The sequence below is a fragment of the Streptomyces agglomeratus genome (genome assembly GCF_001746415.1).
In the GTDB taxonomy this organism is placed as follows: Bacteria; Actinomycetota; Actinomycetes; order Streptomycetales; family Streptomycetaceae; genus Streptomyces; species Streptomyces agglomeratus.
In genome coordinates this window covers 8086853-8143635 of record NZ_MEHJ01000001.1, presented here as the reverse complement: position 1 = coordinate 8143635, position 56783 = coordinate 8086853, and the positions used below count along the sequence as shown (strand labels likewise).

The window sequence follows — 56783 nt, the reverse complement described above, 5'->3', positions numbered from 1 at the left end:
CACCTTCACGGCAGGCAAGCTGACCTGAACCGTGAGCAGCCAGTGCGGAGTTCCGGACTACACAGCCTCAGCTCGCCGACGTGTGAGCCGGTAGTCACCCGTCGCCAGCGCATCGTACGAGGAGATCTCAAGTGGCGTAGGCGGTCGCGGCCGCATGGAGGGTCAGCTCACCCAGGCGTAAGCCCCCGACGCGGTCAGAACCGCGACGCTCGCACGCTCGGCCCCTCACCAACCGACTGATGAGAGGCAAGGCCCCGCCCCCGCGTCACGGTTCGTAGAGCAACGGAGCTCGTTGGTACAGGCGGTCGTCCAAGACAGCTCGTTCGCGAGGAGCTCCGTTGCCGTTTCATCGCGCCCTGCCTGCCTCGGTGATGGCCATCACCCGCAGGTCGCCTTCCCCATAGCCGTCGAGAATGGGCGAACCGTTCACTCGCCGCCCTCCGGCCGCTGCGTCGCCCGCTCGGCATCAGCGGTGGCGCGGCCGGTCGCGGCGAGGAGGGCGAGCAGCGCGAGTACGGCGAGCAGGATGATGACCAGGAGCAGGATGGTCAGGGCCGTCGGGTGGTTCCAGAGCGCGAAGGCCAGGGCCACGATCAGCAGGGCGGCCAGGGCGATCCACTGGCGGTGGGCCTCGGTCCAGGTCCCCACCCGGCCGGTGCGGACCTGGCGGGCGTAGGCCCACTGCGCCGCGGAGCCTGCGGCGTGCTCGGAGGTGCCTCGGATCGCGCGCGGGAGTCGTCCGGGGCCGATCAGGTAGGCGCCGAGCGCGATGACGAGACCGAGCACCATCGCCGTGCGCAGGCTGACCCTCAGGAAGTGCAGGAGGGTGTCGAAGACGGCTGCCGCGGCGGCTTCCGACTGGACCTGGGGCGGGAGGTGGTCCAGGTAGTAGCGGCGGGCGATGACCAGGACGACGGCGACGGCCAGGCAGGCGAAGGCCGCGCCGAGAGCCGTACGCGCCAGGGCGCGGCGGCGCCGGTGCGCCAGCAGCACGCCGGCCGCGCCGATCACCACCACGAGCACGGGAAGCCAGTTCCCGATCACATCCAGCGCATGGGCGCCCTTGCGGATCTTGTCCAACTCGTCGGACTGGAAGAGCACCATCTGCTTGTCGACTTCGGGGATCTTGGCAGCCGGGGACAGCCCGGCGTCCACGAGCGACTGTTTGACCTGGTCGACGGCTTCCCCGACGTCGAGAGTGACCGTCCCGCCCTCCACCCCCACGGCGCCACGGCCCTCGCCGGTGAGCGCGTGCACGACGGCGTTGTGGGCGGCCCGGTTGGCGTTCGTCCAGATCCGCTCGAAGCGGTCGCTCTGTACGAAGCGGGTGGCCACCTTCTCGACCGTGCTGTTGACCGCGGTATCGAGCTGGGGGCCCAGTCCTTTCACCGCCTGCGCGGCGCGGGGCGGCAGCCCCTCTGCCTGCAGCCACGCGGCGATGTCCGAGGCTGCTTGGCTGCCGTCCACCCTCACGTCCGCGGCATGGGTGATGCGCTTGACCGCCGCGTCCTCGATCGCCGGATCCGAGGCCAGCGGCGAGACCGTTGCCACGTACCGGTCGGTGTCCAGCGCGATGTCGTGCACCCAGACTGTGAGCAGTGCGACCGGCACGAGGATGCAGGTGAGCACGATGAGCACCGCCGAGGCGGTCTTCCGCGTGATCCGCGTGGCCGCCGAGCCGTGCCCCGGCCCGCTCCCCTTCGCGTCACCCCCGCCCGCCTCCGGGACGGCAGCAGGCTCGGGCGGCTCGTGTGAGCTGGTCATGGGTGCTCCGGGGCTCCTGAGGGATTGGACTGCCTCCATTTCCGCCGCTTCACGGCGAGACGGCCCGCCCAGGTGGGCTGTACGGGCGAGCCGCGGTCGCCCCGGAGTGGTAGCTCCGGCCCGCCGCAGGTGCCATGAAGGTGGTGCCTCGGATCGGAAGAAACCCGTGACGGGCCCGTCTGCGAACGCCACCCGCCCTGGCCTTCAACGGGGCCGGCTGCGCGCCGATCAGGGCATGGTGGTCAGCACGAGGTTTCCGGCACCACTCAGGGCGTTTTCGTGGCGGACCGCTTCGTGCCTTTGTTCCTGCCGGTTCCTGTGCCGCTCCGGGCAGGCTTGGCGGCCGCGTTCTTCCGCCCTGCGGCCTTCTCCGTTCCCGCGACCGTCCGCGATGGTGCCGTCCGGATCGGTGCGGTCGGCCACTTGAACTCGATCTCCAGCTCGATCTCGCCGTCACCGATCTCGACCTCCACCTCACTGCGAAGGTCGTCGGGGATCCGCAGGCTCAGCGTTGTGGGGCCGAGTTCCAGTTCGGCTTCTCCGCCCTCCCGCAACGCGGCTGCGAGTGCCGTGAGCTGGTCAGCCGCCTCAAGGCGTGAGAGCGAGCGCTTCTGCTCGAACTTGAGGTCCTTCATGGGTGTCTCCGATCCGACACAAAGGGTAGATAGCAGCCATTCTGGTGTCATTGCACTGGATTGAACATCTCCATGGGCAGGCGAAGGGGTGCCTGACCGGGCGGTTGGGGTCTCTGCGAACCCTGCGCCTCCATGCGCGAGAGCCGAATGGGTTCTACGGTTGAGGAGAACTCCCGAGCTCGCGGAACTCGGTTTCTTCCGCCTCGTACATCTCTCGGGCTGGAAAACTCACCAGGAGGGCATGCGACATGTCCACTGCATCGGAAACCCCTGTCCTGGACACCCTCGCCCGGTCGACTCGATCGAGCGGTGCGGGCTGCCCCCGGACATGCTCATCCTCACGCGCATCGCGGCACTCGCCGCCTCGGACGCCCCGCCCATCTCCTACGTGGCCCATATCGACCCCGCCCTCAAGACCGGTTTGACCACCGAACAGCTGCAGGACGTCCTGGTCGCCATCGCACCCATCGTGGGCACCGCCCGCGTCATGACGGCAGCGGGCAACATCGCCACGGCACTCGGCATCGCCATCGCCGTCGCCGATACCGAGATCGGGTCTTAGGGCTGAGAGCAGACGCCCACCGTCGTCGATGATCCGCGCGGCCACGTTTGGGCAGAAGACCACGAAGTCCTGCTGCCCGATGCGCCCCGTGCGGGGCGGGTGCCGGGCGTCCCAACCGCCGTAGGGCCAGGCAGGAGGGCCTTCGATGTCCCAGAACGCGACCACGGCGATGCGCGCCGCGCCTCACACCACACCTGAGGAACGCGCCGCTCTCGGCAAGGAGGCGCGCCGCCGCTCACCGCGGGCTGCCCACGCCGTGTACAAGCCGTCTCCTGACCGGCCGGACTCACTGGCGATCTTGGAGGCGCAGTCCGCGGCACGCGTGCCCGAACTCGTCCCGATCCGCTACGGCCGGATGATGGAGTCCCCGTTCCGCTTCTACCGGGGCGCCGCCGCGATCATGGCGTCCGACCTGGCCGCCAGTCCTCGCTCGGGACTCACGGCACAGCTGTGCGGGGACGCGCACCTGCTAAATTTCCGTCTGCTCGCTTCGCCGGAGAGGCAGTTGGTGTTCGACATCAACGACTTCGACGAGACGCTGCCGGGCCCCTGGGAGTGGGACGTCAAACGGCTGTCGGCGAGTCTCGTCATCGCGGGCCGGGCCAACGGCTTCGACGACGCCCAGCGCGCCCGCATCGTGAGCGCCACGGTCCGTTCGTACCGCGAGGCGATGATCCGCTTCGCGGGCACGGGCAACCTCGACATCTGGTACGCGAAGATCGACGCGGACCTCCTCGAGTCCCTGGCCTCAGGTCGGCTCCACGGAACGAAGCGCGGTCGGAAGAACCTGGCCCGCGCGATGGCGAAGGCCCGCACCCGCGACAGCCTCGAGGCTTTCGACAAGCTCACCGAGACGGTCGACGGCACGCCCAGAATCGCGGCGGACCCCCCGCTGCTCATCCCGGCCGGCGACCTGCTGCCGGACATCGAACGCAGCGCGCTGGAGCGCCAGTTCCGCGGCCTGATCGAGCGGTACGGCAGCACTCTGGCTTCCGACCGGCGCACGCTCCTGGCGGACTACCGCCTGGCCGACGTCGCCCGCAAGGTGGTCGGCGTCGGCAGCGTCGGCACCCGATGCTGGATCTTCCTCCTGCTCGGCCGGGACGGCCAGGACCCGCTCTTCCTCCAGGCCAAGGAAGCCGACACCTCCGTACTCGCCGCACACGTCGGCACCAGCCGCTACCTCAACCAGGGCGAGCGGGTGGTCTCGGGCCAGCGGCTGATGCAGGCCACGAGCGACATCTTCCTCGGCTGGGAACGGGTGGACGGGATCGACGGCAAGCAGCGCGACTTCTACGTCCGCCAGCTGCGCGACTGGAAGGGCATCGCCATGCCGGAGAGGATGCGGCCGAAGGACATGAGGGCGTTCGGCGAACTGTGCGGGGTCACGCTGGCTCGTGCGCACGCGCGGTCCGGCGACCGCATCGCGATCGCCTCGTACCTGGGGAGCGGCGACTCGTTCGACCGGGCACTCGCCACGTTCGCGGAGGCATACGCCGACCAGAACGAGCGTGACCACCAGGCCCTGGTCGACGCGGTACGCGCGGGTCGGCTACCGGCGGAGGAACTACCGGCGGCCTGACGGGGTCAGGAAGAGCTAAGGACGGGTTGGTGGGGGCTTGGTCCGAGAGACACGTGTGTTCGGGGCCCCTGTTTCTCGGGGCAGGAGTGCTGCCGCGGCGAGGCCGGCGAGGCCGATGGCGGCCAGGGTGATCATGGCGGCGGCGTAGGCGCCCTTGGTGAGGCCGGCGACGAGGATGGTGCCGGCGATGGCCGTGCCGAAGGACGAGCCGAGGTTCGACACGCTGCGGGACAGGCCCGAGATCTCTCCCTGTTGTTCCTCGGGGAAGCTCGACTGGACGACGTTGACGGACGGGGTCAGCATCACGCCCAGGCCGAGCCCGATGAGCAGGAGACCGTCCCACTCGCATGGGTGGAAGCGTCTGCGGTACGCCATTATTTCGATGCGTTCCACCGATACAGGTGTTCCTCCGTTGTTGAGAAATCGCAGGATGAACTGGTACTCGCTCCCGTCGGTATCGCCTGCGGTGGTCGTAGCCACACCTGTTCGCCAGAGCCGCACTTTGACGTTCGGCCGTACCCGCCTGTAGGTCATGACTGAGACGAGCATGTTGCCAAGCGTGAACAGGGAACTACCAATAGCGACGGCGATCGCGATCTCAGGCAGCTTCATGAACCAAGTCTGTCGGCACTCGACAGCCCCAGGCCCGAGGCGCACCGCAACTCGGTGCACCGTGTGCACCCGCCTCGAATGCACAGGATGGGTCGCATCAGGTCCCAGGGCGGCCGGGCGGGGAGGATGGGAGTCGTCAGACATACAAGATCTCCTGGCTGGTGGCAAGCCGCTCGGCCTCGACTGTCGCAGGACGTTCCTACTCCGAATATCGAGACGATGTCGCGGGCGGCGCTCGAAAGCGCAAAGAGGAAGCTCAAATGCACCTCAAAAAGCTCGCCCCCTCAGCATTGTTCATGCCATGATTCTTACGCTGGCCAGAATGAAATATTGGTCGACGTTGCCGCACAGCCCCATTAATCACCCTTCGGAGGATGAAATTTTTGAGCTTCTGTCGGCGGGCGAAATCGTGGGCATTTTGGCAGGTTTGATATTCATCGCGTTCGCCTGCTGGTGGTTTCTGCGTAAGAATTGAAGCTTTATCTTCCGTGGGTCGAGCCCAGTCGAGCGGTGACCATTCGCCAAGAGCGAGCAGGCGCTGCCACCGCCAGGTCCGACCACCGGCGACGTAAACGGTTGGTCCTCCAGCGCTCTCGGCGCCGTCACGGCCGCCGGCGAACCCCGCGACCTCGCCGCCCTGGAGGACTGGAAGCGCCGGCGCGACGCTGCGGTACGTGACGGTGAGCCGTTCGACGAGAAGCCCCCGCCGCTCGGATGGATCCAGTTCATCGGTGACCTCGTGTGTGAGGCCGTCCCCATGCACGTGGACGCCTGGCTGAACCAGTGGAAGGACGGGGCGCCCCGCTCGCGGGCCCGGCGCCGCTATGCACTGTTCTCCTTCTACGAGCACGCCGTGCGCGAGGGCGTGGTGCCCGGCAACCCGGTGCGGGCGATCCGGCCGGGCGTCTCCTCGGAGATGCCGGGACGACCGAAGCTGACACGGCGCCAGTCCGGCATGATGCGCTCGGCCGCCGACCGGTACGCCGACCCCAGGGACCGGCTGCTGATCTACCTGCTGCTCGCCGGCCTGCGGCCGTTCCAGGCGACGGGCCTCTACCTGGACCGTACGTACCGCGAGCAGCACCGGGTGACGAGCCGCCTGCCGGTCAAGGGCGGCGAGTTCGACAAGGACCCCTGGCCGTGGTCGGCGGAGTGCGTCGAGGCGCTGGACGGGTACGTGTCGGACTTCCGGGCGCACCGCCAGCCGCACAGCACCCGTACGGAGGGGCCGCTGGTCACGTCGTGGAACGGGCGGGCGCTGACCGCCGACACAGAACCGCGACGGATCGTGCGCAGGATCGCGGAGCTGCATCCGGGCCTGGTGGAGATCGCACCGCGGCTGACTGCAGACGGCGTCGCACTGAACCTGAGCCCCCTCGAAGACGAAGAGGAAGAGCCCAAGGCGGGCGCCCAGCCTGAAGGGTGAGCGCCTCGTGGCCGAGGCAGACGCGTCTCGCATGGTGCGCCGGTCGAAGCCGGAAGAGTCAGCGCGCGTAACGTTCAGCGCGGCCTGCCGTTGGTCCGCGCAGCCGGTGATCGGCCGTCAGGAAACCCCGCGTCAGCAAGGTTCCACCCCTTGAACCGTCACGGGATCAACGAACGAGAACCCGTCCCTGCGCGGCGCCGGGTGACGGCGGGCCACCAACAAGGTCGAGTCCTTCAACAACTTCACCGACTGCCCTACCGGGTCGGTGAGACGGTGATGGTTGGTGCCATCGACCGTGAACTGGACCGCAACCACTCCCACGCCTCCCAGGTCGGTGCGGAACGTTTCGTGTTGCACGGCGGGCTTGTCCCGAAGGTGAACCACTCGTGTGAACCGAATTGCGGGATCCGCCTCAATTCCAGCGGTGCTCACGACTACGTCGCCCGCGCACCCATCGCCGCTGGTCACGAGATCACTTTCGACTATGCGATGCGGAACTACTCGGTCGAGTATTTCGCCGCCCGTTGCCGGTGCGGCTCGCACCACTGCCGTGGCCGCATCACCGGTTGGCGGGATCTACCGGCCAGGCGCAAAGCGGACTACGACGGCTTCGTCGCCCCTTACCTCATCGAGATCGACGACCAGGCTCACACGGCCCCGGCCGCCCGCCGAGACCACCGCAGGTAACCCGCCCGGCAGCTCGCTGATCAAGCACTCCTGTGCGCCGTTCCATCCTGCGGAAATCTGTGCTTTGCCCCGAGCCGGGCGGTGCGGCCCCTTGTGACGCCGTACCGCCCATATCCTTGCTGTGTCTACGGCGTCAAATAGCGGGCGCCGAAAAATGGAGGCAGCACCCCATGCTGATTGCTCAGCGTCCCGCGTTGACTGAAGAGGTTGTCGACGCTTTCCGCTCGCGGTTCGTGATCGAGCCGCTGGAACCGGGCTTCGGCTACACCCTCGGCAACTCCCTGCGTCGTACGCTCCTCTCCTCGATCCCCGGTGCCGCTGTCACCAGCATTCGCATCGACGGTGTCCTGCACGAGTTCACCACTGTGCCGGGCGTCAAGGAGGACGTCACCGACCTCATCCTCAACATCAAGCAGCTGGTCGTCTCCTCGGAGCACGACGAGCCGGTCGTGATGTACCTGCGCGAGCAGGGTCCCGGCCTGGTCACCGCCGCTGACATCGCCCCGCCGGCCGGTGTCGAGGTCCACGACCCGGACCTGGTCCTGGCCACGCTGAACGGCAAGGGCAAGCTGGAGATGGAGCTGACCGTCGAGCGCGGTCGCGGCTACGTCTCCGCCGTGCAGAACAAGCAGGTGGGCCAGGAGATCGGCCGTATCCCGGTCGACTCCATCTACAGCCCGGTGCTCAAGGCCACCTACAAGGTCGAGGCGACCCGTGTCGAGCAGCGCACCGACTTCGACAAGCTGATCGTCGACGTCGAGACCAAGCCGGCCATGCGCCCGCGTGACGCGATGGCGTCGGCCGGTAAGACCCTGGTCGAGCTCTTCGGGCTCGCCCGCGAGCTCAACATCGGCGCCGAGGGCATCGACATGGGCCCGTCCCCGACAGACGCCGCCCTTGCCTCTGACCTCGCGCTCCCGATCGAGGAGCTGGAGCTTACGGTCCGTTCGTACAACTGCCTCAAGCGTGAGGGCATCCACTCCGTGGGTGAGCTCGTGGGCCGCTCGGAGGCGGATCTGCTCGACATCCGTAACTTCGGTGCGAAGTCGATCGACGAGCTCAAGGCGAAGCTGGCCGGCATGGGCCTGACCTTCAAGGACAGCCCGCCCGGATTCGACCCGATCGCCGCCGCGTTCGGCGCCGGCGACAACGCGGACGCCGGGACAAACCCGCTGGTCACTGGCCCTGAGACGACGGCATGATGGGGCACTTCAGCCTGTACGACGAAGGGACTGACCATGGCACCCCTGCCGCCTCTCACGCCGGAGCAGCGCCGAACCGCGCTGGACAAGGCCGCCGCCGCGCGACGGGAACGGGTCGAGGTGAAGGAGGCGTTGAAGCACGGCAAGCTCTCGCTGCGCGAGGTGCTCGCCAGCGACTCCGAGGCCATCCGCAAGATGCCCGTACGCGCTCTGCTGGAGTCGCTCCCCGGCATCGGTTCGGTACGCGCCGGGCAATTGATCTCTGACCTCGGCATCTCCGAGAGCCGCCGCGTTCGGGGACTCGGCACCGCCCAGCGGGCCCGGCTCCTAGCCCTCTTCCCACCCCAGCGCTGACCGGCGGGATAGAGGCCGAAGGCTAGTGGTCTCCGGTGTGCGCTACTGGCCGCTGGGTTTCGCGGCCCGGTACGGCACCACCACGCCCCGGTTTTTAACCGGGCATTCTCCGTGCCTGGCCAGTACAGCGTGGTGCGGGAACCGAGGGTGGCTGGATGGCCCCGCACCACGTCTGTCGGCGCCACCGCGGGCACCTGCTCGTCAGCATGCCCCACCCATGGCGCCGCCCACCACGCTTCACCCGGCCGGGCCCGTGACCCGGGATCCACCCAGGCTGTTGAACTGGTCGAAGCGTGCACATTCCTTGCTTTCGGATTGCTCGCTCCGGGGGCCCCAATGGACCGCGCCTGGCCCGGGGCCCCCAACCCAAGCCCTCCCGCTCGGAGGCAGGGCACCCGGGGAAGACAGTGACCACGACGCCCTGGCGGTCGTTGTTCCGCCGACGCGGGTGTGCATATCCGTCCCCCACGGACCCGCGTCGTGGGGGCCCTGCGAACCCTTCAGGGCCCTCTCCCCTCCTTACCGGCCGACGGCGCGTGTGCCTCTTCGTGCCCCCTGTCCGGCCGCGCTCACGGGGAGCACCATGGAACTGTGGCTTCCTCGAACGAACCAGGTCAGGGCCCGGTGCTGGAACCGGTGGGCCGGGTGGATGCGGAACGGCTGACCGAGCAGCTGCGTGCGGCGATCGGTGAGGCGCGGCGGGCGGCTGTGGTGCTGGCGCAGCGGGTGCGCGACGCGCACCGGGCGCGGGTGTGGGTGGCGCTGGGGTACGGCGGGTGGGGTGAGTACGCGCAGGGCGAGCTGGGGATCAGCAGGGCGCAGGCGTACCGGCTGATCGACATCGCGGAGTCCGCCGAAGGGCTGAGCAGGGCGATCGGTGGGGCCGGTGTCCTTGCCGGGGTGTCACCCGCGGGTGACACAGGGGCGGCCGGGCTGGTGGATCTGGGGCTGTCGCAGCGTGCGCTCAGCGAAGTCCACGGCCGGCTCGACGAACTCACCACCCTTGTCACCGAGCGGCTCACCGCAGCCACCCAGGCCGGGCAGGTCGGGTGGTCGGCGGTCCGTGCCATCGTGGGCCAGGCCGTCGACGAGCTCCGCCGCGAACTGCTCCCCGCCGCCGATGACACCGCTGCGGATGAAAGCGGCGGTGCTCTGGAGCGGGCACTCATCCTCCCCCGGACCAACTAGTGGTCCGGGGCGCACGGGTGCTCGGGAGGCCCCTACGCCTCAACGTACGCCACGATCGTGATCTGCCGAAGGGCCGTGACGTAGTAGATGACGCGGACCCCGTCGACGTCGTCGACGTAGTCGCGCAGCAGGGTGCCGGGCACCGGGGTGCCCAACTCCGGGTTGACGCTGATCGCGACGATCGCGCGGTCCAGGCGGTGCGTCTCGGAAGCCGTCAGCTTCGCCAGCTGGCTCAGCGCGGGCTCCACCAGGACAACCTGGGACCGGCGCGGCGCATGCTCAGGCGACACGGGGCTGCTCACCGGCGAGGCGCTCCAGATGGCCATCGCGGGCTTCCTCCCACAGCACGCCCGTCTGAGGGGACGGGTAGCCGTGGGCGGCGATGTCCTCCAGCACCGAGGCGAGGACGTCAACCTTCGCGCGCTGGTCGGCCGCGTACGCGCGGACGGACGCGGCGGCATGCTCATCGAGGGGCTGGCGGTCGGGCACGAGGGCCGGCTGCTCGCTCATCCGGGACTCCTAGGCTTCTGTCTGGCGTGTGCCACCACGGTATCGCCGGGCCGGGCCACCGGACCCCGGTACCGACGAACCAGGCCCGAAAGACCGGGCCGAAACTCACGAGGCTCGCAGGCAAGACCTCCCCGGGCAGACAGTGACCGTGACGCCCCGGTGGCCGGGGGGAACCATAGGGCACGGAGTAGGCCCGAAACCAGGAGGCCTGCCCACGTCCGCCTTGTGCGAGGCCCGGCGCTTCGGCGAGGGCGAATGCCCGGTGGTGACATCGGCTTCGAGGAGATGGGCACCACCGGGCACGACAAGCGTCTCAGGCGCCCACCGCCGCTGAGCGCTGGCCGCTCAGCTCACGTCGATCGCGGAAGGGAGGCGCCGGCTCGCGCGGCAGCCTTGTCCGCGGTGCTCTTGGCTGATGCCAGAACCTTCGCGGTCTCGTCCGCGTCCTGTTCGAGCGCCTTCTTGATGTTGGCCGGGGCCAGGGCTCGATGTGCGGCCTCCAACTGCGTCACGGCGCTGCGGAGGGCGTCCAGGGCGGAGGGCTGGCCCCCAGCGTTCGGCTTCTCCTGGCCGTTCCGAGGCGTGCTGGCTGCGACTCAGGGCCGTCAGCTCGTCCTGCGTCAGTTCTCGCTCCTCCTTGCGGGGGAGCTGCTGGACGATGCCAGTGATCGCCTTGACTGTGACGGTCTTGCCGGCGGCGTCCTTGATGGTCTCGTGGACGGCGACCGAGGTCTCAGCGCCGTAGTCCTTGGTGATCGGGTTGAGGGCACCGGCCGCCTTCTTCCCGATGCTGGGGATGTCTGCACGTGCAGACACATCGTTCGAATTCTTTTCGAACGCTTTGTCTGCACGTGCAGACATCAGCTGTCCTGTGACAGCGAAGTTTGAGCTTGTGCCATCGAAGTTTGGCTGATCACGATGCCCAAGGACAGGGCACGGGTCATAAGGAACAGCCGCTGCCATCGCACCACCCTGATGAAGCGCCTGCCGCACACGGCGCCATGCAAGCCGGGTACGGCCCCTGAAGCACTCAATCGGACAGTTCAGCCTGCCATTGCCGGGGCCACTGCCCCGACGGCGGCGGAGCCCCGTTTATTCCGAGGTCACGCCGCGCGCTCTCGTAGAAGGCATCACGTGCCGCACTTGCCAGCCGATGGACCCTGGTCCACTTCTCCGCGTCGACCGACCCCTCCCGTATGAGCAGCTCGATGGTCCAGATCGTCTCGTGCCAGCGCCGGGCCGCCGCGATTGTCGCTGCGTCCCCGACGAGCAGGACGGACTCCCACTGCGTTGCACGGTGGGACTCCGCGTCGGCGAGCAGAGGCAGACCGTCGGTCGGCGGCAACGGATCGGCCACGTCCGCGAATCCGAGGGCGGCGCCGATGCGTTGGGCGAGGCGAAGCTGGGCCTTGAGAGCATTGGCGTAGCCGCCGTACGTCTCGAAACGCTTCTCGTCCCACCTCTCCTCCCGCTGCCGCTTCCACGTCCGGCGCTCAGTCAAGCTCTGCGCGGCATAAGAGCCGAGCGAACCGACCACGACGCCTATCAGGGCAGGCAGTTGATCCACTAGCTCCACAGTCACTCCTCGACCAGTTTTCCGATGCCGCACGTTCATCGCTCCACGGCCCACAGCTCCCTGCCCACCCGGGGCACCTCTGCTCTGTGGGATGCCGACCGGTTTGTTCCTCACACACCGATGACGAACGCCGGTCAAACTGTGGTGACACTAACTGCCAGCGGTCAAACTTCGCTGACATTCAGTCAAGGTTCGATGACACAGGACATCAGCTCACCGATCGCGTACGCGGTCATCTCTTCGTAGGCGATGGGACGGGACTTCTGTGCTCAGGTCGATGTCATGCGGGAGGTCGCGCCCGGCGAGGGCGTGGGTGAGGAGTCGGTAGGGCTCGGTCCAGGCGCCGTGGATTCGGGTCCTGGCGCAGTGGAGCGTGCCGGTGAGGGCGGTCTCGGTGTCGGGGTGGATGAGGACCAGGGCGACGGGGTCGGCGTCGGGCCGCTGCTCGGGGAGCGGTCGTCCGCGTTCCAGGCCGCGCTCGCCGATCCGTACGGCGGCGTCGCCATGGCCGGTCCAGGGGGCCGGCTTCTGGCGGGCGGTGAGCATGGCGGTGAGCATGGCGGTGAACTGAAGGGAGGGCGATTGCATGGGGTGGCCTTCCTCGGGCAGGCTGTGGGTGCCCCGGGGTGGCTGGCTGGCGATCTGCTGGTGACGGAACAGCCCGCCCCGGGGCATTGCTGTGCTCAGGCGTGATCACGCTTGCCGCGAGACTTGGGCTCCGCGTCGGAGACGAACCGCACCTCGGTCGGGTGGGCGGCGTTCCAGTCTTCGGCGCAGACCTTGTGCACCGCCTCTCCCTTGTGGGAGCGCAGCGGGGTGGGCCGGTCGCACAGGACGCACGGCTTGTCTTGCCACTGGTTGAAGTGGGAACTGTCGCGCCAGACGAGCAGCCGCCGCTGCGGTCCAGGGACGGACGGGTCCGGTTGCCGGGCCGTGGTCATGCTGCGGCAGCGGTCGGTCGGGCGTGGGTGCCGGGGCGGCCTTCGCGGCGGCCGTTGACGCTGCGCGTCTGTGCGTGGTGGGGGGCCTGGGCGACAACGCCCTTTCGCTTGCCCTCGTACATCGCTGCGTCGGCCGCGCGCATCAGCACCGCCAGGTCGCGGGAGCCGACCGTGTCCGGCGTCGCGGAACCGGCCGATACCGCGAGGGGCAGCTGCTCGCCGTCGTAGGTGACCGGCTGGGCGAGCAGGTGGGCGAGGTGCTCCAGGCGCAGGGTTTGGTGGCGGGGGTGGATGCGGGTGAGGGCGGCGAACTCGTCGCCTCCGAGCCGGCCGACCGTGCCGCGCTTGCCCACCCATTCGGTGAGCCGGATGCCAATCGCGGCGAGGGCTGAGTCGCCGGCGGGGTGCCCGAAGGTGTCATTGAGGGCTTTGAAGCGGTCGGCGTCCGAAGCGCGTGGGTTCGCAGATTCTCGGACGCTGGTAGCCGGGAACCCACGCATTGACCGCTGCACTGTCTTGGTCCGGCGGCGGGTTCCTCGCTGGTGTGAGGTTCCCCCGAGATGCGGCGGGAGGTGACAGCTGGTCAGATGGGTCTCATGAGAGGACCTTTGACCATGGCTGCCCCGAGGAAATATCCGCTGGAGTTGCGGGAGCGTGCGGTGCGGATGTATCGCACGACCGAGCCGAGGCCGGTGATCAAGCGGCTGGCCGTCGAGCTGGGTGTGCATCCCGAGGCCCTGCGCGGCTGGATCCGCCAGGCCGAGGCCGACGCTGGTGAGAGCGATGACCGGCTGACCACCGCCGAACGTGAGGAGCTCGCGGCCCTGCGCAAGGAGAACGCGCAGCTCAAGCGGGCGAATGAAGTCCTGCGGACGGCGTCGGCTTTTTTCGCCGCGCAGCTCGACCCGACCCGGCCCAGGTGACGGCGCTCCTCGACGAGCACCCGCATCTGGGGGTCGAGCCGGTCCTGCGGGAACTGCACATCGCTTCGTCCACCTACTACCGCTGGCGCCGGCAAGAGCAGGAGCCGTGCGAGCGGCGGCGCCGTGACGCGGAGCTGACCGAGCAGATCCAGCGGATCCACGCCGATTCCGGCGGCATCTACGGTTCCCCACGCGTGCATGCCGTCCTGAGGCGCGAGGGTGTCCACGTGGGCCGCAAGCGGGTCGAGCGATTGATGCGCGAGGCCGATCTCGCGGGCGTCAGCCCCCGTCGTAAGGGTTTCACCCGCCGGGATCCGAAGGCCACCCTCGCCCCGGACCTGGTGAACAGAGACTTCACCGCGCCCGGTCCGAACCGGCTGTGGGTCACCGACCTCACCATGATCCCCACCGGCGAAGGGCCGCTGTGGCTCTCCGCGATCCGGGACGCCTTCTCCCGCCGGGTGGTGGCCTGGGAGACCTCCGCCTGTGCGGACGCCGACCTGGTCCTGTCCTCGCTGGAGTACGCCCTGGCCAGCCGCGAGGTCGAGCCCGGCAAGCTGGTTCATCATGCGGATCACGGCTGTCAGTACACATCGATCAAGCTGACAACTCGACTGCTGCGGGCAGGAATTGAGGCGTCCATGGGGTCCGTCGGGGACTCGTACGACAACGCTCTGGCCGAGAATCTATGGATGCTGGTCAAGACCGAGTGCGTCCGCGGCCGCGTCTTCGCGACCAGGGCTGAGGCGAACCTGGCCCTCTTCGAGTACATCGACGGCTTCTATAACAGCCGGCGCATCCAGCAACGGCTCGGCTACCTCAGCCCCATCGAGTTCGAGGAGAAGCACTACACCGACCAGGCGACGGCCGAACAAGCGAACCTGGAACCCCGTCACCCCGCCCTGACCAGCTGATCAGCACCTCCCGCACAACGGGGGAACCTCAGTGTCCCCTCAGCAGCAGATGCAGGCGGCCGTGGAACGCCAGACCGCCAATTGGCCGTACCGGCTGAGGCTCTTGGGGCGTCAGGTGCCTTGCGTGCAAGCTCGGCACCCGGTGGCTCCCATTCGCCCTGACAATTGCGAGGAAGTTACTGCGCACATATCACGTGCAGCGGTACGGTTCCGGGCAGTAGCACCGAAATAGGGGGGCAAGGATGCTAGTAGAGGCATTGACAGCGCTTGCCGCAGCGGGGGGTACCGCGGTAGTGCAAGCCGCGGGCACTGATGTGTGGGGGGATTTCAGGCAGCGGGTGGCCGGTTGGTTTGGCCGCGGGGACGCTCAGCGCGAGCACGAGGAATTGGAGCGGCTCGACCAAACCGTGGCCGTTCTGACGGCAGCTGATTCGGAAGAACTGCAGCGGGTGCGCGACCGCCAGGAGGCGGCCTGGCAGGCCCGCTTCGAGATGCTACTGGAAGGCCTAGACCAGGATATGTGCGAGCAGGCCGCTGCCCGGCTGCGCGCCTTGCTGGCCGAGTACACCCCCGCCGGCGGGACATCGGCCGGACCGGGCGGTCTGGCCGTGGGGGGGAACGTAGATATCCGAGCCGACCGCGGCTCAGTCGCCACGGGAGTACTCCACGGAGGTGCGCATATCGGCCCCCCGCCCGCGCCGGATCCGTCCCAGGGCTGAACGGACCGGCTGCCACCAGCCCCGCAGACCCCTCCGTTCTCTCGCTTGGAAGCCTCACTGCCCAGGCCGATAATCACAGTCTCTCTATTGGTCACGTCGGCCAAGTGACCTACAACGCTGCTGTCGGCGGGCAGGATCGCTCTGCCAGCACTGCGGCATCAACCGCTCCCGGGCGGCTAATCAGCCAGTGCGCCGATCCCTTCTCCCTGGAGGTACACCGAGCTATCGAGCTCGGCTACCCCATGGGGGACGGATGCGGATTACCTCTCTTGCCCATATACATCGCACGCGCGCACGACGCCCAGCTACAAGAGATCGTGCAGCGTGCAGCCGAGGGCGTGAGCCAACTGACCGTGCTGGTGGGAGAATCATCGTCGGGCAAAACTCGTGCATGTTGGGAAGCTGTGCAGGTGCTCCCCGCAGGGTGGCGGCTATGGCATCCTTTCGCCCCCAGTCGGCCCGAAGCCGTTCTGCGCGACCTGGGCCACGTCCGCCCCGGCACCGTCGTGTGGCTCAACGAGATCCAGCACTACCTGCTCACAGCAACCAAGACACTGGGTGAGCACGTTGCCGCAGGGCTGCACTCCCTCATGCACGACCCCGAGCGAACTCCTGTGCTGGTGATCGGAACGGCCTGGCCCGAACACTGGGCCGCCCTCACGCCCTCGCCCCAGGAAAACGAAACGGACCACCACCCCCACGCCCGTGCCCTGCTCACCGCCACAGGCACAACCCTCGTCGTGCCTGACCGATTCAGTGAAGCCGACCTACGGTCGCTGCAGACAGCGGCGTTCAATGACCCGCGCTTGGCCTACGCCGCTGAGCATGCAGAGCAAGGGCACATCACTCAATACCTTGCCGGTGCTCCAGCCTTGATCGACCGCTACCGGACCAGCCCCCCAGGCGCGAAGGCACTGATTGAAGCAGCCATGGACGCACGGTGCCTCGGGCACGGCCCAGCCCTGCCCCTCACTCTGCTCGAGGCCGCCGCCGACGGCTACCTCACCGACCACCAACGCAACCTGCTGAGCGACGACTGGCTGGAACGAGCCCTCGCCTACGTCGCCGCGCCTCTCCGCGGCATCCGCGGCGCGCTCACGCCTATCCGCCCTGGCAAGGCTCATCCAACCTTTGCGCACCCCCACTATCTGCTCGCCGACTACCTTGAGAAGCACGGCCGCATTGTCCGTGGCATTACCCCGGCCCCCGCTTCTCTGTGGACGGCCCTCACCGACCACGCCAGCCGCACCGACCTCCCCGCTTTCGCCCGCTCGGCCAGCGACAGGGGTCTGATGAGGCTGGCCGTTCAGCTCTGGACCGCAGCCGCCGACGCCGACGCCGGTGACTCCACGGCCCGCCTTCGTGTTGCGGAAACCCTGGTAGAGGCAGGCCGGCCAGAGGAAGCACTGCCGTGGTTGCAACGCGCCTGCGAGCTGTACTCCAACACGCCACAGGCGAGCGATCCTTGGTTGTTGAACTGGGTGCGGAGCAGGCTGGTGCAAGCGGGATATCCGGAAGTTCCTGGGGTCGATGACACCACGTGGCGTAAGAGCGTTGCAGCAAACGGTTCCGAGTGGGTCCTGTCCGCAACCGTCGACCAACTTCGGGATCAACAGGGCTTGGAGGAGGCGCTCGCCTGGCTGCGTGCCGCTGCTGAGAGAGGCAATCCTTCCGCAACCCGTAAGGCCGTTGAAATGCTGATCAAAGCCGGTCGCGACTCCGAGGCCCTCGGTTGGTTCCAGCGCGCCGCTGCAAGCGGGCGTCCCGAAACGGCGTACGAAGCCTGCCTCGCCGCGGCCGCGGTGCTGAAGGAGGAGGGTCGCATTGACGAAGCCCTCACCTGGTGCCAGCGCGCCGCTGAAGGCGGCCAACCAATATGCGCCTACCAGGCCGCGCGCGAGGCTGCCGAGATGTTGGCGGAAGAGGGTCGCATCGACGAAGCCCTCAGTTGGTTCCAGCGCGCAGCGACGACACGTGGACTTCCCGACCGACGTAGTTCCAGCCATGCGGCCATGGCGGCGGTTTTCATGCTGCAGGAAGCAGGCCGTACGGGTGACCTACCCATCTGGCTGTGGAAACGTGCCGAAGGCGGCGATGTCCTCACCATGATCACATTCGTCCTGATGCTGGAGGCGGGCACGAGCGACGAGCTGTTGGCCTGGTTGCGGAACCGCGCGGAGAGAGGGGACCCGCTGGCCATGTATGCGCTGGCTCACGGTGGCCCTGCCGAAGACGCCGAATTCTGGTCCTCGCGCGCCCTTGCATACTTTCAGAGCGTCGAAGGTGCGCACGACTGGCACCAAAGGCTCAAGGGGTTGGACCCTGACTCTAGTTGGGACGAGCTGGCGGCGCTCAATATGGCGGTCGAAATCCTCGAAGATTCCGACCGCGCCGAGGAAGCTGATGTCTGGATCCGGGACCGCGCCGAATCGGGTGACCCTGCCGCTGCCAAGATACTGGCATCGAGGCTCTGGAAGGCGGGGAGCATCGCCAAAGCGCTTGCCTGGTATCAGCACGCTGCGGAAACCGGCGACCACTCCGTGGTGACCTATATAGCCGACATCTTGGGGGAGATGGGCCGCACTGAAGAGGCCATCGCCTGGTACCGGCGCACCGCAGAAAGAAAATATCACCTCCTGGCCACCGATAAAATCGCCTCGCTACTAGAGAAAGGTGGCCGACTCCAAGACGCGGGGCGATTCAAACGATACGGATTAGAACCCGACGGCTCGCTTGCCACACCTTGGGAGACGCCACCACCGCGGTAGACCTCCTCGTGCCAGCCTCACCGCTCGCGGGACGTTCGAGAAGCCGAAAGCACATTGAGGGTGCTGACTCTTCCCTAGCGGAATCTGAACGCGTGGCGGTGACGGGCCCTCTGACGGCGTCGCTTCAATGTCTCTGTGGCGGCCACCGGGCTGGTGGCGTTGATGATCGGCGAGGCCGTCACTCACGGGCGCCGCAGAGAGTTCCAGATGATCACGCCAACGCTGTCCTGTTGGTGCTGGCTGTCGGCCGTGGTGGCCCAGGGCTTCGGTCCGCACTCCTTCACCCCCTGACGTCGGCCCGCGGTCCAGGAGCACCGGGCGCCGGCCTGGTGCGGGTCGGCATCGACGGCCCGAGGGATTTGTGGTCTTCCTGGGCTATCGGGGGAACTTGGCGGTGTGTTCGGGGTGGGCGGCGGTGACGTAGCGCATGGCGGTCTGCGCGGTGACCCCGAAGAGCCGCATCAGCTTGAGCGGATCGCCGGTGGCAAACGCCTCGTTGAGCATGCGGTCTTGGCGCAGGCCGACGAGCGTGACGTCCTTGGGGAGGGTCTTCCGAAGCAAGGTCCTGCTGACCACCGGATGGTCCGGGTCGAGGGCTGTCTTCTGGCTGACGAGGAGGTACGGGTTGGTCGAGGCTGGCCAGCGGCGGTGGCGGTAGGCCAGCCATTCATTGGCAAGTCGATGGGTGAACTCTTCCAGGTAGAGGGTGTGCCGCAGCAAGCCGCGGCGGACTTCGAGGGTGCCGCGGGCAAGGTTCAAGTCGGTGGTCAGGATGGTACGAAGCTCCTCACCGGGCAGCGCGTGGATGGCCACCAAAGCGATGACCAGACGGCTGAGCGGGATCTTGGCCTGGTCCAGCAATCCGACCAGGAGATCGCTGGGCACAGACTGCGGTAGCGCCTGAGGTCACCGACAGACAGGTGCCGGGTCGGGTCTCGGAAGACCATCCTTTCCCGCTTAATGGCCTTGAACAAGCTGCGCAAGCTCACCGCGACCTTCTGACGGTCTCGTCCGGACAGGTCGGCCACTGCCGCCTCAATGTGGTCAGTCGTGATCTCCCGCAGAGTGGTCACGCCGACAGCCGTCCACGCGGTGAGGACGGGCTCAATGTGGGCGAGGTAACGGCGCACGCTGCGGTAGTCGCGAACCTCACCCTCACGGCGGCCCCGGCTGCGCAGGAGGGTCACCCATGCGCGGACCTCGCTGGCGAGCGGATCCGGGCGGGCACTGATGGCGGCTTGGATCCATGCGAGATTCACGTCCTGGCGGCGGTCCGGGTCATCGATGAGCAGACCGTGGGAACGGAGAAACTGGCAGACCGGTTTGGCTGCGAGAGTCGCAGAACAACTGGCCAGGTCGTGGACATCGCGTTCCAGGATGGCGTTCTCGGCACCGAGCCAGTGCACCAGGATGGTCAGCGTGTGAATGTTCTTGCGGTAGTCGGGTGTCTGCCGGTCCAAAATGCGCCGCTCGAATTCCTCAACCAACCGCCGGGCCCCTTCTGTGAGCGGCAATTCGCCAAGGCCCCGGCGGCCCAGGAGGGCCAGCACTGGCGACCAGTCGCGGCGAATCTCGAACAGCGTCTCCTGCCCGCGGCCAGCGTGAGAGAGGGCCGTGCCGCCGTCTCCCCGGGATGATTCGTCCCCGGTCAGCGGCCGGGCCGGTCCTGCTGTGCCGGTGGGCAGGTCGATCTGGAGTTGTGTGACTCGGGCTGTACGATCCCCGGCCTTGGCAAGGAGGCGGTAGGGGTGGCATCCGCGGCAGTGGTCGCCATGCAGCGGGAGGTCGTCACGGTGGCAGCGCAGGCACTGGCTCAGGGTGTACTTCTCGCGCCAGTGCTTGCATGGGTTGCAGCGGAATCCTGGCCAGCCGCCGGGGATCCAGCATGACAGTCCCGGCACTGGCGAGGCGCGAGCGGCGGCCGGGGTGCCGGGACGTCGATGTAGGGGGTGGTGGGTAGGTCGGCTGGATAGAACCGCATCGGCTCGGACGCCTCAGCCAGCAGTCCGGCGCGCAGGAGAATCAGACGGACCGCGTCCCCTCTGCCAGGCAACTCCCGCAAGAGCGCTTCGGGCAGCAGGTCGGTTCCTTCGGCTTCGCGGACCGCCAGGGCGAGGCGGACCATCTCGGCGATCCTGTAGTGCCACCCTCTGCTGAAACGGTGCTCGGCCGCTACCTCGACGAGTACTTCTCGGGCCCGCTCCCAGCCCGATACTGGTCGGTCAGCGATGGCTCGGACCGTCGTCTCGGTCAGCGTCCTGGGCAGGGTGAACAGCGGAATCTGGCCTTGGATCGCCGGCTTCAACACTTGGGCAGAAGGTTCGGAGAGGGGAGGGCGTGCCTGGTTGAGCTTGTGCTTCCAATCCGCCATCGCTTATCGCCCGTTGCCCGCGCCCCGACGTAGCGGCCGCGCCGCAGTAGACCCGTCCCGGTAGACCCCGATCATCAGCTGAACAGCACGCGGCTGTGCCCCCTCGATGCCCAGGGTCCACTCTGCGTCGTCCTCGGCTCGGATCGCCTGCAGGCACGTACGGCACAGCCCGTCGGTGTTCAGGTAGCCCTCATGCCGACAACGTGGGCACACAGCGCGCTCCCGATGCTTCTTCTGCCAGCCCTTGCACCCGGCACACACCCAGCTGTGACGCAGCACGACCCAGCCCAGGCACGACTCGCAACTCCGGGCAACACCCCGGTTCTCCACCACTACCAGCTGTCAGCTCGGCGGAAGCGAGCGCGGTCCGCTACCGCGCCGACTACGCGGCACCGGCCGAACCGGGCCTGTCATCGGCTGTACCTCGGCGCCGACCGCCTGCTGGCCGGACGCCGGTGCCGCCTGCGTGTCAGCGAGCGGCTCCGCCTGGAGCAGGTCGGCGACCGTGCAGTCCAGCGCCGTACAGATCTTGTCGAGGTCGTCCAGGCGCACCGTGACCGGGGTACCGCCCCACAATGCGGCGACCTTGCTCAGAGAAGGATTGAACCCCACCTGCTGGAAGGCCGCCAGCACCTCGGTGGGTCGCCGCAGATCCCTCTGGGCGGCCACCATCCGCAGATTCCACTTCACCGCAGGTTCCCCTTGTCCATAACCAGTCGTTGTGCCGCCCGGGAGCTCGCGGCCAGGTTTGCCACCTCCGGGTCGGCGTGCGCGGTCGCCATATACCGGAGTGTCGTGGTGGCCCAGTCGTGTCCAAGGATCTTCTGCACTTCCCACAACGTCATGCCACGCTCGTAGTTGTGGGTCGCGCAGGTGTGCCTTGTGTTCGCAGAGGCCGTGTGCGGGTGACTTCGTGTGGCCATTGAGCAGGTCCGCTGTCGGAGCCGCGTTCGCGACGGGGACAGCGGCGTGTGTTGCATTCCAGCCCCATCGGTGTGACGCAGTTCACTGCCATGGTCTTGATGGTGGAAGCGCCGGGCCGCGCGCGTCCGCTGTGGCAGGGTCGGACCATGCCCTTTGATCACAACGACCACTATCACCGTCTGCTGTTGCGCCAGGTGCCGCGGAATTGCGGTGCGGCCCTGGACGTCGGCTGTGGGACCGGCCGGTTCGCGCGTCGGCTCGCTCACCTGGGCATAGAGGTCGATGCGATCGATCCGTCGGAGGAGGTCATCGCGGAGGCCCTCGCGCTGTCGGGGCGGATAGCCGGTGACCGGAGCCCACGCTTCCAGCACGCGAACATCACCGAAGTCGAACTGCCCAAGGCTCACTACGACTTCATCTCGTGCCTCGCCAGCATCCATCACATGCCGTTCGACACCGTCGCCGCACTGCGTGACGCACTCGCGCCCGGCGGCGTCCTCGTGATCTTGGGCTGCTATCCGGAAAAGACCCGGCTCGACTGGGCTTGGAGCCTTGCGGCCGTGCCCGTCAACGCTGTCGCCAGGCTGACCGTCGCCTTGAAGGACAGGCGTCGCCCCGCCGCCGCTGCGACCGGTCGAGAACAGGTGAACGCGCCGGTGAGCCAGCCGACCGTTCCCCTTCTGCAGATCCGTCGGGAGGCCGCGGTCCTGCTGCCTGGATGCAGCATCCGCAGGCTCCTCTTCTGGCGCTATCTGCTCGTCTTTCGCAACAGCGGCTGACGGAACTACTGCCCGCGCCCGCCTCAACTGCAGGTCCCGATGACTGTGGTTCGTGGTGCTGGAAGCCGCCTGACTTGGGTGGTTCCGGCGGAGGCTTCGCGGAGCCGGACGATCTCTTCGTGTTGCGCGGCGAGGCGAGCCAGGGATTGGGAGCGGAAGTCGGTGAGCTCGTCGATCGTCTCGTCAGACTGGGCAATCCGGGCTTTGAGCTTGGCGTTCTCTGCCTTGAGGCGGGCGATCTGGGCTTCGCGGGGGTCGGGGATTTCGCCGGCATCTTGGAGGGCCCGCAGGCGTCGTTCGAACTCGACGCGGAGGTGACCGTAGGGGTGGGTGCCGTAGAACGCGGTGCGGTCGACGGCGGCCTCGTTGGCGAGGGTCTTGATGTCGCATTTTCCGCCGGGCGGGATCTCGCCGCGCAGGAGGCGGTCCATGGCGGCTCGGATGCGGTTCTCGTTCTCGGTGCGCTGGGTTGCGGAGATTCTCATGCGGACTCCTCGTCCGTGGTGGCGCTGGCGGCGTCGATCTCGGCGACGACTCGGAGGGCTCGGTCGTAGTCGGCCTGGAGCCGGGTGCGTTCGGTCTTGCGGGTGGTGCCGAGTTGGCCGATGAAGATCTTTGTTCTGTCGGCGTGCTCGGCCCAGACGGGGCGGTGACCGGGGTGGTGGGTGGCCTGCGGGCAGCGGGCGGAGTCACACATCCCGATCAGCGGGCGGTCCGCGGTGGGGGTGCCCGCGAGTTTGAGGCAGAGCGCTCGGGAAGGGTCGGTGAACCAGCAGTAGTTCGCCGGTCCGAGGTGCAGGACGTTGGCGCGTTTGGTCAGGAGGTTGAGGACGTCGCGGTCGTTGCGCTGGGTTTTCGGGGCGGTGGCCGAGGCGGCATCGAGTTGGGCGTCGATGCCGGCGAAGAACTCGGTGAGGCTGCGGGCGCCGGGACCGGCGGGCAGAACGCCCTCCTGGTAGTTTCGGAACTCCTCCAGTACCAGTTGGAGATTGCGCTCGCTCTCGTGCTTGTTGACCTCGGCCAACAGCTCGGCCTGGGCCCCGCCAGGGCGAGAGGCATAGCCCTCCGTTGTGGCCACGGCGATATGTTTCATGTGGATCTTGGTGGCCAGGACGCCGCCGGGCCGGTAGGCCATTTCCAGCGACAAAGTGCGCCGCAGCATCCGCAAGTTGACTGGTCCCTCGGGGATTGGCGCCAGGCCAAGTCGTTGGCCGGCCCCGGAGTTGGCCCAGCTCTTGAACCACTTGAAGCGGACGTTGAAGGAGAACCTGCCGATCAGCAGTGCCTCTTCTGCCGGGGCGTCGTGCAGTTGCTCGAGGAGTTCGATCGCGCGATAGACCGGTGCGATGACGACCCACTCGTCGGCGGTGCCGCCCAGCGGCTGCCCTTTGACGATCTTGCTTGCGATCCGGTAGCGGGTCAGGCCCGGGACGGTCTCGTCGGGCGGTCGTCGGCAGCCGATGCGCAATTCCATCAGCTCACTCGCGCGCATGCCTGAGATGGCGGCAGCGGTGATGATCGCGGCGGTGCGGACGATGCCGACCAGGGCGACGGCCTGGGGCCGGGACAGTGGCAGGGTCCAGGGCAGTGACGATGTTCCGTCGACTGCGGGGACCGGGTCGGCATCGCGGCCGAACGGTCTTTCGACGCCGACCTGCGCGAGGGCGTCTTCCAGCGCAGGCCGCATGGTGGGCAGCCACGGGTGGCAGAACTGGCTCAGCCCGGCCCGGCGGGCGAGGGTGCCCATGGCCACCGGGAGAAGGGGATCGTCCTCGGCCCAGCCCTGGGCGAGCCGCTTTGAGATGTAATGGTCGTCCAGCATGGGCAGGGCTGTGCACGTTCGCGTGTACTCGGCGAGGCTTTCGCTGAGCTCCCGGACCGGGACGCGGTTCTTGGGGCCGACGCGCCGGATTCCTTGGGCTCGTCGTGCCGAGTGAAGGTCGGATTCGCGGATCTTGTGTGCCAGGTCGACGGCGTGCGGGCCCAGTGTGGACATCAGGTAGAGGGCGGCCGTGAGCATCGGCTGCATGATCTCGTCCGAGACCGGTTGGGTCTTGTTCTCGGTCCGGCCGCTGGGCATCTCGGCGACGGCTGAGGCGGTGGCGCCGCCCCAGGGCCGCAGCTCGGCGGGGACGCGGTCGGCGGTGAACAGGTCGCGGTAGTTCACCAGGTCGACGACGACCTGGGCGGCCGACCGCCTGGTTCCGTGGCTCTGTTCACCGACGACGGCCCCATGCTCGTCGAGTACGTAGCGGCGGTGAGCCAGGTATGCCTCGCAGTCCCGGGTGTTGATCTGCTGCAGGCTGATGGTCGCCCGCTCGCCCAGCCAGGTGAAAAAGCGGACGAGTTCGTCGAGACGGGCGCGACAACTGGTGACGTGGAGCGGGTTGCGGAAGGCGCGAGGCAAAGGGGCGACCGACTGGTGGCGGGGTGCGAGCATCGCCAGGACCAGTTCCTTGGCCACCAGCCGCCAACGCGAGTCCGTGATCTGGGTGAAGTCGAAGCGCCTCATCGAGGGGCTCAGCTGGGTCGGCAAGCCGATGACGTGGGTGAAGTCCCAGGTGTCGTCCTCGAACGCGGGGTGAGCGGCGTTGTCCGGCAGGGCCAGCCCGGCTTCGTCGCAGATATCGGCGCCCGCAAAGACGGCAGAGCGTCCGTCGAAGGCGGGAGCGAGAGCGGTGCTCATGCGGTCATCTCCTCGGGTCGCAGGGGAAGTTCGTCGTCCCGGTCGACGACGTGGGCGGCGGCCGCGGTGACCACGGCCGGATCGAAGCGGTCCAGGACCTGCTGGATGCGGGCGGCATAGGGGCCGAAGACCGCCATGAAGTGGGCGGCGGGCATCTGCTGCCACTGCCGGGAGAAGAACGCCTTCAGCCGCAGCAGGCTGACCGCATGCCGTGGCGCGAACACTGCCAGGGGAGACAACAGGCAGACCCAGGGGCGGGCCGGACAGGGCTTGCCCTTCGGGCCGTGCAGTCCGGACAGCTGATCGCCGCAGGCAGCGGTGAACACGCCCCGCTGTCCGCCGACGAGTTCGGCGATCACCTCGTCGTCCAGGGCAAGGTCCGCCACCAGCTGCGGATAGCCCTCGGCCAGGGCGGCGGCCTCGTCCTCGGTGATCACCGTCGGCGGATGCGACCTGCGCAGCAGGTCGTGCTGGGCGTCTTCGATCACGGCCTCGACCGCACGTTGCTGGGCGGGTGTCGCGGCCGTCAGATAGTGGTCGCCCTCGATGGCGGGGGTGTGGTTCGGGTCGATGGTGGCCCGGCCGCTGCCGGTCCACGCGCTCTTGTCCCGCATCGCCTCGTGCGTGGTGCGGATCCGGGATCGGTGGATCTTCAAGGGCTGCCCGTCGTCCCCGGCCAACTGGTGCCGCACGACCCACCGCTGAATGGCGACGCGGTCGAACTTCCTCACCCGACGGTCACCGCCGGCCCGGCTCAGCCCCAACCACAGTTTGCGGCCCTCGTCCGACGGAACGAAGCCCCGCAGCAGCGTGGAGTGGGCCAGCCACTGCTCCAGCAGGCGCACGGCCCTGCGCGGCAGATTCAGACTCTCGGCCGCGGTGCGACCCTTGACGTAGGAGAGCAGGATCGTGGAGTCCCCGGCCCAGTCGACGTCCTGCGTGACCAGGTCCTCGATGCCGTCCGGCACGATCCCGGAGTAGATGCCGAACAACAGCCGGTAGGCGATGAGCACTTCCAAGTGCGGGAACACGGCCTGCGTCGCGTCGTGGAAGCCGCCGCGGCGGTGGACCACCGCAGCCGAGATCCCGACGTTGCGGCCAAACTCGGAGATGCTCACCGGCCCGATGGTGGCCAGCAGCCAGCGAAGATTTCGGGGAGTCCATCCGCCCTCGGCGGGATGCTGTCCGTGAGCGACGGCGGTCAGGGCCTGCCGGTGTGTCGCGTACGACTCCTCAACGAGCCGTCGGCAAAGATCGCCCAGCCGCTGCCACTCATTCTCCGAGTAGGGAGGCAGAGCATGGTGATTCGGCTGAACATTGAAGTTCCGCCCGGCCGCGAGCTCGAGCACGCCGTCCGCCAGCGAGCCGCCGGCCTGACCGAACGCCTCGACCATCGCGCGGGTGCACGCCTCCCGACCGCCCGAGCATCCCATCAAATACTCGGCCAGCCTGCCCCGCCTGAGCTGGTCAAGGCCACCAGCGAAGCCCTGCGCAGCCAGGGCCCGCACCATGCCCCGAATCGCCTGGACGTAGTGGTTGACCGTGCCCGCGGAATCCGCAGTGCCGTGAGGATGGATCACATCCACCAGGCCGGTGGCCAACTGCCGGGCCAGCAACGAGTTCGGCAAGCCATCCAGCGAGAACGCCGCACGGCTTCCATCGCTGAACACGCAGGTGATTCCCAGGGGTTGGTCGATCAGCATGGTCGGCATCAGAGAGCCCCGTCCTCGACGTCGTCATCGAACTCCGCGACGGCTTCCCGATCGGAGCCCACGTCGTCGGGTCGGTCAGCCCAGCCTCGGCGCCGGCCCCCTCATATTCCTCCCGGAAGATGGGGGTCGTATCCAAGCGGCGGAGGTATTTTTCCGTGGTCAGGACGGTGGAATGTCCTAGAAGATCACGAAGCACCAGCAGCGGGTCGGCCTTGCTGAGGTAGAAGACCAGAGCGGCGTCGGCGTCGGCGTCCCGCACGAGCTTCGCGGCCTGCCGGTAGTGCCCAGTGACCAGGTATTCCAAGGTCCTCATCGAGAAGGTGTGACGGCATCGGTGGGGCCAGACGTGCGGGAACCGCGGCTCGAAGCGGGCCCGGATCCGGTCCGAGGTCCGCTCGAAGACCGTGGCCCAGGCGGTGAACGGGCCGCCGCCGTTCTTCACCGCCAGCAGGCACGAACCGCCCTCCGGGGCGACCAGGCGACGCCGCTCGGCCGGCGTCAGAGACTCCCAAGGCCGCCGGATCCCGTTGATCAGCCCTCCCCGAGCGTCCGGCTCCCTCACCAGCAGCGGTTCGCCCCACCGTCGTGGCGGCCGCCAGAGCGATCCGTCCGTCGTGGCAGCCCGGTCCAGCTCGACATAATCGTGCAGCCCGGCCAGGGCCTCGTAAGAGGTCCACGTAGTGCGGAACTTCTTGCCCTTGGTGATCCCGGCCGGCACCGGGAACGGGACGGGAACGGGGGTCGGCTCCGGCGGCAGCGCGGGAATCTCCCAGGGCAGTAGATAGGTGAACTCCTGCAGCCGCATTCCGGTGGCCAGCGCGTGATCTCCGACCGCCCCGTTGCGGGTCAGCTCCCGGCCGTGGAAACCGGTGTCCTGCGAGCCGTCCGGGGCGAGCCCGCGCAGCCCCTTGCGGAACAGCTCGGTGAAGTCCGGCTCCAGGTACTTGATCGTCACGTGCGGCTTGGGGGTGCGGCGGACCGCCAGGTTCACCTTCACCTCCCGGCCGGTTCCGGCGAACAGGGCCCGCGCGGCGCGGTAGGTGAACGGCTCGGCCGTCGCGTACTCCTCGTGCATCGCCCACCGGTAGAACAGCGACAAGATGCTCATGTGCTGGCCCCACGTCGTCGCCGCGAACCGGGCCTTCAGCGGACCCGCCGCCCGATGCTCGGCGTACCGGCTCAACGCGGCCTTCAGCCGTACCCGCGAGTCGAACAGACCCACCCCGTGCTCAGCCAGGAACTCCATCCACTCCTTGACCACCCGCGCATAGTTCTCCCACGAGCTCGGAGCCGGCGCCCCACTGGACGGGAGTTCACGCAACCACCGGTTCACCACCGCCGCCGGACGCGGCGCGGCAGGGCCGTCCTCGAAGCGCAGATCGTTGTCGATGAGCACGGGCATCCCCTCGGGGATCAGCGGCCGATGCTCGATGTCCCAGGACTGCCAGCCCCGGGACGAGAAGAAGTTCAGGATCATGAGTGGCGACAGTAGAAACACCACACGCCTCAGCGCAAAGCCCAAACCCCCAGGCCATCACCCCAGTTGATGTCAATCGCCACACGGAAACTAAGCAGAGACAACGTGCCGCAGCAAGTGCGGGAACAGGTCTGTGACCGGCCCCGTGAGGTAATTCGTGGCTGCGACGTGCAGCGACCGGCGGAAGGTGGAAGGCACGATCGCCGGAGCGATCGGCAGATTCAGCGCGGCGACCGCAGTCGGCTTGCGCTCCGACGGCCACAGAGGCGCCCGCGGGTGCTCGGCGTCGTCCCCGAACTCGCCCCGGATCTCTTCGATGTACCACCACAGCAGGGCACGCCCCTCCTGGAACATATACGCCTCGCGAGGCCGGGGCCCGGAACCGCGGGACCCCTTCCCCTGGACGACGAAGCGACCCCAGATGTCACCCAGGCACACCCCGCACAGCTCCGCCGCGCGGACACCGGACAGGTACGCGACCTTGGTCATCACGTAGTCGCGGCAGGCGACGAAGTACTTCCGTGCGTTCGGCAGGTCCTCGCGCCAGCGCGCGAAGAAGTCGCGCATCGCCGCCTGCGACGGCGGGATCCGAAGCCCGAAGTCCCCACGGTGCCGAGGCCGGTGAACAGGTCGATCGGCGACTCCACGGCAGCACCGAACCGGCGCATGATCTCACCGGCATACCGCTGCTCAAGGAACGCAAAGTACGCATCAATCTTGTTGATCTTCGCGCGCAGAGTCGACAACGCCCGTTTCCCCGGGCCCGCGAAGTACCGGTCAACCTCCCTCGGCGACAGCTGCCACGGGACGGTGCCGTAGTACTCGCACACCTCGATGACTGGCTTAACCAGACCATCAAGCGTGGCCGGAGCCAGCCCTGCCGCGTCCCGGGCCCACTGGTACTCCGAGAGCGTGTCGAGGAAGAAGCTCTCCTCGTCATGCGCCGACATCCGGGCCTGTCGGCGTCGCTGTAGCGTCACGACGTCCGCCAGCCCGGACTCCACCGCCACGGCTGCCGGGTCCACCGGAGCGGCGGGATCCCGCTCCGGGCGGAGGAGCGTAAGCAGACGACTTTCGGAATCTGACACGATCCCGGAAATTACAGGGATCACTCGTGGAATCTGCGAGTTACTGCGGAGATCCCAAACCAACGAGTGAAGGGCCGCCACGGAGGGAGCTAGCTGCTGAGATGCGGCTCCGCCGTGTCACGCAGTCGTGAAGGAACCCGCACGTACTCCACTAGCGAGGATGAGGACCGCGTCGTGCGGGTGGCGCTCGAGGATCCGCTGCGCCCGCGTAAGGGTTCGCGGCGCAGGGTGCCGGTCAACAGATCGCGCTGGGCGGCGGCCAGGCGCCGGTGAAGGACGACGGTGTGGGCGGTCCATCCGGCCAGCGGCACGGCGGCCGCGGTGATGTGAAGGCTCTCCCTCGGTAAGACGGAGCTGGTCATACTGGGGCTTCCTCTCGTACTTGGCTGGCTTGCAGGCGCCGGCCGGCCTAGGAAACTCACGCTCAGCCGTGAGGCTGTCGTCAGGAACCGGTGGGAGCAGCCCTGCGGCGCTGGCACCCGGGGTGATCATTCGCTGGTCGCGGGTAGGTTGCCTCTCTATACGTTCGACGGCAGACAAGAGGCAGCACATGGCGGCGCGGCACGGTAGTGAGGGTGGGGGTCTGCCGTCGGCGGTGGTGGACTGCGCGCTGTACGAGGACGGGAAGCGGATCCCCGGGCAGGTGAACCTGGGCAAGATCATGGAGCGGATAGACCCGCAGGCGGGGCGGTTCGCGTGGATCGGCCTGTACGAGCCGAGCGAAGAGCAGCTGCAGGAGGTTGCCGGGGCCTTCGGCCTGCACCCGCTCGCGGTCGAGGACGCCGTCCATGCGCATCAGCGGCCCAAGCTGGAGCGCTACGGCGACATGCTGTTCCTGGTGCTGAAGACGATCGTCTACGTCGACCACGAGAAGGTCACCGCGACCAGTGAGATCGTCGACACCGGCGAGATCATGGTCTTCGCCGGCCCCGGGTACGTGATCACTGTCCGCCACGGCAGCGCCCCGTCACTTGTCGGCGTCCGCCAGCAGCTCCAAGACGACCCGCGGCAGCTGGGCTGCGGGCCCGCGGCCGTCCTGCACGCGGTCGCGGACATGGTCGTCGACCGCTACCTCGAGGTGGCTGATGCTTTCGCCGGTGATGTCGACACCCTGGAGAGCGAGGTCTTCTCCCCGGACCGGCCCGTCGACGCCGGGCGCATCTACCAGCTGAAGCGCGAACTCCTGGAATTCAAGCGCGCCGTCATGCCGTTGACTCCGGCGCTGCAGCGCCTCAGTGAGGGCACCGTCCCGCAGATCCCGAAGGAGGTGGCCACCTACTTCCGGGATGTCGCCGACCACCACCAGCGGGTCAGCGAACAGATCCTGTCCTTCGACGAACTGATCACCGGGATGCTCAGCGCCAGCATCGCCCAGCTCGGCGTCCAGCAGAACGCCGACATGCGCCGCATCAGCGCCTGGGCCGCACTCATCGCCGTCCCCACCATGATCGTCGGCGTCTACGGCATGAACTTCGAGCACATGCCCGAACTGAAATCCCCCTACGGCTACCCAGCCGTCTGGATAGTCATGGTGAGCGCGTGCACGGTCATCTACCGGGCCCTGCGCCGCAACAAATGGCTCTAACAGCCCGGCCCGCTCCTGCCGCAGCGCACAGACCGTCCGGAAGACCACAGCGGCCGTCCGGGCGGGTACGCGTCGGCTGCCGCGCGCGGGGGCGAGGCAGCAAGCCCTTCCGCAGCAGTTCAACGCGTTGGCCGCAGCGGCTCCGCCGGCCGACGCACCCGAGGCCGCATGCCGTTCCAGACAGGAGCCCATCCCCACCAGCGACGGGTGCGGCTCTCTTGGAGTGAGATCGCCGGTCAGGCGTGGAGTTCGTAGTTGTGCTGTTCGGGCTGGGGTAGAGGCGTTCGCGTTCTCTGTGGGTGTGGAAGGTCCAGTACTGCGGGAAGTCGCCGTTGCTGATGAGGGCTCGGAGGGTGAGGACGGCTTCGGCGCCGGGGACGCTCCATCGGCTGCCGGTGATATCGAGACGGTCGGCCACCAGATGACGTGCTGCTCCTTCGACGATGCCGCTGGCGATGGGCCATCCGGCGTCGAGGGCCTCGTCGTAGCGGACGAAGGCGGCGTTGTTCTCCAGGTAGCGGCAGGCCCTATCGGCCGCACCCCGTTGATCTGCGGACAGGCCCAGCCGGTCGGCTTCGGTGCGGATGCCGGCGACGGCGCCGAAGGCGTCGCCGGCCAGGATCCGGATGGCCTTGGCCCCGACCCAGGTCTCGGCGGCGGGATCGGTGGCGGTGTGGAAACACCGCGAGGCCGCCCATAACTTCTCGATCACGTGGACGATGTCGAGAACGACATGAACGGTGACGCCTCGTCGGGCGGCTTCCGCATGGATCAACTCCAGTTGGTGCTCGGCGCCGTCGACCAGGACCACCCAGCACCGGCGGTGCTGCGGATCACGGGCTTCTGCCTCGTCGAACGCGGCGGCGATGACCTGGTCCGCGTCGTGTTCCACCGAGGCGGTGAGCCATTTCGCGCGGGCCTTGGGCCCCTTGCGCGGGGCGCGGCGGGTGGTGCGGCCTCCGGGCGGGGCGATGATGTCGTGCGGCCGGCGCGGAGCCGGATCCGCGTCGTGGACGACGGCCAGCGTGGCCATCCGCTTGCGGCAGGTCTTCTCCCCGGCGGACAGCCGGGTGCGGAACGTGCGCGTCGCACGCTCCGCTGCCTTCCGTGTCGCTTCCCGCAGATGACCTGGGCGCATCACGATCCCCTTGCCGTCGACGCTGAGCACCAGCAGCGTCGTGCTGGCTGCCGGGGCAGGGGTGCGGGCGGAGTAGAAGGCGGCGATGTCCACCGCGCCCGCCTGCACGAGTTGTTCGGCCTGACGTTTGCCGACCGTCGGTGTCCCGCAGCGGCGTTCGATCGCCTCCACGGCATGGTCGTAGGAGCCGCGGGCGGCTTCCAGCACGGCCAGCCGGCGCAGGCCCAGGCTGTGCCGCTCGCGTGGCAGCCCCAGCACTTGGTCGGCCGGATAGCAATTAGGCAGGCCCGGGGCGCGCAGCGGGCACCGGGTGACGGTCACCGGCCCGACCACGGTCGACAGTTGGCGCCGGTGGCCCTTCTCGAGCCGGGTGCGGTCCGCGGCGAGCTGGGCCCGGCCGTTCGCGTCCAGGGCGGACAGCTCGGCTTCCTCCCGGCGGGCGCGCAGGTCCAAGTGGCCTTGCAGGAGGAGGCGGGCCAGCTCCCTCGCCCCCTGTTCGGCGTCTTCCTCCACCCGCTCATGGGATAGGAGCAGTGCTTCGGGACGGGAGAGGGAATCGATGAGGGAAGTGAGGAAAGAAGCGGCTCGGTCAAAGGGGTCAGCCGCCGCGGCGGCCGCATACGCTCCAGGCATCGGGCTCTCGCTTTTCGAGCGTGGAATCGGTTGGCACCTTCGACGCTAGGGACGAGAGCCCGACCCCACACCGGCGCGGCGACGCGAAGCCTCCGTCCGGCCCTCCTCCGGCGCATGCGCGTGCGCCGTCACCGCGGGCCGCGGCGCGAACAGTCCCGGCTCCGCCTCCGTCAGCCAGCCCCGCTCGACCAGCCGTTTCAGCTTCGACCGGAAGCCTTCCACCTTGCATTTGTCCGTCGACAGACCCAGCGCGGCACAGATGTGATGCGCCCGCATCGGACGCACCGCGTCCGCAAGCACCTCGACAATGTCCTGGTACGAACGCGGCAGCACCCCCACGGCCAGCTCGGGCGTCCACGGCGGCACCAGCCGCACTCCAACCGGCGACCCCATCCCGAAGGGGCAGTCTTCTCCCGCCTCCGGCCGCGACACCTCCACCGGTCCGCCGGCCTCCGGCTCCGCCCTGGACCCTGGCCCGGAGACCGTCTCGTCGCCGTACAGAATCTCCGTCATCGTCTCCCGGGTGATCTCCAACCGGGACAGCACCATCTCCCGTTCGGCAAGATGTCCGTCCAACTCCTCGATCCGAGTGCGCAGTTCACCGATCTTCTCCCGCGCCGCAGCCTCTCGCCGCTCGAGCTCCTCCAACCACGACACCATCGCCGCCTCCAAGACCGCACTCTGGGACACGACGATCCGCCGTCCGACCACGAAGGGCAACGGCGCACGGCATCACCAGCTCACGGCAGAAGAGCCGCACCCATTCCGCAATCACGTACCCACCTGCGCCCCCACTCCACCTGAGGAATTCCGTGAATGCTCACACCACCTCGCCGACCTGGGCTATACCTGTGCCGTGACTGTGCCGAGGGACGTAGACGAAGTACGCAACGAGTTGCGCGCTGTTCTCGATCGGTGCGAGGTGTGGCTTCGCGCCGCGTCAGCCGCTCCTGAGACTCCGGCGGAATGGCCAGAGGAGGTCCTCAGCGACGCGGGCACGATGACACGGCTGAGGACACGTGCGGCCTCAACCCTGATCAACGTGGCGCTGCTGGGTGCTTTCTCGTCCGGCAAGAGCTTCCTTCTCAGTGGCCTGCAGGGCGGGCTTGAGCTGGTCGAGGTGCCGACCGCCGACGGTCACACGGCGGACAAGTTCGTGGGCCTCCTACCTTCATCCCCCGTCCCCACCACTGCGTGTCCCGCCAGTGTGGTTCCGGTGGACGACCAGTCCAGCTTCGACGCTTCGGGCACTGGCTATCTGCGGGTGCGTTTCACGGATTCCGGCGAGGACAGGTGGGAGGAGGTGGGGAACTCCCCGGCCCCCTCTGTGATCGCGGCGTATGCGATGCAGGATGCGGATGTGACCGACCGGCTCAGGCATCACCGCGGACGTGAGGTGGCCGAACTTGAGATCATGCTCGCCAGCGCCAAGCTTCCGGCGAAACTCTACGACCTGCCCGGCTATGGTTCCCCGAATCCGGTCCACGACATGATCGTCCGGACCGCGATGGCCGACGCGGACTGCTTCATGTACGTGTCGCATGCTAGCCGCACCCTCTCGGAACGTGACCTTGATCTGATCCGCTTCCTGTACGACCACTACCTGTTGTCAGGGAAGCGGGTGGTGTGGGTGGTCACCGCCATCGACGCGGCAGCCAATCTCGACCTCCGGAACATCCCGGAGTGGAAGGCGACGATCGCCCGCAACAACACTTACCTGCGAGACAATTTCACGCTGCCGAACGGCCAGCCGGATCTCGGCTTCATCGGTGAAGGCTTCCTGCCTGTCTCCCCCGCTTTGGAAGCACGTGCGGACAAGCTCGGTGCAGAGGGAGCGGAGGCCGCAGCACAGCGGCAGCGTGCCGAAAGCCGCATGGAGACACTGCGCCAGGCGATCGAGGACCTGATCAGTACCGGGACCGGCGCCCGGCACATCGCCGCGGTGGCGACGGAGGCCCGGATCCTCATGACCCCGCGGCACCAGGCACTTACCATGCGGCTGCGCGACGAACGCCTTGAGATCGACGAGCTCAAGGCGTTACTGAAGAGCGAGCGGCAGCGACTGGAGCTCCTCGACACTGCATTGCCGCGCATGCGCGAGGACCTTGAGCGCAAACTCCAAAACCGCATCGCGCGGACCGTTCGCCCCTTCACCCGACTGTCCGCCCATCTCCACGCCGAGCTGGACGATGTCATCAGGGCCACGGACCTCAACAGGCCCGCCAAGGCGAACCAGATTCAGGTGTCGAAGGCCCAGGCGCTCCGTACATGGATCGAAGGGCCTGCCGGTCCGGCGACGCTGTGGACCGAGGAGTTCGAGGGCTTCAAGAAGGACCTGGTCCAAGCGGTGGACCAGGTCTTCGGCGACAAGGATCTCGCGGGACGGCTTCCGGGCTTCACTCTTGACGTGAACAGCCTCTTCTCGCTTCCCCAGCAAAGCCGGCGTTCGACTACCCGCCACGATGTGGTGCAGCGGGCAGCGGCGCTGGTCGGCATCGTCACACCCGTCGCAGCCAGCGGGGGCTGGCTGTACGGTCTGGCCGCGGCCGGCACGCTCTTCCCGCCCGCCGGCCTTGTCGCCGGGGTCGCCGCTCTGGTCTTCATCGGTGTTCAGCGCCGGAAAGGCCGCATCAGTTCCCTGCAAGTTCTCCAGGACGAGTGGATCGGCGCGATGGACGCCGAAGTCGCCGCGATCAAGGAGCAGTTCACGCTTGCAACAGGTGTTCAGGGAACCGATGTCGTCGATCATCTGATGGATAATTTGGCGCAATACCGGGAGCAGCTCGAACAGTCCCGCGATCGCATCAGCGAGCGCATCACGAACCCTGAGAACCAGGTCCGGCAGGGACTCATCGACCAGCTCGAACCGCTTTGCGCCGAAGCGCACATTCTCGTCGAGTCCCTCCGGGCTTTGGAGGCGCTCTGACCGGGCGGCGACATGCGCGTCGCGACGACCCCGGATCGGGCCGAATCCCGAGCAGGGCGTCGCGAGTGCGCCCTAGACTCCGCCCGTGATCTGTCATCTGTGGCATGGCTGGACCACAAGAACAAACGCCGACGGGTACGAGCGCATCGTCCGGGGGGGCAGGTCATCCCCGAAATCGAAGAACGGCGCATCCCGGGGTTCCAGTCGATCGACCTGATCCGGCGCGAGCGGGAAGGCGAGGTCGAGTTCATGGCCCTGATGTGGTTCGACGACCTGGCCTCTGGCGAGGCGTTCATGGGAGCGGACTATGAGAAGGCGCACGTGCCCGCGGCCGCCCGGGCCATGCTCTCGGACTTCGAAGAGCGGTCAGCCCACTTTGAGGTACTCGACCGCCGCCAGCAGTCACACTGAGCAAATCCTGCGCACCGATACCCGGAGCGGGTTGGTCCCTGCAGAAGGGCTACACCCAAACTGTTCTCCGCTGCGGGCCCGGCTGCAGGGCTGGGCTGGGCTGCAGCGCGTGCGTGCGCGGAACTGGGAAGTGGAACGTGGCCTACGGCCGTCGCACTGGCTGCCGGGGCGCTCGCGACAGCCCTGGGGTACCTCCTTCTCGCCCGGCTGATGAAGGTCAACGAGTTGCGTCGCCTGCCCGGGATGCGCTGAGTCCAGGCAGCCGGTGCAAGGAGGCTTGCTTCATGAACGGTCCTGCGCGCGGCTGGCGATGTAGTCAGTCCAGTTGCGCTTGACGAAGTTCGTCCAGCGCGTGGAGCTGCTGATGCTGGTGCCCGTGAGACCAGCCAAGATCGAGGCGGGTAGATCTGCTGCCAGGGCGAAGCGTGCGGTGTTGCGAGCGGCAAGCCCGCTCAGGCCGTGCCGCCTGATCTTGAGGGAGACGTACTCCCATCGGAGTGGGGGTCTGAGCCAGGGGCAGCGCGAGCAGCTCGCCGGGCTGGGACTCGACTGGGCGGCATAACCGGGCATTCTCCTCGCCTGGCCAGTACAGCGTGGTGCGGGAACAAGGATGGACGGGTGGGCCCTGGCCCCGCACCACGTCTGCCGGCGCCACCACGGGCACCTGCTCGTCAGCATGCCCCACCCCCAAGAACCCTGCCCTCACCGATACGGCGCCGCCCACCACGCTTCACCCGGCCGGGCCCGTGACCCGGGATCCACCCGCGCTGTTGAGCCGGTCGAAGCGTGCACATTCCCTGCTTTCGGATTGCTCGCTCCGGGGGCCCCAATGGACCGCGCCTGGCCCGGGGCCCCCACCCCAAGCCGTCCCCCACGGACCGCGTTGTGAGGGCCCTGCCACCCCTCAGGGCCGAAACGTGGTCACAAGCCGACCGACCGCTGGTCGCCAACGCTCACGCCGACGCCCAACGGCTCTCCAGGCCTGTCACTACCGGCTCGTTGTCCTCAGCCCACCGATCGGCAGTGGGGGCCTGGGGCCCGGTAGTGGGCGCCTGGGGCCTCGGATGGTCGACACACCGGCGCAAGACGTCCAGCATCAACCTGACCGCTCGGTCTGCTGACTCCGTCGAGTAGGCGGCGTACTCCGGGCCGGTGTGCGTGCCCAGGGACGGATGGGGAACCGTCTTCCTGGGCTTCTCCTCGTGGTGAACCGACGCGTCCCGAAGACAGAACAGCCACTTGAACTCGTCGCCCCAGGCGGCGTTGCGGGGCCCGGTAGCGAACACGAGCTTCAGGCCCTCGTGGACCGCCGTGCGCCGCTTGGTGCGGTTGCTCCTCCACTGGGCCCGACTCGTTGCCGGTACCACCGAGCCGTAGAGGGCATCCAGCGTGTGCGCTGAGGCGGCCACGGCGACCAGCGCAGCGTCGAACTCCTCATTCAGCGCGGAAGACTCCGCAGCGGGGTCGGTCGCTGCCACAGCCTGCTCACGAGCCACGCGGGCCGCCAGCGCCCGGTCGATCGCAATACTGGCCCAGCGCGGCCACAGACGGGCCGCGACCCAAATCTCGGGGGCGTAAGCCGTGGCGGAAACAGTCGCGAGGCCAGCAGGTGCTTCAGCGCTGACTCGCTTGCTCCCGCACTGCGGACACTGACGCTCTTCCGTCGTCTCCTCGATCGCATCGTCCGGGTACCGATACCCGCACTTGGCGCAGAAGTGGCCCATGGAATCGACAGTAGGAAAGGGTGGCTTTGTACGCGAGTTTGGGAGTCGTTTGTCGACGGCTTCGGGAGGCACATCGCAGGTCCGCCACATGATCAATGTTGATGAGTTCGGGAGGCGCTGCGTGCCGCGCGGGACCTGCTGCCCGACCCGGGCCGCTCGATCACCTCGATCGCGAAGCTGCTAGGCGTCTCCCCCGGCACGCTCTACAACCACATCCCGGACCTGAAGGAGCTCCGGGCCTGCGCCGTGCCGGAGCAGCTCGGCGCAGGCAGCCGGTACCCAGAGGGCCGGGGCCTACCCTCTACGCCGAGATGCCGTTGAAGAGCAGCGCGTTGGGCGTCGCGCTGTTGAAGCCCGCTACCGCGTTCTTCGTGGCCAGGCTTTTGATCTTCGCGTCCACCTGATTGGCCGGGGTTCCTTGGGAGAGGACGGTCGCCGCGATGCCGGCGGCATGAGCAGCGGCCATCGCGGTCCCGGACCGGGTGCGGGTCGTAGCGCCGGGCCCTGCCGAGACGATGTTCTCGCCGGGGCCCAGTACGTCCACACACTTGCCCTGGTTGGAGAGCAGCAGGCGCTTGTCGCGCTGCGTAGTGGCGGCGACCGTCACCGCGCCGGGTGCTCCGGCCGGGGAGTAGTTGCAGGCGTCCAGGCCGAGGTTGCCAGCCGGGACGACGACAACCAGTCCCTTCGCGTACGCGCTCGCCACCGCCTGATTCAGGGCCGCGTTATGCCCCTGAGTCGAGCCGATGAGAATGACGTTCCCCTTTGGTCCTTTCGCGTTAGAACCATAAGCCACACCCGGCCCTCCCGGGCCGCCTAACAACTTACGGAGCACCATGGAGCTGTGGCTTCCTCGAACGAACCAGGTCAGGGGCCGGTGCTGGAACCGGTGGGCCGGGTGGATGCGGTCCGGCTGACCGAGCAGCTGCGTGCGGCGATCGGTGAGGCGCGGCGGGCGGCTGTGGTGCTGGCGCAGCGGGTGCGCGACGCGCACCGGGCGCGGGTGTGGTGGCTCTGGGGTACGGCGGGTGGGGTGAGTACGCGCAGGGCGAGCTGGGGATCAGCAGGGCGCAGGCGTACCGGCTGATCGACATCGCGGAGTCCGCCGAAGGGCTGAGCAGGGCGATCGGCGCGGCCGGTGTCCTTGCCGGGGTGTCACCGGCGGGTGACACAGGGGCGGCCGGGCTGGTGGATCTGGGGCTGTCGCAGCGTGCGCTGCGCGAAGTCCACGGCCGGCTCGACGAACTCACCACCCTTGTCACCGAGCGGCTCACCGCAGCCACCCAGGCCGGGCAGGTCGGGTGGTCCACGGTCCGTGCCATCGTGGGCCAGGCCGTCGACGAGCTCCGCCGCGAACTGCTCCCCGCCGCCGATGACACCGCTGCGGGTAAAAGCGGCGGTGCTCTGGAGCGGGCACTCATCCTCGCCGTACGCCGCTTCGCTCTCACCGCCGACCGCCGCGCCCTGGAAGGCACCTGGCTCTGACCACCCGGCACGCGGCGGCGGACGCCGGTCAATCCTCGGTCTGGAGGAAGGCCGCCTGAACGCGGGCAGCAGGTGCGTCTCGGGACACGGCCCTAACCGGGCGTTCTCCGAGCTGGCCAGTACAGCGTGGTGCGGGAACCGAGGGTGGCTGGATGGCCCCGCACCACGCTGGCCTGCTGGCGCCACCAAGGCACCTGCTCGCAGGCCTGCCCCACCCCCAGCGGCCCTGACCCAATCGAAACGGCGCCGCCCACCACGCTTCACCCGACCGGGCCCGTGACCCAAGATCCACCGGCGCAGGGCCCAGCCTGTCACCCGCCTCGTTCGGCGCCCCACCCCTTCGGCAGGGGTGGGGCGCCGCTTTCGTGTACGGGCGTTGAGTGTCAGATCCGGACGCACGGTTCCCGCGGGCGGGAAACGCGCAGGTCAGGGGTGAGCCGCAAAGAATCATGAGCGGCCCCCTTCCCTGAGCGTATGAACTTCAATACAGGCGTATTGAAGTTCATACGCCTCCGGAGGTTCCGGTCACCACAGCCTCCCCTTCGCACCCACGCACCAGATCGGAGTCCCCATGGAGCAGCAGTCGAAGGCCCTCGCCCGGATCAGCAGCGTCGAGACGTCGGCCGAACGGACCGCCGGCACCACCGGCGGCGAGGACTTGGCCGTGCTCGCCCCGGCCGCAGCCCGCTCAACCTGCTCGCCGACGCCGTCCGGCGCGGCGGCGCCGACCACGACGACATCGTCCAGGCCCTCAAGGCCGCCGGTGTCCACGAGGCGTTCGCCAGCGTCTTCGACGCCGCCTCCGAGCGCGTCATGGAAGCCGTCGACGACCCGTACGACTTCGACGAGCGGCTGCACGCCGACAACCTCTCCGGGGCCGCGAGCGACGTCCGGCGCGCCTTCCACTGGCTCTAGAACCCCGCCCCGCACCCGTACCTCCCCTTGGAAAGGCCGCCGATGACCACCGAGCACCCCAACCCCGTCCCCGACCTCACGATCCCGCTCTCCACCACCGTCGCCCAGGCCCTGGGCGACGACGCCGGACAGATGGCCATGCGGCTCGGTGCCGTACTGCACGGCCTCACGCAGCTGCGCGCCGGCGGGGCGAGCACCGACGGCATCCGGGACGCCGCGGTACGCCAACACGCCGCACAGGGCGGCTCGTACGGCACGCTGGCGAGCTCCATGGGCGCCACCCGGGCCACCGCGCAGTCCCGCCGCGACACCCTGTGAAGAAGGACCCGAGCGCGATGGAGCAGTGGGCCACCGGCAGCAGCAGCTGACCCCGTGCACCCGGCCTGCCCATAGTCGACCACCGAGCAGCACCGCCCACCGCCCTCGCGCTGCACCGCAGCGAGATACAGCAGCGCCCCGGACCAACTAGTGGTCCGGGGCGCACGGGTGCTCGGGAGGCCCCTACGCCTCAACGTACGCCACGATCGTGATCTGCCGAAGGGCCGTGACGTAGTAGATGACGCGGACCCCGTCGACGTCGTCGACGTAGTCGCGCAGCAGGGTGCCGGGCACCGGGGTGCCCAACTCCGGGTTGACGCTGATCGCGACGATCGCGCGGTCCAGGCGGTGCGTCTCGGAAGCCGTCAGCTTCGCCAGCTGGCTCAGCGCGGGCTCCACCAGGACAACCTGGGACCGGCGCGGCGCATGCTCAGGCGACACGGGGCTGCTCACCGGCGAGGCGCTCCAGATGGCCATCGCGGGCTTCCTCCCACAGCACGCCCGTCTGAGGGGACGGGTAGCCGTGGGCGGCGATGTCCTCCAGCACCGAGGCGAGGACGTCAACCTTCGCGCGCTGGTCGGCCGCGTACGCGCGGACGGACGCGGCGGCATGCTCATCGAGGGGCTGGCGGTCGGGCACGAGGGCCGGCTGCTCGCTCATCCGGGACTCCTAGGCTTCTGTCTGGCGTGTGCCACCACGGTATCGCCGGGCCGGGCCACCGGACCCCGGTACCGACGAACCAGGCCCGAAAGACCGGGCCGAAACTCACGAGGCTCGCAGGCAAGACCTCCCCGGGCAGACAGTGACCGTGACGCCCCGGTGGCCGGGGGAACCATAGGGCACGGAGTAGGCCCGAAACCAGGAGGCCTGCCCACGTCCGCCTTGTGCGAGGCCCGGCGCTTCGGCGAGGGCGAATGCCCGGTGGTGACATCGGCTTCGAGGAGATGGGCACCACCGGGCACGACAAGCGTCTCAGGCGCCCACCGCCGCTGAGCGCTGGCCGCTCAGCTCACGTCGATCGCGGAAGGGAGGCGCCGGCTCGCGCGGCAGCCTTGTCCGCGGTGCTCTTGGCTGATGCCAGAACCTTCGCGGTCTCGTCCGCGTCCTGTTCGAGCGCCTTCTTGATGTTGGCCGGGGCCAGGGCTCGATGTGCGGCCTCCAACTGCGTCACGGCGCTGCGGAGGGCGTCCAGGGCGGAGAGCTGGCCCCCAGCGTTCGGCTTGGCCTTGCGCGCCTGGCGACGCCCTCCCCCAGCACGTGACCGGCATGTACTGCTTCAGTTGACGTCCGGAAACACAAAAAAGCGGCCGCCGCCGCCCGGATTGAGGTCCGGACGGCGGGGGCCGCTTCGTGTGCTCAGGTGCTCAGGTCGATGTCATGCGGGAGGTCGCGCCCGGCGAGGGCGTGGGTGAAGGGTCGGTAGGGCTCGGTCCAGGCGCCGTGGGTGCGGGTCCTGGCGCAGTGGAGCGTGCCGGTGAGGGCGGTCTCGGTGCGGGGTGGATGAGGACCAGGGCGACGGGGTCGGCGTCGGGCCGCTGCTCGGGGAGCGGCCGTCCGCGTTCCAGGCCGCGCTCGCCGATCCGTACGGCGGCGTCGCCATGGCCGGTCCAGGGGGCCGGCTTCTGGCGGGCGGTGAGCATGGCGGTGAACTGAAGGGAGGGCGATTGCATGGGGTGGCCTTCCTCGGGCAGGCTGTGGGTGCCCCGGGGTGGCTGGCTGGCGATCTGCTGGTGACGGAACAGCCCGCCCCGGGGCATTGCTTTGCTCAGGCGTGATCACACTTGCCGCGAGACTTGGGCTCCGCGTCGGAGACGAACCGCACCTCGGTCGAGTGGGCGGCGTTCCAGTCTTCGGCGCAGACCTTTGCACCGCCTCTCCCTTGTGGGAGCGCAGCGGGGTGGGCCGGTCGCACAGGACGCACGGCTTGTCTTCCCACTGGTTGAAGTGTGAGCTGTCGCGCCAGACGAGCAGCCGCCGCACCGGGCCCGTGACGGGTGGGTGCGGTTGCCGGGCCGTGGTCATGTTGCGGCGGTGGTCGGGCGGGCGTGGGTGCCGGCCCCCGCGCACGCAAGACGCTCGGCTGGGAAAGCCAGCCGAGCGTCTGTCCAACTGCTCGCCACCCACACGTCAATGACCACGTGCTGTGACGATTCCTGGTCCGCCCAACGGGGCGGGCGCTTCTCAGCCGAGGGGCGTGGTGGTGTCAGACGCAGATGCTGCCGGCGCAGATGTTGACCTTGACCGGCAGGACGGTGATGCCGAAATTCGTCAGGTAGGTGCTGATCGTGGCCGCCTCAAGGTTCGCCAGCTGCACGGTGACGGGCAGGTTGACGTTGTTGTCGGCCACGTTGACCAGGGCCACTTCCAGGTCGTCGAGCTGAGTGCCGGACAGGACGTTGATGTCCCCGACGTTGACGGTGGTGCCGTTCAGGACGTTGTTGACCGTGATCAGGCCGGAGCAGTTCACTGTGTGGTTCGGGCCGCCGCCCTGGTTGGAGCAGGTGTAGCTGTGCGGGCTGCTGGCCGTCTGCTGCTGGGCGGCGGCCGGGGCGAGGGCCGCGCCCACCAGGGACACAGCAAGGCCGGCCGTAGCAGTAAAGCGAGCGAGCTTGCGCATAGTCGTCTCCTCAACGTTTTCAGCTGCCGAAGCATAGAAACGGCCGGTCGGCCGCTCCCGTTCGGCTGGTCGAATGCGTTGGCAATTCTTGGCCCCGGCCATGTCTGGCCCAAGACAGTATTCGGCTACATACCAGCCGCATACCCGGTCAGCGCTCACCACTGCCACATTCCCCTGGCAAGACACGCGCGAGGGCCGAATAGTCCCGGCTCGCCATGGCGAGCTTCAGCCAATCCCCCGACAGGGAAAACAGACCTCAGATTCCCGCCACCCGAGGTGACGCCCCTTGAGTGCCCGCATAGGCGAGGTGGGAACGGGCCACGATTGAACGATGAAACGCGTCCCGAAAGCGATCGCCCAAAAAATAGGGCAGATTTAAATAGTCGAGCCGTGAATAAACGCTTTTCACCCGCGTACCGACCACGGCGAGGTGCCGGGCGAGGGCCCTCCCGACAAAGACCGGACGGCCTACTACCGATGCGGGCGGCCACCCCGCCCCATGACCAGGCCTACGAACTTCGAAGACTTGGTTATGCCGACCCAACGTCTTCTGTCGGCCACCACCGGCAGAGGAAGTGCACAGCGGTGAGCAACCCACAGCTGGTGTCCCGACTCCAGGCGTGTCTCCACCCGGACCTTGCCCTGCTTCTTGAGGGTGTCCCTCGTGATTCCGGTCGTGCCGGTCCCGGGGCGCAGCATCCGCCACAACTGAACGGCGTGGCTCGCTGGAAGATGCCGAGAGCCTTCAGCACTACCCGTGATCCCGCCGGGAACGTTCGCCAGCACCCGTCCCCGGACGAGCGAAGGGCCCTCTGGCTGAACCACCGTGTCCGGCCAACTCCGGTGTCGTTGTCCGGGAGACGCGTGCTCGATCCGTCCCCCACGGAAGCGCGCTGAGGGCCCCTGCCCCGCCCCGGCCAGGGGCCCTCACCCCCGTGCGAGCTAGGCCGATTAGTTTGGATCACTCCCGCAAAGCCACCCACCACGAAGGGGCGAATCGGCGTAGGCCGACGGAACGGTCCCCGACTCCAGAGGTACAGCAGATGCACCGCGGCCGCTCACCTGCCTGTCGCCGCGCGGCCGTGCTCAGTGGCCTGAGCACTGTCTCTGGGCTGCGGTGAGCGGCTTGGTGTCTCCGTACAGGGCGGCGTGCAGTGCGGAGGCCAGGGTGCGGGCGGCCGGCTCGCTCGGCAGGCCGTAGAGCACGATGCCCGTGGCCGTGGCCGACGACTCCGGCCAGGCCAGACCACAGTCCACCAGGCGACCGCACGTGCGGTGCAGGAACTCCTCCACCTCCACCAGGGGCCCCCATCCGGGTGCGGTGCGCAGATCCGCCTGCACCGTCCAGCGCCCACGCCCCTGGGAGACACAGACAAAAGGCACCGCGCGGTCCTTCGCGTGGGTGTACGCGCTGTTGAAGCCGGTAAGCGACGTCCCGTCCGGGACCAACCGGGCAGGCAAAGCTGAAGAAACGTCGATCATGCGATCATCCTGGACCGTGTTCAGGCCTTCAGTCGACCATGCTGGGAAGAGATATAAGTCGGCGGCGGTATCCGGCTTCACCGGATCCCGCCGCCGACAGGCGACCTAGTACCAGTAGCTGAGGCCCGACTTGTACGGCGTCAGACTCCGCTGGCTCACGACGCCGCGATAGGTGTACCAGCCCCATTTCTTGCACATGGTCTGGTAGCTCAGGGTGTTGTGCGCCCCGGCACCCACACGGACGCGCGGGTAGATGACGTTGTCACCCCAGTCGCCGCCGGCCGGGCCGCTTGAATAGGCGTCAACACCCCAATAGACCCCGACCACCGATCCGCCGGCCGGGCAGTTCCAGTTACCGAAGTTCACCCAGACATTTCCCCCCGTCCAGGCACTCGCCGGAGCCGCGCTGAGGCCGACCATCCCGGCTGCCATCAGTGAGCCCGCCAGCACCCCACGGGCCTTTCGCAACAACGATCCACGCATGAGACCTCCCCCGGGCAGCCGCGCACCGTCGCGCACCTCGCCCTGTCGGCAGAGCTTCCCACCACAGCCAGGTGATTGTCGGACTTTCAGTGAGATAGATTGAAAGCCGAATATAAATCCGCCAATCGGCAACTTGTACCATTACTCGGGCGGCCGGCTCGTTTCAGGCATCGCTCCTCGTCGCCCGGCCGGCCGGCGACGGGAATCGACGACACCCCGCTCGGGCCGGAGCCAGCCGCCGCGCAGCTCTGCGAGTTCGACCGCATGGTGCGCCTCGGGTGGATCCGCTTCGGCACGAGCCGGGCCGGGGCCGGTCGCGGCGGGAGGCGCGGTGCCGAAGGCCTTACGGCATGCCCGAGCGCCAGTATCTGATCACACCGAACAGTCCGAGCAAGAACAGAGGGATCGCCGCGGCTTTGAAGCTGCTCACCGGCTCACCGAACATCATGCGGCCGAGCAGAACGCGATACGACAGGGCGAAAGCGAAGGCGCCGCCTGCCACCATGACGATCCACCCCGCGACGCTGAAACCGTTTCGGTCCCTGCCGTCCACCACGTAACTCGCCACAAAGACGAAGACGACCGGCAGCTCGCCCAGTACCAGGGTCCGCAACGTGGCCCACAGCGCCAGCCCGGGGTACAGCTGCGCGTGGCTGGACGGCCGGGCCGGACGAGACAGGCTGCGCGGCCGGGTGGTGCGGGGCGCTCGGAAGGAGACTGAGCTCGCCCGCGTACGAGCCGGTGGGGTACCGGTGTTCGGGGTGCGCTGGCCGTCGGAGGGCCGGTCTGGGCAGGTGTGGAGCTGGTGCAGGCCGGCGGCCACGCGGGCCAAGAGCTCAGTGCGGGCCGAGGAGGCGGGTCCTGTCTGCGGCGGAGCGGGCGGGCCTTGGGCGCCGGTTACGTGATGGCTGTCGTGTGGCCGGGGCGCTGTGGCGGGGGTGGTGGTGCTGGTCACGGCGTTGTGCGGGATTGTCTCGGACAATCCCGCACGGCCGGTGTCCGGCTCAGCCGGAGCGCGGGGCTGTGGGGTGCCGGGTGGTGGGGTGCGCTGTTGGATGAGGGTGCCGGTCACGATGCGGGGCCGGCTGTCTTCTGGGATGTCGTCGAGGTCGAGGTGGGCCTGGTCGACGAGGTCGGCGAGCTCCTCGTCCTCCAAGGCCGCGTCATCGCTGATGAGATCGAGACGGTGGTCGAAGTCCTCCAGCCGAATCTCCCGCACCGGGACTGCCAGGGCGGCGGGTTCGGGGCCGGCGCCGAGGTGGGCGACCTTGTCCTGCAGGCGGGCGATCTGTTCGCGGGCCTCCAGTGCTTCACGGGCCAGGGCCTGCTGGGCCTGTTCGGCGGTGTAGCGGCGTCGCTGAGCACGTTTCAGCTCGCTCTGCGTGCGCTCCAGGCGGGCCTGGGCCTGGGTGAGCTGGTACTCCAGCTCACCGCGCTCACGGTCGTGGGCGGCGCGCAGTTCGACGCTCTGGCGGTTGATGACGGATTCGAGGTAAGCGCCCATGTGGCGCAGCTCGGCCAGGGCGGCGTTGGCTTTGCTTGCCACTTGCTCGGCGCGGGCCTGCCCGGTGAGGGCGTCGGTGAGCTGTTGGTGCAGGCGTACCAGCTGGGTGCTTTCGGTGTCGGTCTCGGGTCGGCGGGACTCTTTGTCGGCGGCGTTCCACAGGCGCATCGCGTCGGCGGCGTAGCCGGCCCGCTGGGCGCGGTCGGTGACAGAGATGGTCAGCAGCCGGCCCAGTAACGGCTTGGGGATGACCTGGGTTCCGTTGAGATAAGTCGCCCACGTGGAAGCGCTCGGCCCGTCGGGGAAGAGGCCGGCCAGCGTACGGACGGTCAGCTTGCGCGGCTCGGTGATACCGCACAAGAACTCCGCCAGCCGGTTCGCCTGCGGCCTGCCCCGCAATAGCCGCTGCCGCGCCATCCGTATCCCCCTGCGCCCTTGTCCGGGCCTGTCCAGCCGTTGTCCACGCCCACCCCGGCCCTCACCAGGGCTGATGCCCCATCACCCACTGGTCATACCCCAGCAGTCAGCACGCTGAGCCGCACCCACTTCACCACAACACCCCTATGGGAGGCGGCAATGCACTGGCCCGCACTGATCTACGAATTCCTCCTCCGCGACGTCCTCGGCAGCACCATCGCCGCCCTCCTCGCCAGCGCCACCACCTGGGGGCTGACGAAGCTCCGCGACAACCGCCACCGCCCACCGAACAACACCCCACCCGAATGACGCCCACCCGCACAGCGGGCCGCAGAACTTGCGACCCACCTCACCGGTGGCGAGCTGACGCTCCAGACGCCCTTACGATGATGGCCAACCCTCTTGACCTCGGGGTATGGCCATCGCTGGTGACGTCGTTCAAGGTTGCGCGGTGAGCGAGAATCACGCCGTTGAGATCACTGACGAGATGCGCCAGGCCATGGACAGCGCCCAGCAGGCTGCGGGCTACATGGCTCGGGGCCGGCCGCCGCTGCCGCCGGCCCCTGCTAGCTACCTGACGATCCCCAGTCAGGGGCAGCAATCGACGAGAAAGAGGAACTCCCGACACTGCCTTAACCGGGCATTCTCCGTGCCTGGCCAGCACAGCGTGGTGCGGGAACAAGGATGGACGGATGGGCCCTGGCCCCGCACCACGTCTGCCGGCGCCACCACGGGCACCTGCACGTCAGCATGCCCACCCCCAAGAACCCTGCCCTCACCGAGACGGCACCGCCCACCACACTTCACCCGGCCGGGCCCGTGACCCGGGATCCACCCGCGCTGTTGAGCCGGTCGAAGCGTGCACATTCCCTGCTTTCGGATTGCTCGCTCCCGGGGGCCCCAATGGACCGCGCCTGGCCCGGGGCCCCCACCCCAAGCCGTCCCACCCCAGAACCCGAGTATCTGGAGTTCGAGGCGTACTTCCTGGCCGTCGCCCAGGTGGTCACGGACGTGCCCGCAAGGAGACAGCGCGCGGCGGCGCGGCCTGCAGCGGACTCGTCGACGAGGTTCTGGGCAGCGGCCAGGCCTGGCCGCAGGCGGTGATACCGGTAGCGGATCGCGGGGTCACGCCGCAGCAGCCGAGATGCGGCACGCGCCAGCGTGTCCGCGCTGCACCGACCCCGAACCGCCTCGCCTCGTATGGGGTCGCCTAACCCTCCGTGCGACTGGCGAGCTGGGTCAAGCAAGCCCTGTCCGGGTACGTTTCGGCGGCAGTTGCTCGCCGGGTGTGCGAAAAGGGTGGATCAGCTTCCTCCGCCGCACCCACCACCACCGCCCCCGCACCCACCACCACCGCCCCCGCAGCCGCCGCCTCCTCCCCAGGAGGAGCCTCCACCCCAGGAGGAGCCACCCCGGTGATTACCGACCCACCAGCTGCGCCCGCTCTTAACCGGTCGCCGCTCGACACGACTGCCCACGGTCGCCAGCAGCCCCACGATCAGTATCGCCACCATCACCACGAGGCCGACAGTCAAGATCTTCACGCGCCCCACCGTCCTTCCGTCCCCCGAAGCGAGGCACTCGCTTCTCGCATGGATGGATCATGTCCTCGGCCGTTAGAAGTCAAAGCGGACTTGAGCAACTCCAGAGGTTGATTAGACACTCCCCCGCCCGCAGATTCTGCGCACCAGGCGGTAGACCACGGTCCAGGCCGCGGGCATCGCGAAGGCCGCGACCAGCGGGTCCCTCATCCGTGAGGCCACCCCCTTCGGTCATCCCTGGTCAGCCGCGCCGGATGTTCTCGCGTAATCGTGAGTCGCGTATTCCTCAGTGTGTTGAGGGCTCGCGCTCACCGTGAGTGGGTCGCCGGGGGCATAGTGGCGCCAGGAGCCTCCGGCCTCGGCGGCGAGTTGGGCGGTGTGTCGTCGGTAGCCGAGCGTGCGGGCGACCACGGGTGCGGGGGCCTGGAGGACGAGGGTGGCGGCTCGCCGGATTGGGTCATGAACTCGGTGATCAGGTGATTCCTGACGACATACGTCGGAATAATCCACCCCGATAAGGAGGTGTCCATAGGCTGCGAGCGTGACGACTGAGCCCGGTGAAGACTTCTTCGAGCACCTCGATGCTCTGTTGCGGCCTAGAGACGGCGAGCCGCCCCCGGTCCCTTGCGACCCTCCGACCCCCGAGGAGATCTTTCCTCCAGGGACGGACTACACAGTCCGAGGTCGTATCACTGAGAATTGCGGGTCAGCGATCGGCGTGGCGAACCATCCGGTCGAAGTTTATGCCCGGCTGATCCTGCATGAGGTGTGCATCCCCCAGGGCGAGCCGCCCCAGGCATACGTGCACCTAGTCACGATGGGAACCGCCGAGACCGATGGGGATGGGAGGTACGAACTGTCGTTCACTTCCGACGATTTCCTCCATCAGGTTGAGAAGGGGGAGGCAGGATTCGTCCGAGCATTCATCGTTCTGCGGGATCCCGTAACCGGAGCCTCGCTCGCGCAGGCTGGATTCGGAGTTATTCCTGATGCGAGTCGGGTCTTCACGATCAACCGGGCAATTCCGCAGTGCTTGACGAACAGCACACCGATCAGAGTCATGACCACGAGCGTCGTCTCCGGCGCCGAGGTATTCGTCAATGGGGTGCTGCGAGGCGTGACCGGCCAAGGCGTCGCCCCCGGAATGCTCTACATCAGCCCACCATTGTCGGTTAGCGACCAGATCGTTGCTCGAAAGCTCATCTCCGAAAAGCCGAGCAACCGATCGGCGCATGCCGATGGCAGTAGCCAGGACTGGGCTTTCCGGGTATACATCACCAGCGCGCCGCTGATCCACGACGCGACAGGCGACAATGCGGCACTCAATCTGCACGTCGTAGCGGACCCCACCGTGGAACAGGTCCTGCGGCTAGAACCGGACAACCCCCTCGTTGGATTCCACCTGAGAGGCTCCGTGGATTGGGACGCCTCCACCGCCCAGCTTCAGAACTACGGCAGCAGCCTGAAGGCAGCCTCCGATTTCCTATACAACGCGACTGACGGCCAGATGTTCATTGAGCAGATTGAGCTTGATGACGACGGCCACTTCTGGAATGAAGCAGACGTCCGCATCTACGCGAACCTGGACCGACCATCGGCTGCGACGGTCGGCGGAATCGCGGGAACCAACGGGTATATCCACTTGAACCCAGGCGACGCCATGGTGGCCGGGGTGCTGGTGCATGAGTTCGGCCATTACGGGCTGCACGTCCGCGACGAGTACAAAGCGGGTGTTGACTGGGACGACTCGTTGGGGCCCCCACGTTGCACCCTCCAGAGCTCGGACACGACAGGACCCTTCGCCAAAGGAGGCCCGAAGGACTCGTGCATTATGCGCAGCGCCTGGCCGGGAGAGGCCACCAAGATTTGCTCAGGTCATCCGGACAACCCGCATGTGCGCGGCACGCCGCAGGGCGCCCATTCCTGCTGGGATCGGATCCTCAACCAGTACTGCGACGATGCGGACCCCGAGCGCTGGGTAATCCGCACTCCCCTCGACCGAAACGCGATCATCGGCCCGATTGTGAACCCAGTGACAGACTGGGAAACCAGAGTAACCCTCGGGCAGACGACGCATCCGCGACCGTGCGGCGATGTGATCCTCACGGTCACCAGAGGCGGTCAGCCGGTCAACGGCATCCACGTCTACCTACGCACCACCTATGGCAGAACGGTCTACCAAGGGACCACCAATAGGCGCGATTCAATCGGTCTGGCCGATGGGCAAATTAGGGTCACCGGTGTACACGAAGGTGACGGCATTCGCTGCTTGGGCCTAGGCTTCCTGAACTTTTCACTGCTGACTGCAGGCCACGAAGTCACAGCGGCCGAGTGTTCCGGTGGCAATGTGCGGTTGTCATTGGAGCTCCGCCCGAGTCCCTTCGCGCTCGGATTGACGGTGGAACCAGCCCTAGCACCGCGTGCAGCCCTGATCAGAGTTCGCTGCGGTGCGGCACTGCCGAGGCCGCCGGATGTCCGGGCGCTGCTTCCAGGCTGCGACCCGCTGGTCCCTCAGGTCCGGTACGACCCCTCATCGGGGACTTACATCGGGCAACTGTCCGACCTGCCGAAGGCGGGGACCATCGTGCTGGAGGCAACCGCCATCGACACCCAGCAGAGGCAGGTGTCGAGCATCACGACGACAGGGTTCGAGGAAGTTGCTGGCGCCGGGGCGGAGGTATGGTCGGCTGACGGCCGCTTCCGCGTCGAGATCAAGGAGCATGTGCTCGACCGGCCGACTCAGCTGATGATCGCGCAGCCGCTTGCCGCTCCTCCGCTGCCTGGAGTACTCAGTCTCGTTGGCGGTCCGTACAGCCTTCTCAGCTCCGCGGGCGGCAAGTGGGGTGGCACAGTGTCGGTGGCTTTCCAATTTCACCGGAGTGACTCCGCTGCCGCCCGGTGGCTCCGGAGTGCTGAGCAGGTGGACATCGTTCGGCTCGATGTTCGTACGGAAAGGTGGGCCAGCCTCGGCGCACGCGTTCAGCCCGAGGACTTTCTCGTTACGGCGGACACACTTCAGCCGGGCCTCTTTGCACTCGTGGCGCGCTTTACTGAGGGCCCAAAGGCCGCGAGTGGTTGATTGTGCGGCAGGGCACGTAGGGGTTCCGAGGTGAGCCCAGCAGCCGCCAATAGTTGATCTTGAGGCGTTAGCCTCGCGCTTCCACGAACGTGCTCGTCCATACCTTGATCAAATAAGCGGAGAGTGCTCCTGACCTGCAACGATGGGACTTGTCTAGGGTCCTTTTGGCTGCACGGAAAGAAGCACTCTCCAGGTGAGCAAGCGTATCGGGTTGTACCCGCGTGTCCGCGTCGAGGGCGGTGGCCGAGGGGTGGTCTCGCAGGCCGGGGCGGTGCTGCTGGTCGAGACGGTCCGCAAGGTGGGCCTGGACGGTGCGATATCGGCGGCACTGGCGCCGTGGCGCAAGCCGCGGACGGTGCACGATCCGGGCAAGGTCCTGCTGGATGTCGCGCTCGGAGTCGCTCTGGGCGGGGACTGCCTGGCCGATGTCGCCATGCTGCGGGCCGAGCCCGACGTGTTCGGCCCGGTGGCGTCCGACCCCACTGTCTCCCGGCTCATCGACGCCCTCGCCACAGCCGGGCCGAAGGCGCTCACCGCGATCCGTACGGCGCGGGCCGACGTACGCACGCGGGTCTGGGAGCTGGCCGGTAAAGACAGTCCGGCCGCCGACGGGCACGTGATCGTGGACATCGACGGGGTGCTGGTCCTCGCGCACTCCGAGAAGCAGGACGCCACCGCGACCTGGAAGAAGACCTTCGGCCATCACCCGCTCGTCGCGTTCATCGACCACGGCCAGGCCGGGTCCGGGGAGCCGGTGGCCGCCCTGCTGCGGCCCGGCAACGCAGGCTCCAACACCGCGAGCGATCACATCACCACCACTGGGCTCGCCCTGGCCCAACTGCCCAAACACCTGCGGCGGGGCCGGAAGACGCTGATCCGCACCGACTCCGCCGGCGGCACCCACGCCTTCCTGGACTGGCTCTCCCGGCGGGGCCGGTGGCTGTCGTATTCCGTCGGAATGACCATCACCGACGCCATCCACCAGGCCGTTCTGAAGATCCCGAAGAAGGCGTGGACGCCGGCCTGCGACGCCGGCGGCACCGAGTGGCCCGGCGCCTGGGTCGCGGAGATCACCGACATGCCCGACCTCACCTCCTGGCCGAAGGGGATGCGGCTGATCGTCCGCAAGGAACGCCCGCACCCCGGCGCCCAGTTGCGCTTCACCGACCTCGACGGACTGCGGCTGACGTGCTTCGCGACCAACACCCAAGGCGGCCAGCTCGCCGACCTCGAACTGCGTCACCGCCGACGGGCCCGCTGCGAGGACCGCATCCGAAACGCCCGCCACACCGGCCTGCGCAACCTGCCCCTGCACGACACCGCACAGAACCAGATCTGGCTGGAGATCGTCTCCCTCGCACTCGACCTCCTCGCCTGGATGCCGATGCTCGCCCTGACCGGCACCACCCGCCGCTGGGAACCCAAGAAGCTCCGCCTGCGCCTGTTCTCCGCCGCCGCACAGCTGGTGAACACCGGCCGCCGCCGCTGGCTCCGCTTCACTGCCCGATGGCCCTGGACCGACGTCATCACCCACGCGATCGACAGGCTCCACATCCTCCCGAACCCTGGCTGACCAGCTACTTCGACCGTCCCAACAACCCGCACCACCACACCGGCGAAGTGGAACCCGGCGCCCACCCGACGCGACAGCCGGGCCCTCCACCTGCCTCAGCCCCGAAAAGACCCCACCACACAGACACAAAGTCCCCGTCAGCAAGCTGACGGGGACTCATGAACGATCGAGGTTAGCGCTTCCGTCGGGCGGCGGGGTCGCGCTGGGCGACGTGCCGGGCGACTGCGTCGACACCGGGGCGGGCGTATCGCTCCAGGGAGCGGACGGAGGCGTGGCCGGAGCGGGCCAGCAGCATCGGGGTGGAGGTGCCGCCCTCGGCGTCGTGCGGTTGCATGCCCATGAAGGGACCCTGGTGCCGCATGGCACCAGGGTCCCGGGAAAGCAACACCATCTACCGGCTACTGCTGTGCCGGGATTTGTTTCCGCATCTCCGCCAGGGGGATGGACGGGAATGCGGGGATCGCGGATGCGTGACCGGGGACCACCTACCTTCCGGGGGCCTTCGGTACCCGAGCGGATTCTTCCTCGCCCGGGCGATCCTGATGGCGTCTACCTCCTTCTTTCCTTGCGATCAATCTGTCGTACTGCTGGAACCGCGGGACTGCTCACGGCCCCTTTGGGCCGCCGGCCCGGCAGTCAGCGACAAGACCCCTGCATGCGTCCGGCCCTGTCACTCCACTGCCGTGCCACAATCCGCCCCTGTGGGCCGTCCCGCCCGGCAGCCAACCCGAGGACCCTGGCGCATCCGGCCCTCGGGTTCCGCTGCCGTGCCACAACTCGCTTGAACCTGCATGCGCGGCAGTTCGTCCCTGCCGCGCCTCACTTGTTGTCCTGGCTACGAGCAAAACCCTACCCGATCAAAGGGCAATGTCTACTACCGCCACCGGAGATTTCCTCCCGCTGGAGACGACGGGATTCTGTCGCCCCCGTGTGGAAGCTGCTCGAGCGGGCACGCTACCCGTTCTGCAAAGCGGCACAACCGATCCAGGCGGGGTGTACGTGCATGAACGACACAAAGATCACCAACACGGTTGCCTCGCATCGAACGATGGGCGACAGCACGGCTGACATCCATCGGACCCGCGAGATCGCCCGCGCATTCACCAACAGCCTCAGCCCGGCACTCGGACCGGACGTGGCGGACACGCTCGTCCTGGTGGTGTCCGAGCTCGTCACCAACGCCGTGCGCCACGGCGGCGGCCGCTACACCCTCGAACTGTCCGCCAGCCCTGATGCGGTGAGCGCCGCGGTCAGCGACCCCAATCCCGCACCCCCACGCGAGGTCACCCCCGACCTCAACGGCGGCAGCGGAGGCTTCGGCTGGCACATGGTCCGCCGCCTGACCGACGGCGTGACCGTCACGCCCGGCCCTGGCCCCGGCAAGACAATCAACGCCCTCATTGCGCGGACTCCTGTCCACTCGACGGAGTAGCCCCGGTGTTGCCGCAGAGCGACAACGGGCGACACTCGCAATGGTGGCCGCCCCAGCGCGTCGGACTTCGAGGGCATGGCCGTGCCGGCACACCGCCACCCGGCGGCCAACTGGCACAGGAAGCTTGTGCACGGCGAGGGCTGCTGCCCGTGCCTACCAGGCGGCATTCGAGCGTCTGCTCGTGCCGATGCCGACCCGACGTGGTCGTCAGTGGACTCCTCGTCCGGGGCCCAGATTCGCCCCATCTTCCACTCGCGCCGCTGCGGTCGTGCGCACGCCGTCAGCGCGATGCAAACTCACCCCTTCAGCCGGCAGACCTCGCGCAGCGCGAGCGCGAGGTCGTCGGCCGGGAGCAAGGGCGGCGCGCTGTCACGCGGAGCACTGATCCAGTGCGACGCCGCCGTGCCGTGCTCGGTACAGGGCAGGAGCAGTTGTTGGTCCCGGGAGAGCACGCGCATACCCGGGCCCTGTGCGGTGTGGCCTGTGTCTGCGGGCACCATGACGTAGAGCCGGTCTCTGATGTGGTCGGCAAGCACCGGGTAGCCGCGGCGTACGTCGGCGCCCATCCGATCCAGGGCGGCCAGGCCGAGACCGATGGGCGTGATGACCAGCGCGTCCCAGGCGTCACCGCACCGCGACCACCGGGTCGAGTCGTTTCCCTTGGCCCACAGACCGCGCGTACGGGCATCGACCGCCCTTTTCCCGGCCCATGTCATATCGACTGATCTGGCTTCCGGCACGGTGAACTCCCTGCTATCGCCCGTCGCTTCCCCTATAACAACGTGCGCGCGATCGGGTGGACTCAGTCCAAGATCCGACCGAATTCCTCCGCAAGGGCAGGAAAGCAGCGACCGGCCAGCATTCGTCGTACCGGACGAAGTTGCCCGGAACGCTTTGCGGCTTTGCGTCCCGGGCAGCACGTGTGGGTGGCAGCCACGAGCTCTTAGGGGAGTTGCGGGTCTCGGCCGTCTCAGGCCGCGGCCGTGGGGTTGGGTGATCCGGCGGTGCGGCGGTATTCGGCGTTGATGCGCTGGGCTTCTTCGAGCTGGTCTTCGAGGATGACGATGCGGCAGGCGGCCTCGATGGGGGTGCCTTGGTCGACGAGTTCCCGGGCGCGGGCGGCGATGCGCAGCTGGTAGCGGGAGTAGCGGCGGTGTCCGCCTTCGGAGCGGAGCGGGGTGATGAGGCGGGCTTCTCCGATGGTGCGGAGGAAGGCTGGGTGGTGCCGATCATCTCGGCGGCCCGGCCCATGGTGTAGGCGGGGTAGTCATCGTCGTCGAGACGGCCGAACGAGTCGTCTGCTGTCATCTGCACCTCTCTATGGAACGCGTGGAGGGGCCCTGGTGCCATATGGCACCAGGGCCCCGAAGGAACTGCTACACCATCTGCCGGCCCTGTACTGCGCCGCCTTCTGTGTCCGCAGACCCGACCGAGATGCTGTCGGGGGTGCGGGGATCGCGGTTGCTTGACCGGAGACCACCTCACTATCGATGTCCTGCGGTACCCGGGCTCAAGACTTCCGCCCGGGCGATCCTGATGGCGCCCTGTTCCTCCGTTCTTCCCTCTGATCAACTGCTACCAACGGGTACTGCGTACTGCTGTACTGCGTCTGCTGGTGATGCGAACTGCTCAGTGGCCTGTCACAGCGCCACTCTTCGGCAGCCAGCCCCGTCGCCCATCGTGCGTCTGCTCTGGCTTAGAACCCACTGCCGAACCTCCCGGTGCGCGCGCCCGCAGCCGACGCCTTCACCGAGGTACTGCTCACTGACTTCACTGCTGGGTACTACGAACTGCACTCACGGGTACTGCACTGCCATGACTGCGGTACTGCTCACGGCGGCCCCTGATCACTGCGGGCCACCCGGTCCGGTCGTCAGTCCCGTCGCCGTCCTGCAACAACCCTGGCTTCGAAACTCCACCACCGCACCGCCCTGCGAACTGCAACTGCGGTACTACTGCCCGGCAGTTCGTCTCTGCCAGGCCCTGCGTCTCTCTAGGCTACGAGAGAAACCATAACCACACCACTGACCAATGTCTACTCCAGCCGACATAGATTCTCGTGCGTTCGACAGTGAGGTAATCGACCTCGAACAGCGATGGAGGACGGAAGCAAGCCGGG

Annotated in this window: 53 protein-coding genes and 7 pseudogenes; 24 read left to right on the top strand and 36 right to left on the bottom strand. The window is 67.9% G+C overall.

The window, feature by feature from the left end; genetic code table 11:
• Positions 1-426: 426 nt before the first annotated feature.
• Together AS594_RS35825 and AS594_RS35820 are read right to left on the bottom strand one after the other, a co-directional pair.
• The gene (locus AS594_RS35825; RefSeq protein WP_079148825.1) at positions 427-1764 is read right to left on the bottom strand and encodes a hypothetical protein; all 1338 of its coding nucleotides are present in this window, start codon (positions 1762-1764) and stop codon (positions 427-429) included.
• A 266-nt stretch (positions 1765-2030) separates the two neighbouring features.
• On the bottom strand, positions 2031-2399 hold the full coding sequence (locus tag AS594_RS35820; protein WP_069935817.1) for an amphi-Trp domain-containing protein: 369 nt from the start codon (positions 2397-2399) through the stop codon (positions 2031-2033).
• 248 nt (positions 2400-2647) lie between these two features.
• Here AS594_RS35820 and AS594_RS35815 point away from each other — a divergent pair.
• Together AS594_RS35815 and AS594_RS35810 are read left to right on the top strand one after the other, a co-directional pair.
• Positions 2648-2961: pseudogene (locus AS594_RS35815) on the top strand (carboxymuconolactone decarboxylase family protein).
• 145 nt (positions 2962-3106) lie between these two features.
• The gene (locus tag AS594_RS35810; RefSeq protein ID WP_069935816.1) at positions 3107-4543 is read left to right on the top strand and encodes a DUF2252 domain-containing protein; all 1437 of its coding nucleotides are present in this window, start codon (positions 3107-3109) and stop codon (positions 4541-4543) included.
• Between the two features lie 15 nt (positions 4544-4558).
• Here the strand turns inward: AS594_RS35810 and AS594_RS35805 are convergent.
• A pseudogene (locus AS594_RS35805) lies at positions 4559-4879 on the bottom strand (MFS transporter); the annotation flags it as partial.
• 577 nt (positions 4880-5456) lie between these two features.
• Between AS594_RS35805 and AS594_RS45040 the strand changes: the two are divergent.
• The 6 genes from AS594_RS45040 (at position 5457) to AS594_RS35780 (ending at position 10012) form a co-directional block, all read left to right on the top strand.
• A complete protein-coding gene (locus tag AS594_RS45040; protein WP_167368105.1) occupies positions 5457-5630 on the top strand; it encodes a hypothetical protein in 174 nt (57 codons plus the stop codon).
• A 282-nt stretch (positions 5631-5912) separates the two neighbouring features.
• Positions 5913-6581 (top strand): site-specific integrase, encoded by a 669-nt coding sequence (locus AS594_RS35800; protein ID WP_069935814.1) that lies wholly within the window; start codon positions 5913-5915, stop codon positions 6579-6581.
• A 150-nt stretch (positions 6582-6731) separates the two neighbouring features.
• Positions 6732-7268, top strand: coding sequence for an SET domain-containing protein-lysine N-methyltransferase (locus tag AS594_RS35795; protein WP_240509197.1), 537 nt, complete (start codon positions 6732-6734; stop codon positions 7266-7268).
• Between the two features lie 170 nt (positions 7269-7438).
• Positions 7439-8470 carry a DNA-directed RNA polymerase subunit alpha gene (locus AS594_RS35790; protein ID WP_069935813.1) on the top strand — a complete coding sequence of 344 codons (1032 nt, stop codon included), beginning with the start codon at positions 7439-7441 and terminating at the stop codon, positions 8468-8470.
• Positions 8471-8506: 36 nt separating this feature from the next.
• On the top strand, positions 8507-8824 hold the full coding sequence (gene mihF / locus AS594_RS35785) for an integration host factor, actinobacterial type (RefSeq protein ID WP_069931486.1): 318 nt from the start codon (positions 8507-8509) through the stop codon (positions 8822-8824).
• A 591-nt stretch (positions 8825-9415) separates the two neighbouring features.
• Entirely contained in the window at positions 9416-10012 is a 597-nt protein-coding gene (locus tag AS594_RS35780) for a hypothetical protein (RefSeq protein ID WP_141747218.1), read from the top strand.
• A gap of 32 nt (positions 10013-10044) precedes the next feature.
• On the opposite strand, the gene AS594_RS35775 is transcribed toward AS594_RS35780, so the two are convergent.
• From AS594_RS35775 to AS594_RS35750, 7 genes are all read right to left on the bottom strand, one after another.
• Entirely contained in the window at positions 10045-10302 is a 258-nt protein-coding gene (locus tag AS594_RS35775) for a hypothetical protein (RefSeq protein ID WP_069931489.1), read from the bottom strand.
• Positions 10292-10522 (bottom strand): hypothetical protein, encoded by a 231-nt coding sequence (locus AS594_RS35770; protein ID WP_069931490.1) that lies wholly within the window; start codon positions 10520-10522, stop codon positions 10292-10294. The genes AS594_RS35775 and AS594_RS35770 overlap by 11 nt, the downstream gene beginning before the upstream one ends.
• A 345-nt stretch (positions 10523-10867) precedes the next feature.
• Positions 10868-11383 (bottom strand): hypothetical protein, encoded by a 516-nt coding sequence (locus AS594_RS44095; protein WP_141747217.1) that lies wholly within the window; start codon positions 11381-11383, stop codon positions 10868-10870.
• Positions 11384-11552: 169 nt separating this feature from the next.
• Positions 11553-12098: a hypothetical protein gene (locus AS594_RS35765; protein ID WP_240509196.1), complete on the bottom strand. Its 546-nt coding sequence runs from the start codon at positions 12096-12098 to the stop codon at positions 11553-11555.
• 213 nt (positions 12099-12311) lie between these two features.
• Positions 12312-12686, bottom strand: a complete 375-nt coding sequence (locus AS594_RS35760; RefSeq protein WP_141747216.1) for a hypothetical protein — start codon at positions 12684-12686, stop codon at positions 12312-12314.
• Between the two features lie 95 nt (positions 12687-12781).
• Positions 12782-13039, bottom strand: a complete 258-nt coding sequence (locus tag AS594_RS35755) for a hypothetical protein (RefSeq protein ID WP_069935809.1) — start codon at positions 13037-13039, stop codon at positions 12782-12784.
• Positions 13036-13539 carry a GGDEF domain-containing protein gene (locus tag AS594_RS35750; protein WP_079148824.1) on the bottom strand — a complete coding sequence of 168 codons (504 nt, stop codon included), beginning with the start codon at positions 13537-13539 and terminating at the stop codon, positions 13036-13038. Before AS594_RS35750 ends, AS594_RS35755 begins: the two co-directional genes overlap by 4 nt.
• Positions 13540-13653: 114 nt before the next feature.
• Here AS594_RS35750 and AS594_RS35745 point away from each other — a divergent pair, with 114 nt between their 5' ends.
• The 4 genes from AS594_RS35745 to AS594_RS45035 all read left to right on the top strand — a co-directional run bounded on the left by AS594_RS35745 (position 13654) and on the right by AS594_RS45035 (position 18654).
• Positions 13654-13962 (top strand): transposase, encoded by a 309-nt coding sequence (locus tag AS594_RS35745; RefSeq protein ID WP_069774646.1) that lies wholly within the window; start codon positions 13654-13656, stop codon positions 13960-13962.
• Positions 13959-14876: an IS3 family transposase gene (locus AS594_RS35740; protein WP_069774409.1), complete on the top strand. Its 918-nt coding sequence runs from the start codon at positions 13959-13961 to the stop codon at positions 14874-14876. Before AS594_RS35745 ends, AS594_RS35740 begins: the two co-directional genes overlap by 4 nt.
• 823 nt (positions 14877-15699) lie before the next feature.
• Positions 15700-18363 carry a tetratricopeptide repeat protein gene (locus AS594_RS35730; RefSeq protein WP_141747215.1) on the top strand — a complete coding sequence of 888 codons (2664 nt, stop codon included), beginning with the start codon at positions 15700-15702 and terminating at the stop codon, positions 18361-18363.
• Between the two features lie 135 nt (positions 18364-18498).
• Positions 18499-18654 (top strand): hypothetical protein, encoded by a 156-nt coding sequence (locus tag AS594_RS45035; RefSeq protein WP_167368104.1) that lies wholly within the window; start codon positions 18499-18501, stop codon positions 18652-18654.
• 84 nt (positions 18655-18738) lie between these two features.
• Here the strand turns inward: AS594_RS45035 and AS594_RS46730 are convergent, their stop codons facing one another.
• From AS594_RS46730 to AS594_RS46715, 5 genes and pseudogenes are all read right to left on the bottom strand, one after another.
• Complete coding sequence (locus tag AS594_RS46730; RefSeq protein ID WP_240509195.1) at positions 18739-19176, bottom strand: hypothetical protein; 438 nt, start codon at positions 19174-19176, stop codon at positions 18739-18741.
• Positions 19131-19913: a hypothetical protein gene (locus AS594_RS46725; protein ID WP_069935806.1), complete on the bottom strand. Its 783-nt coding sequence runs from the start codon at positions 19911-19913 to the stop codon at positions 19131-19133. The genes AS594_RS46730 and AS594_RS46725 overlap by 46 nt, the downstream gene beginning before the upstream one ends.
• A 263-nt stretch (positions 19914-20176) precedes the next feature.
• Complete coding sequence (locus AS594_RS46720; RefSeq protein WP_240509194.1) at positions 20177-20734, bottom strand: hypothetical protein; 558 nt, start codon at positions 20732-20734, stop codon at positions 20177-20179.
• Between the two features lie 342 nt (positions 20735-21076).
• Positions 21077-21424 carry a helix-turn-helix domain-containing protein gene (locus AS594_RS35715; protein WP_069935805.1) on the bottom strand — a complete coding sequence of 116 codons (348 nt, stop codon included), beginning with the start codon at positions 21422-21424 and terminating at the stop codon, positions 21077-21079.
• Positions 21421-21615, bottom strand: a pseudogene (locus AS594_RS46715) (tyrosine-type recombinase/integrase); the annotation flags it as partial. The gene AS594_RS35715 and the pseudogene AS594_RS46715, both read right to left, overlap by 4 nt.
• Before the next feature lie 189 nt (positions 21616-21804).
• Here AS594_RS46715 and AS594_RS35710 point away from each other — a divergent pair.
• Positions 21805-22437, top strand: coding sequence for a class I SAM-dependent methyltransferase (locus tag AS594_RS35710; protein ID WP_069936050.1), 633 nt, complete (start codon positions 21805-21807; stop codon positions 22435-22437).
• A gap of 23 nt (positions 22438-22460) precedes the next feature.
• On the opposite strand, the gene AS594_RS35705 is transcribed toward AS594_RS35710, so the two are convergent.
• The 5 genes and pseudogenes from AS594_RS35705 to AS594_RS35685 all read right to left on the bottom strand — a co-directional run.
• On the bottom strand, positions 22461-22922 hold the full coding sequence (locus AS594_RS35705; RefSeq protein ID WP_069935804.1) for a hypothetical protein: 462 nt from the start codon (positions 22920-22922) through the stop codon (positions 22461-22463).
• Positions 22919-25123: a hypothetical protein gene (locus tag AS594_RS35700; RefSeq protein ID WP_069935803.1), complete on the bottom strand. Its 2205-nt coding sequence runs from the start codon at positions 25121-25123 to the stop codon at positions 22919-22921. The genes AS594_RS35705 and AS594_RS35700 overlap by 4 nt, the downstream gene beginning before the upstream one ends.
• On the bottom strand, positions 25120-26241 hold the full coding sequence (locus tag AS594_RS35695; protein ID WP_240509193.1) for a hypothetical protein: 1122 nt from the start codon (positions 26239-26241) through the stop codon (positions 25120-25122). Before AS594_RS35695 ends, AS594_RS35700 begins: the two co-directional genes overlap by 4 nt.
• 349 nt (positions 26242-26590) lie before the next feature.
• Entirely contained in the window at positions 26591-28312 is a 1722-nt protein-coding gene (locus tag AS594_RS35690) for a site-specific integrase (RefSeq protein WP_240509192.1), read from the bottom strand.
• Positions 28313-28417: 105 nt separating this feature from the next.
• Positions 28418-29337 (bottom strand): annotated as a pseudogene (locus AS594_RS35685) (site-specific integrase); the annotation flags it as partial.
• 613 nt (positions 29338-29950) lie between these two features.
• Between AS594_RS35685 and AS594_RS35675 the strand changes: the two are divergent.
• Both AS594_RS35675 and AS594_RS48100 read left to right on the top strand, forming a co-directional pair.
• Entirely contained in the window at positions 29951-30985 is a 1035-nt protein-coding gene (locus AS594_RS35675) for a magnesium and cobalt transport protein CorA (RefSeq protein WP_069935800.1), read from the top strand.
• Positions 30976-31162, top strand: a pseudogene (locus AS594_RS48100) (DUF6411 family protein); the annotation flags it as partial. The gene AS594_RS35675 and the pseudogene AS594_RS48100, both read left to right, overlap by 10 nt.
• Positions 31163-31247: 85 nt before the next feature.
• On the opposite strand, the pseudogene AS594_RS35670 reads toward AS594_RS48100, so the two are convergent.
• Both AS594_RS35670 and AS594_RS35665 read right to left on the bottom strand, forming a co-directional pair.
• Positions 31248-32756, bottom strand: a pseudogene (locus AS594_RS35670) (ISKra4 family transposase); the annotation flags it as partial.
• Positions 32757-32801: 45 nt separating this feature from the next.
• Complete coding sequence (locus AS594_RS35665) at positions 32802-33413, bottom strand: hypothetical protein (RefSeq protein ID WP_240509317.1); 612 nt, start codon at positions 33411-33413, stop codon at positions 32802-32804.
• Between the two features lie 385 nt (positions 33414-33798).
• Here AS594_RS35665 and AS594_RS35660 point away from each other — a divergent pair, with 385 nt between their 5' ends.
• Together AS594_RS35660 and AS594_RS35655 are read left to right on the top strand one after the other, a co-directional pair.
• Complete coding sequence (locus AS594_RS35660; protein WP_167368103.1) at positions 33799-35682, top strand: dynamin family protein; 1884 nt, start codon at positions 33799-33801, stop codon at positions 35680-35682.
• Positions 35683-35781: 99 nt separating this feature from the next.
• On the top strand, positions 35782-36093 hold the full coding sequence (locus AS594_RS35655) for an antibiotic biosynthesis monooxygenase (RefSeq protein WP_079148823.1): 312 nt from the start codon (positions 35782-35784) through the stop codon (positions 36091-36093).
• 953 nt (positions 36094-37046) lie between these two features.
• On the opposite strand, the gene AS594_RS35645 is transcribed toward AS594_RS35655, so the two are convergent.
• Positions 37047-37817, bottom strand: a complete 771-nt coding sequence (locus AS594_RS35645) for a zinc ribbon domain-containing protein (RefSeq protein ID WP_069935796.1) — start codon at positions 37815-37817, stop codon at positions 37047-37049.
• A gap of 301 nt (positions 37818-38118) precedes the next feature.
• Positions 38119-38655, bottom strand: a complete 537-nt coding sequence (locus tag AS594_RS45030) for a S8 family serine peptidase (RefSeq protein WP_276207471.1) — start codon at positions 38653-38655, stop codon at positions 38119-38121.
• Positions 38656-38661: 6 nt separating this feature from the next.
• Between AS594_RS45030 and AS594_RS45025 the strand changes: the two genes are divergently transcribed.
• Complete coding sequence (locus AS594_RS45025) at positions 38662-38904, top strand: hypothetical protein (RefSeq protein ID WP_167368102.1); 243 nt, start codon at positions 38662-38664, stop codon at positions 38902-38904.
• Positions 38823-39302, top strand: coding sequence for a hypothetical protein (locus tag AS594_RS35635; RefSeq protein WP_069935794.1), 480 nt, complete (start codon positions 38823-38825; stop codon positions 39300-39302). Before AS594_RS45025 ends, AS594_RS35635 begins: the two co-directional genes overlap by 82 nt.
• 525 nt (positions 39303-39827) lie before the next feature.
• On the opposite strand, the gene AS594_RS35630 is transcribed toward AS594_RS35635, so the two are convergent.
• Positions 39828-40160: a hypothetical protein gene (locus AS594_RS35630; RefSeq protein ID WP_141747213.1), complete on the bottom strand. Its 333-nt coding sequence runs from the start codon at positions 40158-40160 to the stop codon at positions 39828-39830.
• 99 nt (positions 40161-40259) lie between these two features.
• On the opposite strand from AS594_RS35630, the gene AS594_RS35625 reads away from it, so the two are divergent.
• Positions 40260-40535, top strand: a complete 276-nt coding sequence (locus AS594_RS35625) for a hypothetical protein (RefSeq protein ID WP_069935792.1) — start codon at positions 40260-40262, stop codon at positions 40533-40535.
• A 183-nt stretch (positions 40536-40718) separates the two neighbouring features.
• Here the strand turns inward: AS594_RS35625 and AS594_RS35620 are convergent, their stop codons facing one another.
• The 8 genes from AS594_RS35620 to AS594_RS35590 all read right to left on the bottom strand — a co-directional run bounded on the left by AS594_RS35620 (position 40719) and on the right by AS594_RS35590 (position 47039).
• Entirely contained in the window at positions 40719-40976 is a 258-nt protein-coding gene (locus AS594_RS35620) for a hypothetical protein (RefSeq protein ID WP_069931489.1), read from the bottom strand.
• The gene (locus AS594_RS35615) at positions 40966-41196 is read right to left on the bottom strand and encodes a hypothetical protein (RefSeq protein ID WP_069931490.1); all 231 of its coding nucleotides are present in this window, start codon (positions 41194-41196) and stop codon (positions 40966-40968) included. Before AS594_RS35615 ends, AS594_RS35620 begins: the two co-directional genes overlap by 11 nt.
• A gap of 349 nt (positions 41197-41545) precedes the next feature.
• Entirely contained in the window at positions 41546-41707 is a 162-nt protein-coding gene (locus AS594_RS45020; protein ID WP_167368100.1) for a hypothetical protein, read from the bottom strand.
• 193 nt (positions 41708-41900) lie between these two features.
• Complete coding sequence (locus tag AS594_RS44090) at positions 41901-42206, bottom strand: hypothetical protein (RefSeq protein WP_141747212.1); 306 nt, start codon at positions 42204-42206, stop codon at positions 41901-41903.
• A gap of 533 nt (positions 42207-42739) precedes the next feature.
• Positions 42740-43153 carry a preprotein translocase subunit TatB gene (locus AS594_RS35605; protein ID WP_069931492.1) on the bottom strand — a complete coding sequence of 138 codons (414 nt, stop codon included), beginning with the start codon at positions 43151-43153 and terminating at the stop codon, positions 42740-42742.
• A gap of 1086 nt (positions 43154-44239) precedes the next feature.
• The gene (locus AS594_RS35600) at positions 44240-44635 is read right to left on the bottom strand and encodes a hypothetical protein (RefSeq protein WP_141747211.1); all 396 of its coding nucleotides are present in this window, start codon (positions 44633-44635) and stop codon (positions 44240-44242) included.
• 105 nt (positions 44636-44740) lie between these two features.
• Complete coding sequence (locus tag AS594_RS35595; protein ID WP_069931494.1) at positions 44741-45001, bottom strand: hypothetical protein; 261 nt, start codon at positions 44999-45001, stop codon at positions 44741-44743.
• Between the two features lie 460 nt (positions 45002-45461).
• The gene (locus tag AS594_RS35590; RefSeq protein WP_141747210.1) at positions 45462-47039 is read right to left on the bottom strand and encodes a hypothetical protein; all 1578 of its coding nucleotides are present in this window, start codon (positions 47037-47039) and stop codon (positions 45462-45464) included.
• Positions 47040-47198: 159 nt separating this feature from the next.
• Between AS594_RS35590 and AS594_RS45015 the strand changes: the two genes are divergently transcribed.
• From AS594_RS45015 to AS594_RS35580, 3 genes are all read left to right on the top strand, one after another.
• Positions 47199-47348, top strand: a complete 150-nt coding sequence (locus tag AS594_RS45015) for a hypothetical protein (protein ID WP_167368099.1) — start codon at positions 47199-47201, stop codon at positions 47346-47348.
• 1773 nt (positions 47349-49121) lie between these two features.
• Positions 49122-51659, top strand: a complete 2538-nt coding sequence (locus tag AS594_RS35585) for a hypothetical protein (RefSeq protein WP_141747209.1) — start codon at positions 49122-49124, stop codon at positions 51657-51659.
• A 193-nt stretch (positions 51660-51852) separates the two neighbouring features.
• Positions 51853-53232 (top strand): IS1380 family transposase, encoded by a 1380-nt coding sequence (locus AS594_RS35580; RefSeq protein ID WP_069935788.1) that lies wholly within the window; start codon positions 51853-51855, stop codon positions 53230-53232.
• Between the two features lie 172 nt (positions 53233-53404).
• Here the strand turns inward: AS594_RS35580 and AS594_RS35575 are convergent, their stop codons facing one another.
• Positions 53405-53593, bottom strand: a complete 189-nt coding sequence (locus AS594_RS35575; RefSeq protein ID WP_079148819.1) for a PmrA — start codon at positions 53591-53593, stop codon at positions 53405-53407.
• A gap of 642 nt (positions 53594-54235) precedes the next feature.
• Between AS594_RS35575 and AS594_RS35570 the strand changes: the two genes are divergently transcribed.
• Positions 54236-54664 (top strand): ATP-binding protein, encoded by a 429-nt coding sequence (locus tag AS594_RS35570; protein WP_069931593.1) that lies wholly within the window; start codon positions 54236-54238, stop codon positions 54662-54664.
• Between the two features lie 296 nt (positions 54665-54960).
• On the opposite strand, the gene AS594_RS35565 is transcribed toward AS594_RS35570, so the two are convergent.
• Together AS594_RS35565 and AS594_RS41760 are read right to left on the bottom strand one after the other, a co-directional pair.
• The gene (locus AS594_RS35565; protein ID WP_141747208.1) at positions 54961-55404 is read right to left on the bottom strand and encodes a hypothetical protein; all 444 of its coding nucleotides are present in this window, start codon (positions 55402-55404) and stop codon (positions 54961-54963) included.
• Between the two features lie 230 nt (positions 55405-55634).
• Positions 55635-55972 (bottom strand): annotated as a pseudogene (locus AS594_RS41760) (MerR family transcriptional regulator).
• Positions 55973-56783: the final 811 nt, after the last annotated feature.

Excerpts from the sequence above, each read along its gene's own strand:
- AS594_RS35825 (WP_079148825.1), bottom strand. The coding sequence starts at position 1,764 with ATGACCAGCTCACACGAGCCGCCCGAGCCTGCTGCCGTCCCGGAGGCG.
- AS594_RS35820 (WP_069935817.1), bottom strand. The coding sequence starts at position 2,399 with ATGAAGGACCTCAAGTTCGAGCAGAAGCGCTCGCTCTCACGCCTTGAG.
- AS594_RS35810 (WP_069935816.1), top strand. The coding sequence starts at position 3,107 with ATGTCCCAGAACGCGACCACGGCGATGCGCGCCGCGCCTCACACCACA.
- AS594_RS45040 (WP_167368105.1), top strand. The coding sequence starts at position 5,457 with ATGATTCTTACGCTGGCCAGAATGAAATATTGGTCGACGTTGCCGCAC.
- AS594_RS35800 (WP_069935814.1), top strand. The coding sequence starts at position 5,913 with ATGCACGTGGACGCCTGGCTGAACCAGTGGAAGGACGGGGCGCCCCGC.
- AS594_RS35790 (WP_069935813.1), top strand. The coding sequence starts at position 7,439 with ATGCTGATTGCTCAGCGTCCCGCGTTGACTGAAGAGGTTGTCGACGCT.
- mihF (WP_069931486.1), top strand. The coding sequence starts at position 8,507 with ATGGCACCCCTGCCGCCTCTCACGCCGGAGCAGCGCCGAACCGCGCTG.
- AS594_RS35770 (WP_069931490.1), bottom strand. The coding sequence starts at position 10,522 with ATGAGCGAGCAGCCGGCCCTCGTGCCCGACCGCCAGCCCCTCGATGAG.
- AS594_RS44095 (WP_141747217.1), bottom strand. The coding sequence starts at position 11,383 with ATGTCTGCACGTGCAGACAAAGCGTTCGAAAAGAATTCGAACGATGTG.
- AS594_RS35760 (WP_141747216.1), bottom strand. The coding sequence starts at position 12,686 with ATGCAATCGCCCTCCCTTCAGTTCACCGCCATGCTCACCGCCATGCTC.
- AS594_RS35755 (WP_069935809.1), bottom strand. The coding sequence starts at position 13,039 with ATGACCACGGCCCGGCAACCGGACCCGTCCGTCCCTGGACCGCAGCGG.
- AS594_RS35750 (WP_079148824.1), bottom strand. The coding sequence starts at position 13,539 with ATGCGTGGGTTCCCGGCTACCAGCGTCCGAGAATCTGCGAACCCACGC.
- AS594_RS35745 (WP_069774646.1), top strand. The coding sequence starts at position 13,654 with ATGGCTGCCCCGAGGAAATATCCGCTGGAGTTGCGGGAGCGTGCGGTG.
- AS594_RS46720 (WP_240509194.1), bottom strand. The coding sequence starts at position 20,734 with ATGGCGGATTGGAAGCACAAGCTCAACCAGGCACGCCCTCCCCTCTCC.
- AS594_RS35710 (WP_069936050.1), top strand. The coding sequence starts at position 21,805 with ATGCCCTTTGATCACAACGACCACTATCACCGTCTGCTGTTGCGCCAG.
- AS594_RS35705 (WP_069935804.1), bottom strand. The coding sequence starts at position 22,922 with ATGAGAATCTCCGCAACCCAGCGCACCGAGAACGAGAACCGCATCCGA.
- AS594_RS35700 (WP_069935803.1), bottom strand. The coding sequence starts at position 25,123 with ATGAGCACCGCTCTCGCTCCCGCCTTCGACGGACGCTCTGCCGTCTTT.
- AS594_RS35690 (WP_240509192.1), bottom strand. The coding sequence starts at position 28,312 with ATGATCCTGAACTTCTTCTCGTCCCGGGGCTGGCAGTCCTGGGACATC.
- AS594_RS35675 (WP_069935800.1), top strand. The coding sequence starts at position 29,951 with ATGGCGGCGCGGCACGGTAGTGAGGGTGGGGGTCTGCCGTCGGCGGTG.
- AS594_RS35645 (WP_069935796.1), bottom strand. The coding sequence starts at position 37,817 with ATGGGCCACTTCTGCGCCAAGTGCGGGTATCGGTACCCGGACGATGCG.
- AS594_RS45030 (WP_276207471.1), bottom strand. The coding sequence starts at position 38,655 with ATGGTGCTCCGTAAGTTGTTAGGCGGCCCGGGAGGGCCGGGTGTGGCT.
- AS594_RS35625 (WP_069935792.1), top strand. The coding sequence starts at position 40,260 with ATGACCACCGAGCACCCCAACCCCGTCCCCGACCTCACGATCCCGCTC.
- AS594_RS35615 (WP_069931490.1), bottom strand. The coding sequence starts at position 41,196 with ATGAGCGAGCAGCCGGCCCTCGTGCCCGACCGCCAGCCCCTCGATGAG.
- AS594_RS44090 (WP_141747212.1), bottom strand. The coding sequence starts at position 42,206 with ATGCAATCGCCCTCCCTTCAGTTCACCGCCATGCTCACCGCCCGCCAG.
- AS594_RS35605 (WP_069931492.1), bottom strand. The coding sequence starts at position 43,153 with ATGCGCAAGCTCGCTCGCTTTACTGCTACGGCCGGCCTTGCTGTGTCC.
- AS594_RS35600 (WP_141747211.1), bottom strand. The coding sequence starts at position 44,635 with ATGATCGACGTTTCTTCAGCTTTGCCTGCCCGGTTGGTCCCGGACGGG.
- AS594_RS35590 (WP_141747210.1), bottom strand. The coding sequence starts at position 47,039 with ATGGCGCGGCAGCGGCTATTGCGGGGCAGGCCGCAGGCGAACCGGCTG.
- AS594_RS45015 (WP_167368099.1), top strand. The coding sequence starts at position 47,199 with ATGCACTGGCCCGCACTGATCTACGAATTCCTCCTCCGCGACGTCCTC.
- AS594_RS35575 (WP_079148819.1), bottom strand. The coding sequence starts at position 53,593 with ATGCGGCACCAGGGTCCCTTCATGGGCATGCAACCGCACGACGCCGAG.
- AS594_RS35570 (WP_069931593.1), top strand. The coding sequence starts at position 54,236 with ATGAACGACACAAAGATCACCAACACGGTTGCCTCGCATCGAACGATG.